Source organism: Cohnella nanjingensis (genome assembly GCF_014212125.1).
GTDB lineage: Bacteria > Bacillota > Bacilli > Paenibacillales > Paenibacillaceae > Cohnella > Cohnella nanjingensis.
On sequence record NZ_JACJVP010000055.1, the window covers coordinates 1 to 56,946 of the forward strand.

General features: G+C 59.7%; 56 protein-coding genes and 1 pseudogene (1 of these 57 only partly in view). 43 read left to right on the forward strand and 14 right to left on the reverse strand.

Annotation, left to right across the window (positions count from 1 at the left end; genetic code table 11):
- Window positions 1-154: 154 nt before the first annotated feature.
- From H7C19_RS29150 to H7C19_RS35570, 5 genes are all read right to left on the reverse strand, one after another.
- On the reverse strand, window positions 155-844 hold the full coding sequence (locus H7C19_RS29150; RefSeq protein ID WP_185672618.1) for a M50 family metallopeptidase: 690 nt from the start codon (window positions 842-844) through the stop codon (window positions 155-157).
- A 202-nt stretch (window positions 845-1,046) separates the two neighbouring features.
- The gene (locus tag H7C19_RS29155; RefSeq protein WP_185672619.1) at window positions 1,047-1,256 is read right to left on the reverse strand and encodes a hypothetical protein; all 210 of its coding nucleotides are present in this window, start codon (window positions 1,254-1,256) and stop codon (window positions 1,047-1,049) included.
- Window positions 1,257-1,400: 144 nt separating this feature from the next.
- Window positions 1,401-1,937: a cysteine hydrolase family protein gene (locus tag H7C19_RS29160; RefSeq protein WP_185672620.1), complete on the reverse strand. Its 537-nt coding sequence runs from the start codon at window positions 1,935-1,937 to the stop codon at window positions 1,401-1,403.
- A gap of 181 nt (window positions 1,938-2,118) precedes the next feature.
- Window positions 2,119-2,628 carry a C40 family peptidase gene (locus tag H7C19_RS29165; RefSeq protein ID WP_246470074.1) on the reverse strand — a complete coding sequence of 170 codons (510 nt, stop codon included), beginning with the start codon at window positions 2,626-2,628 and terminating at the stop codon, window positions 2,119-2,121.
- 256 nt (window positions 2,629-2,884) lie between these two features.
- Entirely contained in the window at window positions 2,885-3,670 is a 786-nt protein-coding gene (locus H7C19_RS35570) for a helix-turn-helix transcriptional regulator (RefSeq protein WP_185672622.1), read from the reverse strand.
- A gap of 172 nt (window positions 3,671-3,842) precedes the next feature.
- Between H7C19_RS35570 and H7C19_RS29175 the strand changes: the two genes are divergently transcribed.
- Window positions 3,843-4,775 (forward strand): nucleoside hydrolase, encoded by a 933-nt coding sequence (locus H7C19_RS29175; RefSeq protein WP_185672623.1) that lies wholly within the window; start codon window positions 3,843-3,845, stop codon window positions 4,773-4,775.
- Between the two features lie 529 nt (window positions 4,776-5,304).
- Here the strand turns inward: H7C19_RS29175 and H7C19_RS29180 are convergent.
- Window positions 5,305-6,198, reverse strand: coding sequence for a J domain-containing protein (locus tag H7C19_RS29180; protein ID WP_185672624.1), 894 nt, complete (start codon window positions 6,196-6,198; stop codon window positions 5,305-5,307).
- A 132-nt stretch (window positions 6,199-6,330) separates the two neighbouring features.
- Between H7C19_RS29180 and H7C19_RS29185 the strand changes: the two genes are divergently transcribed.
- A complete protein-coding gene (locus H7C19_RS29185) occupies window positions 6,331-7,230 on the forward strand; it encodes an AraC family transcriptional regulator (RefSeq protein WP_185672625.1) in 900 nt (299 codons plus the stop codon).
- A gap of 120 nt (window positions 7,231-7,350) precedes the next feature.
- A complete protein-coding gene (locus tag H7C19_RS29190; RefSeq protein ID WP_185672626.1) occupies window positions 7,351-8,868 on the forward strand; it encodes an alpha-glucosidase/alpha-galactosidase in 1,518 nt (505 codons plus the stop codon).
- Between the two features lie 502 nt (window positions 8,869-9,370).
- Here H7C19_RS29190 and H7C19_RS29195 read toward each other — a convergent pair.
- Complete coding sequence (locus tag H7C19_RS29195) at window positions 9,371-10,261, reverse strand: helix-turn-helix transcriptional regulator (protein ID WP_185672627.1); 891 nt, start codon at window positions 10,259-10,261, stop codon at window positions 9,371-9,373.
- A 131-nt stretch (window positions 10,262-10,392) separates the two neighbouring features.
- Here H7C19_RS29195 and H7C19_RS29200 point away from each other — a divergent pair, with 131 nt between their 5' ends.
- From H7C19_RS29200 to H7C19_RS29220, 5 genes are all read left to right on the forward strand, one after another.
- Window positions 10,393-11,280 (forward strand): sugar phosphate isomerase/epimerase family protein, encoded by an 888-nt coding sequence (locus tag H7C19_RS29200; protein ID WP_185672628.1) that lies wholly within the window; start codon window positions 10,393-10,395, stop codon window positions 11,278-11,280.
- A 51-nt stretch (window positions 11,281-11,331) separates the two neighbouring features.
- Window positions 11,332-12,366: a Gfo/Idh/MocA family protein gene (locus H7C19_RS29205; RefSeq protein ID WP_185672629.1), complete on the forward strand. Its 1,035-nt coding sequence runs from the start codon at window positions 11,332-11,334 to the stop codon at window positions 12,364-12,366.
- A 271-nt stretch (window positions 12,367-12,637) separates the two neighbouring features.
- Window positions 12,638-13,798 (forward strand): glycoside hydrolase family 88 protein, encoded by a 1,161-nt coding sequence (locus tag H7C19_RS29210; protein WP_185672630.1) that lies wholly within the window; start codon window positions 12,638-12,640, stop codon window positions 13,796-13,798.
- Between the two features lie 269 nt (window positions 13,799-14,067).
- Window positions 14,068-14,505: an NfeD family protein gene (locus H7C19_RS29215; RefSeq protein ID WP_185672631.1), complete on the forward strand. Its 438-nt coding sequence runs from the start codon at window positions 14,068-14,070 to the stop codon at window positions 14,503-14,505.
- Window positions 14,506-15,432: an SPFH domain-containing protein gene (locus tag H7C19_RS29220; RefSeq protein WP_185672632.1), complete on the forward strand. Its 927-nt coding sequence runs from the start codon at window positions 14,506-14,508 to the stop codon at window positions 15,430-15,432.
- A gap of 213 nt (window positions 15,433-15,645) precedes the next feature.
- Here the strand turns inward: H7C19_RS29220 and H7C19_RS29225 are convergent, their stop codons facing one another.
- Window positions 15,646-16,911, reverse strand: a complete 1,266-nt coding sequence (locus H7C19_RS29225) for a WD40/YVTN/BNR-like repeat-containing protein (protein WP_185672633.1) — start codon at window positions 16,909-16,911, stop codon at window positions 15,646-15,648.
- 156 nt (window positions 16,912-17,067) lie between these two features.
- Here H7C19_RS29225 and H7C19_RS29230 point away from each other — a divergent pair, with 156 nt between their 5' ends.
- The 17 genes from H7C19_RS29230 to H7C19_RS29310 all read left to right on the forward strand — a co-directional run bounded on the left by H7C19_RS29230 (window position 17,068) and on the right by H7C19_RS29310 (window position 31,755).
- A complete protein-coding gene (locus tag H7C19_RS29230) occupies window positions 17,068-17,859 on the forward strand; it encodes an alpha/beta hydrolase (protein ID WP_185672634.1) in 792 nt (263 codons plus the stop codon).
- A 117-nt stretch (window positions 17,860-17,976) separates the two neighbouring features.
- Window positions 17,977-18,621, forward strand: a complete 645-nt coding sequence (gene fsa / locus H7C19_RS29235) for a fructose-6-phosphate aldolase (RefSeq protein ID WP_185672635.1) — start codon at window positions 17,977-17,979, stop codon at window positions 18,619-18,621.
- 228 nt (window positions 18,622-18,849) lie between these two features.
- Window positions 18,850-19,371 (forward strand): DUF4303 domain-containing protein, encoded by a 522-nt coding sequence (locus H7C19_RS29240; RefSeq protein ID WP_185672636.1) that lies wholly within the window; start codon window positions 18,850-18,852, stop codon window positions 19,369-19,371.
- Between the two features lie 29 nt (window positions 19,372-19,400).
- On the forward strand, window positions 19,401-19,640 hold the full coding sequence (locus H7C19_RS29245) for a hypothetical protein (protein ID WP_185672637.1): 240 nt from the start codon (window positions 19,401-19,403) through the stop codon (window positions 19,638-19,640).
- Window positions 19,641-19,658: 18 nt separating this feature from the next.
- Window positions 19,659-20,186: a hypothetical protein gene (locus H7C19_RS29250; RefSeq protein WP_221469546.1), complete on the forward strand. Its 528-nt coding sequence runs from the start codon at window positions 19,659-19,661 to the stop codon at window positions 20,184-20,186.
- Window positions 20,187-20,222: 36 nt separating this feature from the next.
- Window positions 20,223-20,489, forward strand: a complete 267-nt coding sequence (locus H7C19_RS29255) for a hypothetical protein (RefSeq protein ID WP_246470076.1) — start codon at window positions 20,223-20,225, stop codon at window positions 20,487-20,489.
- A gap of 31 nt (window positions 20,490-20,520) precedes the next feature.
- Window positions 20,521-20,952 carry a tetratricopeptide repeat protein gene (locus H7C19_RS29260; RefSeq protein WP_185672639.1) on the forward strand — a complete coding sequence of 144 codons (432 nt, stop codon included), beginning with the start codon at window positions 20,521-20,523 and terminating at the stop codon, window positions 20,950-20,952.
- 185 nt (window positions 20,953-21,137) lie between these two features.
- Window positions 21,138-22,277 carry a CpaE/TadZ family protein gene (locus tag H7C19_RS29265; RefSeq protein WP_185672640.1) on the forward strand — a complete coding sequence of 380 codons (1,140 nt, stop codon included), beginning with the start codon at window positions 21,138-21,140 and terminating at the stop codon, window positions 22,275-22,277.
- Window positions 22,274-23,506, forward strand: coding sequence for a TadA family conjugal transfer-associated ATPase (locus tag H7C19_RS29270; protein WP_185672709.1), 1,233 nt, complete (start codon window positions 22,274-22,276; stop codon window positions 23,504-23,506). Before H7C19_RS29265 ends, H7C19_RS29270 begins: the two co-directional genes overlap by 4 nt.
- Window positions 23,503-24,243 carry a type II secretion system F family protein gene (locus tag H7C19_RS29275; protein WP_185672641.1) on the forward strand — a complete coding sequence of 247 codons (741 nt, stop codon included), beginning with the start codon at window positions 23,503-23,505 and terminating at the stop codon, window positions 24,241-24,243. Before H7C19_RS29270 ends, H7C19_RS29275 begins: the two co-directional genes overlap by 4 nt.
- Window positions 24,210-25,106 carry a type II secretion system F family protein gene (locus H7C19_RS29280; RefSeq protein WP_185672642.1) on the forward strand — a complete coding sequence of 299 codons (897 nt, stop codon included), beginning with the start codon at window positions 24,210-24,212 and terminating at the stop codon, window positions 25,104-25,106. Before H7C19_RS29275 ends, H7C19_RS29280 begins: the two co-directional genes overlap by 34 nt.
- Before the next feature lie 22 nt (window positions 25,107-25,128).
- Window positions 25,129-25,335: a Flp1 family type IVb pilin gene (locus tag H7C19_RS29285; RefSeq protein WP_185672643.1), complete on the forward strand. Its 207-nt coding sequence runs from the start codon at window positions 25,129-25,131 to the stop codon at window positions 25,333-25,335.
- Between the two features lie 13 nt (window positions 25,336-25,348).
- Window positions 25,349-26,065 (forward strand): pilus assembly protein, encoded by a 717-nt coding sequence (locus H7C19_RS29290; protein ID WP_185672644.1) that lies wholly within the window; start codon window positions 25,349-25,351, stop codon window positions 26,063-26,065.
- Window positions 26,066-26,091: 26 nt separating this feature from the next.
- A complete protein-coding gene (locus tag H7C19_RS29295) occupies window positions 26,092-28,395 on the forward strand; it encodes a hypothetical protein (protein ID WP_185672645.1) in 2,304 nt (767 codons plus the stop codon).
- On the forward strand, window positions 28,382-29,293 hold the full coding sequence (locus H7C19_RS29300) for a TadE/TadG family type IV pilus assembly protein (protein ID WP_221469547.1): 912 nt from the start codon (window positions 28,382-28,384) through the stop codon (window positions 29,291-29,293). The genes H7C19_RS29295 and H7C19_RS29300 overlap by 14 nt, the downstream gene beginning before the upstream one ends.
- 31 nt (window positions 29,294-29,324) lie before the next feature.
- A complete protein-coding gene (locus tag H7C19_RS29305; RefSeq protein ID WP_185672647.1) occupies window positions 29,325-29,819 on the forward strand; it encodes an A24 family peptidase in 495 nt (164 codons plus the stop codon).
- 58 nt (window positions 29,820-29,877) lie between these two features.
- Complete coding sequence (locus H7C19_RS29310; protein WP_185672648.1) at window positions 29,878-31,755, forward strand: DUF6382 domain-containing protein; 1,878 nt, start codon at window positions 29,878-29,880, stop codon at window positions 31,753-31,755.
- A gap of 200 nt (window positions 31,756-31,955) precedes the next feature.
- Here H7C19_RS29310 and H7C19_RS29315 read toward each other — a convergent pair whose 3' ends face one another.
- The 3 genes from H7C19_RS29315 to H7C19_RS29325 all read right to left on the reverse strand — a co-directional run bounded on the left by H7C19_RS29315 (window position 31,956) and on the right by H7C19_RS29325 (window position 34,020).
- A complete protein-coding gene (locus H7C19_RS29315) occupies window positions 31,956-32,909 on the reverse strand; it encodes an epimerase (RefSeq protein WP_185672649.1) in 954 nt (317 codons plus the stop codon).
- A 39-nt stretch (window positions 32,910-32,948) separates the two neighbouring features.
- A complete protein-coding gene (locus tag H7C19_RS29320; RefSeq protein ID WP_185672650.1) occupies window positions 32,949-33,395 on the reverse strand; it encodes a LytA/YqiH family protein in 447 nt (148 codons plus the stop codon).
- Between the two features lie 214 nt (window positions 33,396-33,609).
- On the reverse strand, window positions 33,610-34,020 hold the full coding sequence (locus tag H7C19_RS29325) for a DUF2621 family protein (protein ID WP_281385028.1): 411 nt from the start codon (window positions 34,018-34,020) through the stop codon (window positions 33,610-33,612).
- Between the two features lie 167 nt (window positions 34,021-34,187).
- On the opposite strand from H7C19_RS29325, the gene H7C19_RS29330 reads away from it, so the two are divergent.
- From H7C19_RS29330 to H7C19_RS29375, 9 genes are all read left to right on the forward strand, one after another.
- On the forward strand, window positions 34,188-35,318 hold the full coding sequence (locus H7C19_RS29330; protein ID WP_185672652.1) for a deoxyribonuclease IV: 1,131 nt from the start codon (window positions 34,188-34,190) through the stop codon (window positions 35,316-35,318).
- 50 nt (window positions 35,319-35,368) lie between these two features.
- Entirely contained in the window at window positions 35,369-36,271 is a 903-nt protein-coding gene (gene purU / locus H7C19_RS29335; protein WP_185672653.1) for a formyltetrahydrofolate deformylase, read from the forward strand.
- 22 nt (window positions 36,272-36,293) lie between these two features.
- Window positions 36,294-36,497, forward strand: a complete 204-nt coding sequence (locus H7C19_RS29340) for a hypothetical protein (RefSeq protein ID WP_185672654.1) — start codon at window positions 36,294-36,296, stop codon at window positions 36,495-36,497.
- Window positions 36,498-36,822: 325 nt separating this feature from the next.
- Complete coding sequence (gene tkt / locus H7C19_RS29345) at window positions 36,823-38,838, forward strand: transketolase (RefSeq protein ID WP_185672655.1); 2,016 nt, start codon at window positions 36,823-36,825, stop codon at window positions 38,836-38,838.
- A 37-nt stretch (window positions 38,839-38,875) separates the two neighbouring features.
- A complete protein-coding gene (gene ppnP / locus H7C19_RS29350) occupies window positions 38,876-39,193 on the forward strand; it encodes a pyrimidine/purine nucleoside phosphorylase (protein ID WP_185672656.1) in 318 nt (105 codons plus the stop codon).
- A 190-nt stretch (window positions 39,194-39,383) separates the two neighbouring features.
- Window positions 39,384-39,941 carry a DJ-1/PfpI family protein gene (locus tag H7C19_RS29355; protein ID WP_185672657.1) on the forward strand — a complete coding sequence of 186 codons (558 nt, stop codon included), beginning with the start codon at window positions 39,384-39,386 and terminating at the stop codon, window positions 39,939-39,941.
- Window positions 39,942-40,432: 491 nt separating this feature from the next.
- Complete coding sequence (locus tag H7C19_RS29360; RefSeq protein ID WP_446681764.1) at window positions 40,433-42,100, forward strand: RHS repeat domain-containing protein; 1,668 nt, start codon at window positions 40,433-40,435, stop codon at window positions 42,098-42,100.
- Window positions 42,088-42,798, forward strand: a complete 711-nt coding sequence (locus H7C19_RS35055) for a polymorphic toxin-type HINT domain-containing protein (RefSeq protein WP_313732045.1) — start codon at window positions 42,088-42,090, stop codon at window positions 42,796-42,798. Before H7C19_RS29360 ends, H7C19_RS35055 begins: the two co-directional genes overlap by 13 nt.
- 40 nt (window positions 42,799-42,838) lie before the next feature.
- Entirely contained in the window at window positions 42,839-43,270 is a 432-nt protein-coding gene (locus H7C19_RS29375) for a hypothetical protein (protein WP_185672659.1), read from the forward strand.
- Window positions 43,271-43,827: 557 nt separating this feature from the next.
- On the opposite strand, the gene H7C19_RS35060 is transcribed toward H7C19_RS29375, so the two are convergent.
- The gene (locus H7C19_RS35060) at window positions 43,828-44,169 is read right to left on the reverse strand and encodes a PilZ domain-containing protein (protein WP_313732046.1); all 342 of its coding nucleotides are present in this window, start codon (window positions 44,167-44,169) and stop codon (window positions 43,828-43,830) included.
- A gap of 57 nt (window positions 44,170-44,226) precedes the next feature.
- Window positions 44,227-45,111, reverse strand: a pseudogene (locus H7C19_RS29385) (NAD(P)-dependent oxidoreductase); the annotation flags it as partial.
- A gap of 170 nt (window positions 45,112-45,281) precedes the next feature.
- Between H7C19_RS29385 and H7C19_RS29390 the strand changes: the two are divergent.
- Both H7C19_RS29390 and H7C19_RS29395 read left to right on the forward strand, forming a co-directional pair.
- Window positions 45,282-45,566 carry an ArsR/SmtB family transcription factor gene (locus H7C19_RS29390; RefSeq protein WP_313732043.1) on the forward strand — a complete coding sequence of 95 codons (285 nt, stop codon included), beginning with the start codon at window positions 45,282-45,284 and terminating at the stop codon, window positions 45,564-45,566.
- Between the two features lie 886 nt (window positions 45,567-46,452).
- Entirely contained in the window at window positions 46,453-48,642 is a 2,190-nt protein-coding gene (locus tag H7C19_RS29395) for an alpha-galactosidase (RefSeq protein ID WP_185672662.1), read from the forward strand.
- A gap of 154 nt (window positions 48,643-48,796) precedes the next feature.
- Here H7C19_RS29395 and H7C19_RS29400 read toward each other — a convergent pair whose 3' ends face one another.
- Entirely contained in the window at window positions 48,797-49,390 is a 594-nt protein-coding gene (locus H7C19_RS29400) for a CGNR zinc finger domain-containing protein (protein WP_185672663.1), read from the reverse strand.
- Window positions 49,391-49,600: 210 nt separating this feature from the next.
- On the opposite strand from H7C19_RS29400, the gene H7C19_RS29405 reads away from it, so the two are divergent.
- The 7 genes from H7C19_RS29405 to H7C19_RS29435 all read left to right on the forward strand — a co-directional run.
- The gene (locus H7C19_RS29405; protein WP_185672664.1) at window positions 49,601-50,092 is read left to right on the forward strand and encodes a DinB family protein; all 492 of its coding nucleotides are present in this window, start codon (window positions 49,601-49,603) and stop codon (window positions 50,090-50,092) included.
- Between the two features lie 128 nt (window positions 50,093-50,220).
- A complete protein-coding gene (locus H7C19_RS29410; RefSeq protein ID WP_185672665.1) occupies window positions 50,221-51,570 on the forward strand; it encodes a glucose-6-phosphate isomerase in 1,350 nt (449 codons plus the stop codon).
- Window positions 51,571-52,603: 1,033 nt separating this feature from the next.
- Window positions 52,604-53,383 carry a tyrosine-protein phosphatase gene (locus H7C19_RS29415; RefSeq protein ID WP_221469548.1) on the forward strand — a complete coding sequence of 260 codons (780 nt, stop codon included), beginning with the start codon at window positions 52,604-52,606 and terminating at the stop codon, window positions 53,381-53,383.
- 108 nt (window positions 53,384-53,491) lie between these two features.
- A complete protein-coding gene (locus H7C19_RS29420) occupies window positions 53,492-54,238 on the forward strand; it encodes a YveK family protein (RefSeq protein WP_185672667.1) in 747 nt (248 codons plus the stop codon).
- 4 nt (window positions 54,239-54,242) lie between these two features.
- Window positions 54,243-54,923, forward strand: a complete 681-nt coding sequence (locus H7C19_RS29425; RefSeq protein ID WP_185672668.1) for a CpsD/CapB family tyrosine-protein kinase — start codon at window positions 54,243-54,245, stop codon at window positions 54,921-54,923.
- Window positions 54,924-54,980: 57 nt separating this feature from the next.
- The gene (locus H7C19_RS29430; RefSeq protein WP_185672669.1) at window positions 54,981-56,813 is read left to right on the forward strand and encodes a polysaccharide biosynthesis protein; all 1,833 of its coding nucleotides are present in this window, start codon (window positions 54,981-54,983) and stop codon (window positions 56,811-56,813) included.
- Window positions 56,814-56,850: 37 nt separating this feature from the next.
- On the forward strand, window positions 56,851-56,946 hold the 5' portion of the coding sequence (locus H7C19_RS29435; protein ID WP_185672670.1) for a flippase. Its footprint extends 1,263 nt past the window's final position; only the first 96 of its 1,359 coding nucleotides appear in the window; it begins with the start codon at window positions 56,851-56,853; the stop codon falls past the right edge of the window.

Sequence of the window (56,946 nt, forward strand, 5' to 3'; positions counted from 1 at the left end):
GGACTTTTTCAGTGGCCCCGCTGCGAAGCCGGTCTTTTTGTCGTGAACCCGGAAGGATTCGTCTCGTCTTGCCGCTGCGGATCCGTCTCCGATGCCAGTCGAGCACGCGGCGCTCAGCCGATGACGCGTAGTCCAGTTGGCCGGTCAAACGACTTTAGACGGAGAGCGCGGACGCGCTCCTGCCGCCCTTCTCCTTGGAGAAGATGCGCAGCGCGAGCGTCGCGCACCAGAGGGCGAAGAGGGTGAACCCGATGCTCCAAACCAGCGCCGGCAGGCCGGTATAGTGCTGCAGATTCGTGGCGTCGCCCGCCCGCGCCGAATCCTCGAACGCGTACATGGCCAAGGAGAACGGTCCCATCGCCGATTCCTCCAAGCTGAGGAAGGCTAGCAGCAGGTAGTAGAAGTTGCGGAACGCGGGGCGTACGAAGAAGGCGAATACGTTCAGCGCGATGAAGCCCGCCAGCCAGTACGCGCCGAAGCCCGAATGAACGTATAGGAGCAGCATGATCAGCGCGATGCCCGTGATCAGGCCAAGGCCGAGCTTCTGCTGCTGTCGGCTGTGAAGCTTGAACATCAGGAGGGCGAACAGAGACGCTCCGACATAGCCGGCCATGGAGACGAGCAGCTGCCCCCAGGAAGACGGAATCATCGAGTAGGTGACGCCGCTGTGGTCGGCATGAAGCTCGATCCGCAGCACGCGGCCAGACACCAGCAAGGTGACCAGGGCATGGCTGAACTCGTGAATCATCGTGTCCAGGTTGCGGAAATAGGAAGAGAACGGGATGAAGCGGGTGAGGAAGACGGATACGACCAGGTATAGGATCGTTAGGAACCACTTGTTCAAGCGCGCACCTCTTGGCATCAGTCGTGAATAGCTACCTCATTGTATACGCGCGAACGGGCAAAGGGTTTTGTTCGTCGCGCCGTCACTTCGAAGTAGAGGGAATATCGAGCCGTCATCCATCGTGAAAACCGCCTGTTTGGACGATCCGCCGAAAGAAATCGGCTTGTCGTCCAAACAGGCGGTCCATGGCTTAGCGGCGCCGTCAACGGCGGGACGCCGTCCGCCCCGCGCAGCGGGAGCGGCCCTGTGGCCAGACCTGGACCTGGGCGGCGTATAAGAGTCCGGCGAACGAAACGAGGCATCCGGCCACGATCATGACGATGCCGATGCCCGTGTTGTAATCCGTCGCCAGCATGGCGGCCGCGGCGATGACATCCGTCAGGCAGAGCACGAACAAGAAGGCCAAAGGCATAGTCGAACCTCCGTATCGGCGGGATAGTCCTATATACCCGATCTCGGAGGTTCGAATCAGCGCCGGACCCAAACGAAACGCCCTCGCCATGGCGTTCGGCCAGGGAGGGCGTCGGTCGTGCGGCGGATCGGTCGGTCCCGCGAATCAGAAAACGATGTCGTCCGCCGATAGCAGTCGGACGAAGCTGCTGCCGAGCACGCTGTTGTGATGGGCGACGATCTGGGCGGCGGTGAGCTGCCCGCGGTCGAACGTGCTATGGGCGTCTCGGACGAGCACGGTGTCATAGCCTAGGCTGAAGGCGCGGCGGGACGTCGTGTCGACGCAGAAGTCGGTCTGCATGCCGGCGATGACGAGATTCCCCACGTTCCGCTCTTGCAGAATGTCGTGCAGGTCCGTCTCGTGAAAGGCGTCGCAAGTCGGCTTCCGCACGACGATGTCGCCGCCGATCACGCCCAACGCGGGATGGAGCTCCCAGGTGTCGCTGCCTTCCTGGAATTCGTCGCCGTCGTGGCTGGTATGCTGGATGAAGACGACGGGTGTGCCCGCTGCGCGCGCCCGGTTCGCCAGGCCGGCCAACCGTTCGAGCACGGCTTCCTCGTCATGCAGCTTCATGCCTTCGTACGTGAACATCGCGACTTGAGCGTCAATGATCACTAACGCGGCGTTAGCGGATGTCGTCATGGGCGGATTCCTCGCATTCGTCGATTCGTTTAATAGCTAAGTTCGGCATCGTCGACGAATTTCCTGCCCAAAATCCGCATCGTCGGCGAATCTCCTGCCCAACTCCGCATCGCTGGCGATTCTCCTGCCCAAACGCCGCATCGCTGGCGATTCTCCTGCCCGTTGCCGCTTCGGGATGACGTTAGAGGACGCGCCGAGCGGTGATGTAGCGTTTCGGGTAATTGCCCGAGTTCAGGTTGCTGATGACGACCCCGCTCTTCGAACCCGTCGTGTTGTGGATGAATTGGCCGTTGCCGATGTAGATGCCGACATGGTTGATCTGGCCGGGCTTGCTCACGCTGAAGAAGATCAAGTCGCCCTTCCGCAGATTGCTCTTGGCCACGTAGCTGCCTTGCTTGCTCTGCGACTTCGTGCCCCACTTGAGCGAGACGCCTTGCTTGCCGAAGACGTACTTGGTCCAGGAAGAGCAGTCGAACGTCAACGTGCTGGGGCTGTTCACCCCGAATTTATAGCGAACCTTGCCTTGCATCGACTTGGCGAAGGCGATGAGCTTGTCCGCTTTTTGAGAAGCGGTCGCGGTTATTTGAACGTCCGAAGATGCGGTTGCGGCATGCGCGCCCCGCGGTTCTCCGATAACGCCGGCGGTAGCGATCATGGCGAAGCAGGCGGCACCGATTGCTAGTTTGCGCAAGGAATGTCTGTTAATCATCGTTTCCTCCTGGGGTAGATAAGTTTGGAATACAGGGGAAGTATAGCATGGGAGGGAAATTGGGATAGAAAATTTGAGGGGATCTTAATGATGGGAATAACCGGTGCCGAAGGAGAAAACGGGAAGGCGCGCGAGGGGGGGACGGCGGTCGCGCTCTAGGCGGCATGGCGCCGGGGAGGCGCCGCGCTAGACGATTCGAGGAGCGAAAGCGCATGGCGGGGCTTGTCTCCCCCTAGCATCAGACCGGCTTGAACAAGGTATTGCCGTAAGGTGCCCGGCGGTAAGCGAGCGGACGCTCGCCCATCTCCCGCTTGAACATCGTGCAGAATTGGGCGTCGGTCGAGAAGCCGCAGCGCAGGGCGATCTCCGAGACGGACAGCTCGGTGTGCTTCAGCAGCTGGCGGGCTTGTTCGAGCCGGATCTCGAACAGGTATTGGATCGGGGATCGCTCGTATTGCCTACGGAACAGATGGCGGAAGTGATGATAGCTGTAGCCGGCCATATCGGCGAGCGCTTCGATCGACACCTTCTGGTTGTAGTGCTCGTGCAGATAGTTGCGGGCGTATGCGAGCCTACGGTCCGGAAGCTCCGATTCGGGCGCGCCGACATGCCGCAGATGCGCGATCAGCAGCTGGCCGGTCAGCAGATTCAACTGGCTCTCGTAAAAGGCTTTCTTCCCTCGCATCTCCTCCAGCAACTGAGAGAGCGTGTCTGCGATCGCCGAAGCGACGGCCGGGGCGTACAAGCCGGTTCGAAGCGGCGCTTGGGTGCCGTCCGGGAGCGTGAAGCCGACGCAGACGACCTCCGTCGCGTCTTCGCGGCGCTCGTCGTGCGGAATGCCGGGCGCGATGAGCGCATAGGTGCCGGGCGCGTAACGGTAGCCGGTGTCTCCGATGCGGGTCGTCCCGGCGCCCCGCGCATAGTAGACGAGTTCATGGCAGCCGTGCCGGTGCAGGGGAACGGCGGACCGGGGCTCGTGCCGGGCTTCGAATAGAAAATCAAGCTGCGCTTGGATAGAGATCACCTCATGGACATCGTCGAACGGGAAAAAGCCAGATCATGCAAAATCATCGCCGGAAAGTGAAAAACAATCGGCGTCCCGTCCGCTATGATGGATTTACCTTTAACCAAATCATAGAAGACGGGACGACGGCTTGCAAGCGCTGCCGATTATCGCCCGCCAAGGAGGCAAGCGCATGACGATATCTTATCCGAAGCTGACGCCCGAGACGCTGCAAACGCGTCTCGCGCATCCCAAAGGAACCGTCCGCATGGTGCTGGACACCGACACGTTTAACGAGATCGACGACCAATTCGCCGTCGTCTACGCGATGCGTTCGCCGGAGCGGGTCAGGGTGGAGGCGTTCTACGCGGCGCCCTTCCACAACGAGCTGTCGGACGGTCCGAAGGACGGCATGGAGAAGAGCTACAGGGAACTGGAGAAGATCGCCGGCCTGCTGCCGGAGATGGCGGACGTCCCCAGGTTCCGCGGGTCGGAGACGTACCTGCCGGAGGCGCAGTCGCCCGTAGACAGCGAAGCGGCGCGCGATCTCGTGTCGCGCGCCATGGCTTCGCGGGAGGACGACCCGCTCCACGTGGTGGCCATCGGCGCGATTACGAACGTCGCGTCCGCGATCCTGATGGAGCCCGGCATCATCCGGCGCATCGTGGTCGTGTGGCTGGGCGGCCATGCGCTGCATTGGCCGGATACGCGCGAGTTCAACATGCATCAGGATCGTCACGCCGCGCGGGTCCTGCTGGACAGCGGCGTGCCGCTCGTTCTGATCCCGTGCATGGGCGTCGCCTCGCATCTGGCTACGACGTTGTCCGAGATACGGGAGTACGTCAAATTGCAAGGCGCGGTCGGCAGCTATTTGTACGACACTTTCGAGCAGTGCAGTCCCGATCATTTCGCCTATTCGCGGGTGATCTGGGACATCTCCACGATCGCCTATCTCGTGAACGAGGACTGGACGCCGAGCGAGCTCGTTCCGAGTCCGATCCTCGCGGAGGACGGACGATGGGGACCGCCGAATCCGGACCGGCATCCGATCCGCTGCGTGCGCTACGTCCATCGGGACGGCGTGTTCCGGGATCTGTTCGGCAAGCTGGGGGAACCGTCTCGTTAAGGGTGATGAATGGACTTTAATTGGAGCCAGTCGCCGGAGCGGGTCTTCACGAACAGCTTCCGGCCGATGCGTTTGCCATGAACGAACACGATGATCGCCTCCTGAACCGTTTTGGTTAAACATGAGTAATGGATGATTACCCGATTGCGCTCAAATTGTAACCCATGATTTGACAAAGAGGCGTCTGAGATGACCGCCAAATACGGTAATCATGGCGGCCAAGGGGGAGTTGAGCGGGAGATGACCGCGGAATGCGGTTATCTCGGTTGCTGGAGGGGCGTTTGCAGGGGAGATAACCGTGGAATGCGGTTATCTCGGTGGCTGGAGGGGCGTTTGCAGGGGAGATAACCGCGGAGTGCGGTTATCTCGGTGGCTGGAGGGGCGTTTGCAGGGGAGGTATCCGCGGAGTGCGGTTATCTCGGTTGCTGGAGGGGCGTTTGCAGGGGAGATAACCGCGGAGTGCGGTTAACGCTGCATCACCCCACCGTTCACGCAAAAAAGCAGGCCGTCGGGCCTGCTTTTTTGCTCGTTATTTCTTCGCCTCGAAATGCTTGATATACGTCAGCGCCTCTTCCGGATGCTTCGCGTTCGCGCGGATGCCCGCGATGAATTCCGTGCCGTTCACGCCCAGCTCCTTCGCCATCGTCGTCCCGGACAGATCGACGCCGTAGACATGCTCGGAGGTGTCTTCCTCGGTCTTGGACTTCATCTGCAGATCGGCGGGGATGCCGCTCTCGCCGTCCAGCGGCTTCAGCGCGCCCTGCGGCGCGAGCTTGGCGAAGTTCAGCTTATCCATGATGTACAAGTCCGACTTGTCGGTCATGAGGACGAGCATGCTCTTCTGGATAAGCGCCATGTCCTGCTCGCTCTTCGTATCCGAAGGCACGTAGGTGAGATCCGCGATCACGCGCTGCCAGTCCGGGAACTGCTTCAGGATGTCTTCGCCCAGCGGCTTGGTGTCGGCGGCCATCCCGTCGCCGTAGAAATAGTTGCCATAGAACATGACCGACAAGTTCGCGGGCGGCAGCTTGGCGAGCTCCGCTTGCTCGTGCTTGTGGTCGACGTAGCTCTTGATGCCGTAACCGATCGCGATCAGGAGCAGGATGCCGCCGAGAATATGGAATTTGTAATAGTGCAGGAAATGGTCCCATTTTTGCGCGCGTCCGGCCATCTTCTTGTACTTGCCGTAGTTCTGTTCCGTGAACGCGGCCTTCGCCTGCGTCTCCTCGTAGTCTTTGATGTAGCGGTAAGCGCGGCTGATCGCCTCTTCGTCGACGCGCAGGGCGCCGTCCTCCGCGTCGCCTTCGCGCATCTTCTGCGCGCGGGCCCGGCGGACGAGGATGTAATAGCGATTCTCCAATTCTTCTTTGTCTGCGTTTTCAGAAAGGCCGAGTACGTCGTAAGCCTGCTTCAATTCATCCATGAATATAGTCACCTTCTGTCGATTATCCGTCCTACTTAGTATACGTGATTCAAGCGTTCGGTTCCACTTCGGCGTCGTCATCGATTATGATGAAGAGACGAAGGTTGCGAAGAGCGGAGGCGACGGCAGGATATGGCGCACGGCGGCGGCTTGTTTCACGCGGAATGGCTAGACGGAGAGTACCGGCCCCGCGTTCACGCGTATTACTTCAAGCAATGGTCGGCCTACGATATGGCCTACCACGCCCACGACTCGACCGAGATCATGTACGTTATGTCGGATTCCTGCCGCGTCGTGCTGCATACGGGAGAGGGCCGGCACGAATCGGTCGCGCTCAAGAAGGGCGAGTTCATCATCTTGAACGCGAACGTGCCGCACCGGCTGCAGGTGGACAAGACTTGCCGGATGCTCAACGTGGAATTCGGGCTGACCCCAAGCCAGGGCGTCATCCCTTCGCTTCGCCGGCTCGCGGCCGAGGACGCGCCGCTCGTCGGCTTGATCCGGGCGCCCGATCCGTACCTCGTGCTGAGCGATCCGGACGAAGTGTATCATACGTTGAAAAGCCTCGTGCTGGAGCTGGACCTACAGAGCGCGGACGCGGGCATGCTGGCGCAGCTGCTGCTCGCGCAGCTGCTCGTGCGGATCGCGCGGCTGCGCTCGGCGCAGATCGAGAGCGGCCTGCCCGCGGCGGATTGGTACGTCCGGCAGACGATGGCATTCATGCAGCAGAACTACGACCGCGATATTCAGGTGAAGGATATCGCGGGCGCCGTGAACCTGCACCCGAGCTACTTGCAGCGCATTTTCAGGGCGCATTCGGGGCAGACGCTAACGGAGTATCTGACCGCCCATCGGATGGAGAAGGCCAAGATGCTGCTGCTCCACACCGACATTCCGGTGGCAGACATCTCCGAATACGTCGGGGTGGCGAGCCGGCAGTATTTCCACGTGCTGTTCAAAAAATATACGGGGCGGACGCCCGTCTCGTTTCGCCAATCGGTCGCGACCCAGAGCTGGCAGGGCGAATCGTAAAAAAGCTGCGATTTTTGACAAGTCTCCGTCCCAGGAAGTCACGATCTTGATCACGCTTTCCGTCCGGGTGCGTTTACAATTTGGGGGAGGCCAAAACCTAGACGGAGGTTGATCGAGATCATGTCGTTCAAGATTGCATTCATCGGAGCGGGGAGCATCGGGTTCACCCGCGGATTGCTGCGCGATCTGCTCAGCGTGCCCGAATTTCACAACGTGGAAGTTGCGTTTACGGATATCAATCGGCATAACCTGGACATGGTGACGGAGCTGTGCCGACGGGATATTCGGGAGAACGGCCTGTCCATCCGGATTCAGCCCACGACCGATCGCCGGACGGCGCTGAAGGACGCCAAATACGTCATCTGCACCATCCGCGTCGGCGGCTTGGAGGCGTTCGCGACGGACGTCGACATTCCCCTGAAGTACGGCGTCGACCAGTGCGTCGGCGATACGCTGTGCGCGGGCGGCATCATGTACGGGCAGCGCGGCATCGCGGAGATGCTGAGCATCTGCAAGGATATTCGCGAAGTCGCCGCCGAGGACGTGACGCTGCTCAACTATGCGAACCCGATGGCGATGCTCACCTGGGCGTGCAACAAGTACGGCGGCGTACGGACGATCGGCCTGTGCCACGGCGTGCAGGGCGGCCATTGGCAGATCGCGCAAGCGTTCGGGCTCGAGACGGAGGACGTCGATATCGTCTGCGCGGGCATCAACCACCAGACGTGGTACGTTCAGATCCGGCACAACGGCGAGGACCTGACCGGCAAGCTGCTGGAGGCGTTCGAGAAGCACGAAGACTTCAGCCGTACGGAAAAGGTGCGCATCGACATGCTGCGCCGTTTCGGCTATTACAGCACCGAGTCGAACGGCCACCTGAGCGAATACGTCCCGTGGTATCGCAAGCGTCCGGACGAGATCAACGATTGGATCGACCTGGGCAGCTGGATCAACGGCGAGACCGGCGGCTACCTGCGCGTCTGCACCGAAGGCCGCAACTGGTTCGAGACGGACTTCCCGAACTGGATGAAGGATCCGGCGCTGAAGTATGAAGCTTCCGAACGCAGCCACGAGCACGGCTCCTACATCATCGAAGGGCTCGAGACCGGTCGCGTCTACCGCGGACACTTCAACGTCGTGAACGACGGCGTCATCGCGAATCTGCCGGCCGACGCGATCATCGAAGCGCCGGGCTACGTCGACCGCAACGGCGTGTCGATGCCGCGCATCGGCGACTTGCCGCTCGGCCCCGCCGCCGTCTGCAACGTCAGCATTTCGGTACAGCGCCTCGCCGTAGAAGCGGCCGTAAGCGGCGACGACAAGCTGCTGCGCCAGGCGTTCATGATGGATCCGCTCGTCGGCGCGGTGTGCAACCCGAAGGAGATCTGGCAGATGGTCGACGAGATGCTCGTCGCGCAGGAGAAGTGGCTGCCGCAATACGGCCCGGCCATCGCCGAAGCGAAGGCGCGCCTCGCGTCCGGCAATCTGCTGCCGACCCGCGAAGGGTATCAGGGTGCCGCACGCCTGAAGGTGAAGACGGTCGAGGAGATGCGGCAGGACCGCGAAGCCGCGAACAAGAACGCCGGCGAGTCCGACAAGGGCAAAGACCGCGCGACCGCCGCGCATGAAGGCGGATAGCAAGATGTTGGTGATTGGAGCCGTTCCCGGGTTGCGGGGGCGGCTTCTGTTTGATGACGAAGGGTGAGAACGCCGCAGCAGCCAAAATTCCGCCAATGTAGGTAATTAAACTACCTACATTCGCCGCAGCAGCCAAAATTCCGCCGATGTAGGTAATTAAACTACCTACATTCGCCGCAGCAGCCAAAGTTCCGCCAATGTAGGTAAATAAACTACCTACATTCACCGCAGCAGCCAAAGTTCCGCCAATGTAGGTAAATAAACTACCTACATTCGCCGCAGCAGCCAAAATTCCGCCGATGTAGGTAAATAGACTACCTACATTCGCCGCCTGGCGACCACGAAACGCTCCTAGCCCGTCCCGCTATCGCGCGAACGATGGCTTTTTCCACTCGTCTTCGTTCTCTTTCCTCAGCCAATCCGCCCGCCGCATTCTCCATCATCGGCTATCCGCCGTCGGCTTCACCCTCAGCTTTCGCCCTCAGTCAATCTCCATCCGCCCCTACTCCGACCGCCGCGCCTGCGAGGGGGTTCGCCCTTTGTATTGCTTGAACATTTTCGTGAAATAGTTCGGATTGCCGCAGCCGACGCGCTCCGCGACCTCGGTGACGGTCAGATCGCCTTCGCCGAGCAGGCGCTCGGCCACGTTCATGCGATGCTGATTGACGTAGTCGATGAAGGTGCGGCCGGTGGCGTTTTTAAAGATCTTGCAGAAATGATAAGGATTCAGGTTGACGAGCTTGGCCGCGTCGTTCACCGTCAGCTTGGCCGCGTAGTGCGATTCGATGTGCAGGATCAGTTGCTTGAACCGCTCCATGCGCTTGCCGCCGGCGGCAAGCGGGCCGTCCGATCCCCGTTCGGGCAGGTAGGCGCGCGACAGCAGCGTGAACAGCAGGTACAGATGCGCCTTGACCGCGAGTTCGTACGCGCGCGGCTTGCGCTCGAACTCCTCGACCAGTCGGTGCACCTGCTCCCGGAAAGGGGCGTTCTGTGCAGCCGCGCCGTCCAGCCGGATCGGATACCGGAGCTGCCCTTCGAGATAGGGGGTCAGGAACCGTTCATGCGCCGGATCGAAAGGGAGACCGCCGAGCAGCGAACGGTTGAAGACGATCGACAGGTATTCGATCTCCTCCTCGACGGCGGCGTATCCGACATGCAAGGCGCCGGAAGGAACGATCAGCAGATCCCCGGGTTCGGCTTCGAACGGCTGGCTGTCGATGTGGAAGACGGCTTTTCCGCGCACCGCGTAGATCAATTCGAAGTGATCGTGCCAATGCAGATAAAGCGCGCTTCTTCCTCTCGCGCCCGGGGCGCAAAGGTTGCGGAACACGTTCAAAGGGTAAGCGTTCACATTCAACCACGTGTCTTCGCGCAATTCGCTGGGACGGGTCATCTAGGCGCGCTCCTTTCTCTCGCAAGATCGGGCTACAAAACCACAAGATTATATAGAGAACATACGGAAACATCCAGCTATAATCGGGGTATCGTCACTAATATAGCTTAATATAGGAGTGGTTCACAACCATGTACCAACCCTTGAGAATCGGCACCCTGGTCGGCGGCCACGACGCCGTCCGCGTCATCCCGCAGATCGCCCCGCACGGCTTCGAGTCGTTCGCACTGACTTACTGGCAATCGACCGGTACGGCCGATCTGGCTGAAACCGCCAAGCAGGTGCGCGAAGCCATCGGAGACCGCGACATCGTCATCTCGAGCATCGGCGTGTTCGGCAATCCGCTGACGGGCGCCGGGGACAACGCGGATACGCTTGCGAGCTGGGAGCGGCTTATCGACAACGCGTTTCATTTCGGCACCGATCTGGTCACCGGCTTCACCGGCAGGATCACAGACCGTCCGATCGACGAGTCCATCCCGAAGTTCGCTGAAGTGTTCGGCGAGTTGTCGCGGCGGGCAGCGGACCGCGGCGTTCGGATCGCATTCGAGAATTGCGACATGGACGGCACCTGGAAGACGGGGGATTGGAACATCGCGCACAATCCTACGGCTTGGGAGATGATGTTCAACGCGGTGCCCGCCGACAATATCGGTCTGGAATGGGAACCTTGTCATCAGATGGTCAGCCTGATCGATCCGATCCCGCAGCTGCGCAAGTGGGTGGACAAGGTATTCCACGTCCACGGCAAAGACGCCACGATCGCCTGGGACATCGTCAAGGAATACGGCGTGCACGGCCCGAAGACGTTCGCATGGCATCGGACGCCGGGCTTCGGTGATACGAACTGGTCAGACGTCGTCACGATTTTGCGGCAAGCGGGATATCGGGGGACGATCGATATCGAAGGCTGGCACGATCCGGTCTACAAGGACGAGCTCGAGATGACCGGACAGGTGCATGCCTTGAACTACCTCAAGCGCTGCCGCGGAGGAGACTTCGTCCCGAACCCGGCGTGAGTGCGTCTAGGCGGATCTAATCTTGAAGCAGGAAGGGAGCGCATACGCAAAATGAGCACATACAAAGTCGTCGTCGCCGGCTGCGGCGGCATGGCCCGTACTTGGGTCGAGTACGCGATCGCGCGCGAGGATGCGGAGATCGTCGCGCTGGTCGACATCAAGGAGGAGTTCGCGCAGGCCATGGCGGACCGCTACCAGCTCGCCTCCGTTGGCGTCTATACCGATTTGAAGCAGGCGATCGAAGGCACGGGCGCGAACGTCGTGTTCGACGTCACGATCCCGGCCAGCCATTTCACGGTCTGCTCGACGGCGCTTCAAGCGGGCAGCCACGTCTTCGGGGAGAAGCCGATGGCGGCCACGATGGCGGAAGCGCGCGAGCTCATCCGCATCGCGGACGAGAGCGGCCGCTCCTTCGCCGTTATGCAGAATCGCCGCTACGACGCGAATATCCGCGCGCTGCGCGAGCTCATCGCCTCCGGGACGATCGGCCGGACCGGCTATATCGGCGCGGACTTTTTCATCGGCGCGCACTTCGGCGGCTTCCGCGACGCGATGGATAGCCCGCTCATCCTCGATATGGCCATCCATACGTTCGACCAAGCCCGGTTCATCACCGGCGCGGACCCGGTCTCGGTCTACTGCCATGAGTTCAATCCTCCGGGCTCCTGGTACGAAGGCAACGCCGCCGCCATCTGCATCTACGAGATGTCGGACGGGTCCGTCTTCTGCTATCGGGGCTCCTGGTGCGCGGAAGGCGCGCACACCTCGTGGGAGTCGGCGTGGCGCGTGACCGGCGAGCGGGGGACCGCGATCTGGGACGGGCACGGCGCGCCCTATGCCGAGATCGTCGCTGCCGGCGATCAGGAGGGCAAGTTTCACCGCGATCTCGAGACCGTCGCCGCTTCGTTCGATTGGCAAGGCCGATCCGGCCATCACGGCTGCCTGGACGAGATGTTCGCTTCCCTCGCGGAAGGCCGTCCGGCCGAGACCGACTGCCGGGACAACATCAAGAGCATGGCGATGGTGCTCGGCGCGATCGAGAGCGCGAAGACCGGCCGGAAGGTCGATCTGCGAGAATATTATTGATGGCTGCAGGCCAGTGCGAGAGCCGCCGCGGGACGATGTCCGCGGCGGTTTTTTTAACGAATCAGAAAGTATAAGTTTCACCTATATTTTGCAGATTCGTCTCCAAAAAAAAGTATACCCGTCTAGGAAGACGGCGAAGCCGTTTTTACTTGCGTGTCGCCAGCGTCCATTCGCCCTTTTTTAAACGAACAAAAAGAAACATAACTATACACAACCGAACGTTCGTACTATAATCCTTGGTAGAATATCATGCGCAAGGGAGAGATCGTACATGAGTCTATGGGCAGGAGCCATCGAAGACGCGTTAGCCAAGACGCGGAGCAACATCGGCAAATTCGGGGACCAATTCCCGCATGTCAGCACGGACGGGGAAGGCGGCAGCCGCTATTCGACGAATCTCAATCCGAACATCGATTGGACGGACGGCTTCTGGTCGGGCATCCTGTGGCTGGCTTACGAATACAGCGGGGATGAAGCGTACCGGTCAGCCGCGGCCCGCACGGTGGAGAGCTTCCGGCAGCGGCTCGCGAACGGCGTCGCGCTCGACCATCATGACATCGGCTTCCTCTATTCGCTGTCTGCGAAGGCCCAGTGGATGCTGGAGAAGGACGAATCGGCCCGCCAGCTTACGCTCGCCGCGGCGGACAAGCTGATGTCGCGCTTCCGCGAGAAGGGGCAGTATATCCAAGCTTGGGGTCCGGAAGGCGACCCGGTGAACGGCGGCCGCATCATCATCGACTGCATGCTGAACCTGCCGCTGCTCTATTGGGCGCATCAACAGACGGGCGACGATCGCTACCGGCGAACGGCGGTCGTGCACGCCGACAAGAGCCGCCGGTTCCTGGTGCGCGGCGACGATTCCTCTTACCATACGTTCCACTTCAACCCCGAGAACGGAGCGCCGATAGGCGGCGATACGCATCAAGGCTATACGAACGGGTCGACGTGGACCCGGGGCCAAGCTTGGGGCATCTACGGCTTCGCGCTCTCTTATCGTTATACGAAAGACCCGCTGTATCTCGAGACATCGAAACGTCTCGCCAAGTATTTCTTGGCGCGTCTGCCCGAAGACGCCGTCGTCTATTGGGATTTCAACGCGCCGGTGAACGCCGGGACGTACCGGGACAGCTCCGCGTCCGCGATCGCTTCAGCGGGTATCCTTGAGCTGCTCGGCCACCTGGACGCGTCGGATGCCGACCGCGCGCTGCTGGAAGAGGGCGTGCGGCGTTCCATGAAGGGACTCGTCGAGCATTATTCGACCATCGGCGACGACAGCCGCGAAGGCTTCATTAAGCGCGGCTCCTATCACGTGCTCGGCAACTTTTCCCCGGACGATCTGACGATCTGGGGCGACTACTACTATCTGGAAGCGCTCATGCGGCTGGAGCGGGGCATCACCGGCTATTGGTACGAAAAAGGCACGGCATCGTAACAGGACTCCTCTTCATCGCATCGCAAGACGACCCGCGACAGCGGGTTTTTTTGCGTTCGTCTGCTCGCATAAGTGTCGTCTGTCCTTCTCTGTATCGTGCTCCGATTGCTAAGCTTCGCCACCGACGAAGGACGGCGAAGGCCCGGTTTTCCATGGCGGAAAAAATAAGCGCATCCTCGTTCCGCCGCAGCGAGCCCTCTGTACTGTTCCGCTTGTCCAAGCGCATATAACAAAAGAAGAATGTCCACGAGCGAAGGGGGAACCGCCGTTTGGAACCTTGGACGATATGGCTAATCGTCGGGCTCGCGCTCATCATCCTGGAGATCATGTCGCTTACATTTTATTTATTGTGTCTTGGGCTCGGCGCGCTAGCAGGCGCGCTCGTCGCCGGGCTGGCGCCGGACAGCCGTCTCGCGTCCTATCTCGTCGCCGCCGCGGTGGCCATCGTGCTAACCGTCCTGGCCAAGCCGCTCACCCGCCGCCTGAACAAGGGCCGCGGCTTCCGGGATGCGATCGAGAATCTGGTCGGCATGCAGGGCGTCGTCGTCGAGGCGATCGATCCGGGCAAGCCGGGCATCGTGCGGATTGGCAATGAGACTTGGAGCGCAAGCGCGGCGGAACCGATCGGAGCGGGCGAGACCGTCGTCGTCCGGAAGCGGGGAACGACCGTGCTGGAAGTCGCGAAGAGAACGGGAGGAGATGCTTAGATGGGCATTGCGATCGTCGTTGTCATTCTGGTGCTGGCCGTCGTCTTTGTCGGTTTCTCGCTCAAGATCGTGCCGCAGCAAAAGGTAGGCGTCGTCGAGCGGCTCGGCAAGTTCAACCGGCTGCTGACGCCGGGGGTGAACATCCTCGTGCCGTTCGTCGATTTTGTCCGGCTGTACCACGATCTCCGCATTCAGCAGGCACACGTGCCCCCGCAGACGGTCATTACGAAGGACAACGTGCAGGTGCAGATCGACACCATCATCTTCTATCAGGTGGTGGCGCCCGAAGAAGCGACCTACGGCATCTCCGATTATGTGTCGGGCGTGCGCAACATCACGACCGCGACGATGCGCCAGATCATCGGCAAGCTCGAGCTCGACGAGACGCTGTCCGGACGGGAGCGCATCTCGATCGAGATCCGCATCGCGCTGGACGAGGCGACGGAGAAGTGGGGCGTACGCATCGAGCGCGTCGAAGTGATCGATATCAAGCCACCTTCCGACATTCAGGATGCGATGGATAAGCAGATGAAGGCGGAGCGCAGCAAACGCGCGATCGTGCTGGAGGCCGAAGCCGCCAAGCAGGATATGATCCTGCGGGCGGAAGGCGACAAGCAGAGCAAGATTCTGAAGGCCGAGGGCGACAAGGAAGCCCGCATCCGGGAGGCCGAGGGTCTCCGGCAGGCGCAGGAGCTGGAAGCGCTCGGCCGGGCGAAGGCGATCCAGGCGGTGGCAGAGGCAGAGAAGCAGCGGATCGAGCTGCTGCGCGCGGCGGAGCTCGACGAGAACGTGCTCGCCTACAAGTCGTTCGAGGCGCTGGCAGAGATCGCCAAGGGACCGGCGAACAAGGTGTTCCTCCCGTCCAGCACGGTAGATGCGCTAGGCAGCGTGGGTGCGATCGGAGAACTGTTCAAGTCGACCAAATGAGCTAAGGCCCAAACACCATCTAGGTTCAAAACACCATCTAGTTCAAAACGCCATCTCAGATCGATAAACGCCATCCCGTGCAAAAGGCATCCTCCCTGCCCTAGGGCAGTCGAAGATGCCTTTTTGTCATCCGTTTACCTCTGAACGCAGCTGCCTGCCCCATTTAGAGCAAAAGAGTCGTTGCACATTTACGCAACTAATATCCCTGCAAGGTTAAAGCATCGGCGTCCGGTCATGCCAGACGGCGCCGCCGTCGCCGGTATGGAGCAGCAGCCGGCCTTCCGGATGATCGGGATCCAGCGCGATGACCCAGCCTTCCCGCGGGCTGATCAAGTCGCTGTCCTCTATGCTGACGAGCCGCGCGTCCGGCGCTTTGGAGAAGGTGACGCCGCCGTCGCCGGTCCGCATCAGTCCGCCTTCGACCGGGCCGGCCCCGACGCTGAGCGGAATCCAGCCCACCGCCACGTTGGCGAAATCCAGCTTGACCGGGTAAGGGCGGATGCCGGGCAGCTTGTCATTGCGCAGCTTCCAAGCGGCTCCCCCGTCCTCCGTCGCATACAGCTGCGAGCCGTGCGTATCGGGGTTGGCGAACAGCGCGAAGCCATGTTTTAGGTCCGTGAACTGAATATCGACGGGAGACCACTCCCCGTTCAAACGGGGCGCCGACGGGAGGAGCGTCCAGTGGCTCCCGCCGTCCTTGGTCTGCCAGATCGCGGTGCGGCAATCCGCGTTCGGAGTGGAGGGCACGGCGCCTCTCGCCGGGCAAGCGCTCCCGATCCGGCCGACCGCATAGCCCGTTTGCGGATTGAGGAAGGAGATACGGTACGGCGAAGCCTGCTTGTCCGGGATGGAGACGTCCATCCACCGCCGTCCCATGTCGTGGGAATGCAGGATGCGGCTGCCGGCGCGGACGATGACGTGATTGGCGTTCAAAGCTCGGACCTCTGTCCCTGCCGCATTCGCATCAACGTACGCCTCGGTGATCTGCTTCTCCCAAGTGCTGCCGGCGTCGGCGGAGTGGAGGATGGAGAATCGGCCGCAGACCGTCTGTCCGCTCTGCTCCCCGCAGTCTTGGAGACCGACGAGGAAGCCGTGCTTGGCGTCTCCGAACGAAAAAGTCGCATTTTGCACGCCCGGAACGGCGGAGGAACGCCAATGCGAGCCGGCGTCGCGGGTATGCCAGATCCGGGTGTCTTTGTCGTTGCCGGACGGCGTTCCGAGCGTCCAGCCCGTCTTGTTATCGACGAATTGAACGCCGGTGAGCAGGAGGCGTCCGGCTTGCGGGCTCGATGGGGCGGGAGCGGCGCGGGGATCGGGCGCTTGTTGGCGCGTACCCGTCTCCGATTGGAACTGACGGACATCCCCCTTGTTGGCGGGGGCATGGCGATGCGAATGTACATCCGGCGCCGCGGCGGCCGCATGGGACAGCCAAGCGGCCAGCAGAAGCGGCGTCAGCAGAAGCGCGAGTTTCTTGGTCATGGTGACACATCTCCTTGATAGTTGGTCGATCGCGCGATAGAGACCGTCGGACCCTAGCATTTCCATTCCGGGCGCGAACCAAACGGACGGTTGCGTGACGCCGGGGCATTCGGTACGATGAAGGAGATGAAGATAGCGGGTACAGGAGGTTCAACAATGGCACTTATTCATTGCAATTACGGGTCGGAGACCCTCGGCTTGTCCGTCTCGATGGACGTGATCCTGCCCGAACGCAGCTATTCTCAGGCCAAGCAAGCAGGCACTGCGGGACGCGCGGAGAAATATCCGGTGCTTTACCTGCTGCACGGTCTGTCCGACGATCATACGATCTGGCAGCGGCGCACGTCTATCGAACGGTACGTCAGCGGGATGAACCTGGCGGTCGTCATGCCGACCGTCTATCGCGGCTTCTACACGGACATGAAACAAGGCTATGCGTATTGGACGTTCATCAGCGAGGAGCTGCCCCATATCGCGCAGACGCTGTTCCCCCTGTCCGATCGGCGCGAGGACAACTTCGTGGCGGGGCTCTCCATGGGCGGATACGGCGCGTTCAAGCTCGGCCTGCGCCGGCCCGACCGGTTCGCGGCGGCGGCCAGCCTCTCCGGCGCGCTGGATATTCTAGCGCTTGACGTAGAAGGCGCACCCCTCTCCCGGCGCGAGTATGCGAATGTCTTCGGCGGCGGTGAAGCGGCGACAGGGAGCGACGACGATCTGCTCGCCGTCGCCGAGCGGCTGAAGCAGTCCGGCGTGCCCGCCCCGAAGCTGTTCCAGTGCTGCGGGACCGAAGACTTCCTTTACGAGGACAATCAGCGCTTCTTGGGCCGCGCCCGCGAGCTGGGACTGGACCTGACCTACGAAGAGGAACCCGGCGATCACGATTGGGCGTATTGGGACAAGAAGATCCAACGCGTGCTTGAATGGCTGCCATTGGAGAGCCGCGGTTAAGCGGATGAAGGTCATGCTTGACGAGGGGATGGATCGGGATAGGCGGTTCGCCTATTTTTTCATGCGGAGCGGGGTACATTAACGTTGCTGAATCTGCGACGAAATGGAGGCACTCCCATGAAATTTTTCCTCGATACGGCTAACGTCGACGAGATCCGCCGGATCGCCAAGCTCGGCCTGGTCGACGGCGTGACGACCAATCCTTCGCTCGTGGCCAAGGAAGGCCGCGACTTCAAAGAAGTGGTGCAGGAGATCTGCAGCTTCGTCAGCGGCCCGGTCAGCGCCGAGGTGATCGGCACCAAGGCGGAGGATATGCTGCGGGAGGCGGAAGACATCGCCACGTGGGCGCCGAACGTCGTCATCAAGCTCCCGCTGACGGAGGATGGCTTGTACGCCACCCACGCGCTGAAGCAGAAGGGCGTCAAGACCAACGTGACGCTCGTCTTCTCCGCCGCCCAAGGCCTGATGGCCGCGAAGGCCGGCGCCACCTACATCAGCCCGTTCGTCGGACGTCTCGACGATATCGGCGGTGACGGGATGAAGCTCGTATCCGATCTGCGGGATATCCTGTTCAACTACGACTACGAGACCGAGATCATCGTCGCCAGCATCCGCAGCATCCGGCACCTGGAGGAAGCGGCCGTAGCCGGCGCGCATATCGCGACGATCCCGGGCTCGCTCCTGCCGGCGCTGTGGAAACACCCGCTCACCGATATCGGCATCGAGATGTTCTTGGCGGATTGGAACAAGAGTCGAAAGTGAGGGGAATTATTCAAGTGAGAAAGTGAGCACAACGAGCCCTGACGCACTTTGCATCGGGGTTCGTTGTGTTTTTTGTAATGCATAGCTTGCAGAAGAGATATGGAATTGATTCGCTTGTTTCCTTTTTTTTGTCCAGCAAGGATTATGGTAACGAAGCGTCGAACAAAAAGACAATGTTGGTCGTACCATAACAAATGCATCGGACTAACTCAGGGCAAAGGAGAATATATGGATTTTCAAGTGCTGCAATCCAGAATCGAGGCGGCTGCCAAGGAGGCATTCGAGCAAGTAAGAAACAAATATCCCGGGCAAATCTTTTGCGGTTACGCCTTGTATTCCGACTCGGATGCAATCACCGTTTGTCCGGCGGTAAACTCAACCGGTAACTTGAACAAAATGATGGCCGGCGACCCTGAAGATGCGGTTTACTATCGATGGAGTCCGGGGGAATGGGATCATGAATTTGAAGGTGCTGAATGCTTTAAAGAAATATCCGATCTATTGTATAACAAAGTAAAGGACATGAAATCGACGGAAAGTCACAAGCGCTTTAATGAAAATGTATACGAGTGTTGCGTGGCAGCGCTTGATTCGCTGAAGAAGGAAGGCTTTTTCTTCGATATGAACGAATCGGGAGTAGTGGTTTTTACGGTATCGGATGCCACACATGCACTGGAATGCGATTGGATTGCCCGATTGAACAGTAATGAACTTGCTCTGGAATTTCAGAATTGGATTGGCGGCAGTTGATGATAGTGGTGAGAAAGATGTGTATGGGGATGGCTATGTACGACGCAAGTGATGTCACTCCACTTGAGGCTTGCAATGTCGGCGAGTCTTTCTTTGATGCTATCGGTGCAAGTATTACAACTACCGGGTACTATACATACAAAAATGATGAAGATGGACTCCATGTTGATTGGATTGAAACGTCACTCTCCGATCTCAAGAGTAAAATAGTCTCTAAAGAAGTTACGGCATTTAGATTATACAGTGAACAAAATGGCTATTCTCCATGATTTGCATCCTTCGGGTACATGACCGATGCGTTTGGCAGCTTTCAACACATGGATGCTCAGTGTGCTGTGCCTATTGACGACATTTATGATCATTTCATCGGCTTTGTGGAGGATGCATCGAAGAAAATTAGCTACCCGTATGGAATCGTGTATGCTGCAAAAAAAGTGACAGACGCATTTTACTATGCGGAGGGCGAGAAACTGATCAAATTGTTTCCATGCGAGGATCCGAGGATCTTTAACAAAGAAACTCCCGGGAGGTATAAAGGGAAAGCTCGTTACAGGGGGGATATGCTGAGAATGGTATACCCTTGCAATATGATAAACGAAAACCATCTTCGTATACAAATCCAGGGCATGACGCTTGGAGAATGGATTGTCAATGAAAGAAGCCTCGGCTCTCTAAGGAAAATCTGCAATGATTTGTGGCTTTGGGAGGTTGGGAAAGAGGAAATTGAAGGTGCTAACAAATGCCTCGGAGACGCCGGAATTCTGCTAGCCTGGCAGTCGCCCTCTCCGACAAAGCCCTCTAGAACTTTACCTTAGAGCCTCTGCCGATTCCGATACGATTGAGGAGATATCATGTCCGTAATACATGCCTACCTTGCGAAGTCGTCACATCCTTATTCCCAAGAGCGTTTTGCCTCCGAAATAAGCGCCTATTTTGATTTTGAAACAAAGAATGGTCTGAAAATTGGGGCATCATCGAATCCGTTCACGAACGAAAGATATGCAACTCTTCATTGGCCAGGTTGGAATTTTTCGGCGCATTTTGAAACGGGCCGCGCTGTAGCCGAAGTTGCAATTACATTGCAAGCGCCTTCAAGGATTGTCCGCCTGTACGGATAAAATTAAATCGAATAGAACAGGAGTGATGGCTTTGCAGCTTTCAGACTCCAACCATGCCGAAATAACCGCGCTGTGTAAACAAGGCGATGATTTGGTGAAGGCAGGCGATCTTGAGGCGGGTAAGCAAAACTACGTTGCCGCCCTTCGTTTATTGCCGGAAAACCATCGAGAGTGGGAAGCCGCAACGTGGATATACGTGGCGATCGGGGATGTCCATTTTCGCATGAAGAATTACGATAAGGCTTTCAAGTGTTTTTTTAATGCTGTACAGTGTCCGAAGGGGTTGGGTAATCCCTATATTCATCTTCGGCTGGGGCAGCTGTATTATGAACAGGAGAATCTTGAAAAGGCGACAGACGAGTTAACCCGGGCTTACATGGGCGCCGGTATTGGAATTTTTATGGAAGACGACCCCAAATATCTTGCGTTTTTGGAGATGAAAATAGAAACGTCGGGCAGATAATAGTGGAACTAATTTGATCCGCGGCAGTGGTTCCCCGGCACAGAAAGTATTGACGAATTTTGGCAGTCATGGTAAGTTAGTTTTACATTTCATACGGCAAGCGGAAGCACCGCGAATTTCGATGCGATAGCATCGGGGTTTGCGGTGTTTTTTGCGTTTGCCGTTACAGACGAGGGGTGGGATCGATGGGGGCAAGGTTGGTGCTGGCGGCGGCGCAGCCCGGATATGCCGCCAAGCTGGCCCGGTACTTGAAGGAGACGGAGCGGGACTGGGAAGTCGTCTCTTTCACGCAGGAGGTGGCGTTGGCGCGTTACATCTTGGATACGCCGTCGTTCGATATGCTGGTGATTCATCCGTGCCTGCTTGGGCGCGTACGAGAGCAACTGCCGCCTGGGGCGAACATCGTGCTGCTGACGGAGTCTTCCGCCGGGACGGAGGAAGGCGGGGAATTCCCGGTGCTGTCGCAGTTCCAGCCGATGTCTCGTCTCGCGGCGGGCATTCGGGCGCGGTTAGCGGGAGGCGAACGCCGGAGGACGTCCGAGGGTCCGGCGGTCTGGACGGTCTTCTCGGCGTCGGGAGGCGTGGGGAAGACCGCGTTGGCCCTGAATCTGGCTCGCCAGGCGAGGGAGCGCGGCAGGCGCGCTTTCTATCTCAATCTAGAGCCTCTTAATGCCACGGACTTGGTCTTCGGAGGTGGAGATCCCGATTCCTTGACCAGTCTGCTGTATGTCCTTCAAGCCCATCCGGATAACGGCGCACAGGAGCTCAAACGGCTGACTGAACGCCGCTCTCCGATCGGTGCAGGCTATATCGACGCTCCGGAGCATCCTGCGGAACGTCTAGCGCTGACGACGGATCGGCTGCGGTTGCTGCTCGACGCGCTGCGCGAATCGAGCGGCAGCGATGTGATCGTCGTCGATGCGGACAGCGGGTGCGGAGAGTGGCACCGTTCGTTGCTGGAGATGAGCACGGAGGTGTTGTGGCTCGCCATAGACGACATTCAGAGTCTGCGGAAGGCGGAGAAGCTGGCGAACGAGTGGCAGGGCAAGCTGTCGGGATTCCCCGGCAAATGTACGTTCGTCCTGAACAAACAAGAGGGAACGCCGTTGAACGTATGGAAAACGCCGGGAGGCGCGCCTGCTTTTTCGCTACCGCATATCTCTCAGTGGGAGAGGCTCGCTTCAATGCAACCGCTCCTGCAATCGTCCGCGTATAGCGGAGCGGTCGACCGCCTTCTAGATCGGCTGTGCTCGACGCAAGACGGTGTTACTGTACGGCCAGACATGCTTGTGATAGAAGGGGCGGGATCCCCTTGGGCGAGATGAGCTTGTCCGCGGAAGAGCTGGCGGCGCTGCGGGAGGCGGTGCGGTCGAGGCTCGCATGGGAGTCTGCCGTCTCCGACGAGGAGCTGCGGGCATTGATCGAGGCGGAGCTGTTCCGTCTTGGCCGCATTCGCGCCTTGACCGCGGCCGACCGGAGCGCGGCGGTGAATCGGCTGTTCCATTCGTTCCGCGGCTTGGATGCGCTGCAGCCGCTCCTGGAGGATCCGGAAGTTACGGAGATCATGATCAACGGCCACGACCGCATCTTCGTCGAGCGGAGCGGGGAGGTTCAGGCCGTGCCGTTCGGCTTCGAGAGCCGGGAGCGGCTGGAGGACTTGATCCAGTCGATGGTCGGCAGGGTGAACCGGATCGTGAACGAGTCGTCTCCCATCGTGGATGCCAGGCTGCCGGACGGTTCGCGGGTGCATGTCGTGCTGCCTCCGATTGCCCTCCAAGGACCGACGGTGACGATTCGCCGGTTTCCCGCTCAGCCGCTCGGGATGGCCGACTTGGTCGGCAGAGGCGCGCTGACGCAGGAGGCGTCGGATCTGCTTCGCGAGCTGGTGCAGGCGAAGTACAACTTGTTCATCAGCGGAGGCACCGGATCCGGCAAGACGACGTTCCTGAACGCGCTCGCCCAGTGGATCCCGCCGGAGGAACGGGTGATTACGATCGAGGATGCGGCCGAGCTGCAGATTCGCGGCGTGCCGAACGTCGTATCGCTGGAGACGCGGAACGCGAATACGGAGGGCAAAGGGCGCATCGGCATGCGGGAGCTGATTCGGGCTTCGCTGCGGATGCGGCCGAACCGGATCATCGTAGGCGAAGTCCGGGGCGAAGAGGCGCTCGACATGCTGCAGGCGATGAATACGGGACATGAAGGGAGCCTCTCTACGGGCCATAGCAACGGAGCGCGAGACATGATCTCCCGCTTGGAGACGATGGTGCTGAGCGGCGCCGATCTGCCGGTACCGGTCGTGAGGCAGCAGATCGCATCGGCGCTGGACATCGTCGTTCATCTCAGCCGGTTCCGAGATAGCAGCCGCAAAGTGGTGGAGATCAGCGAGATATCGGGTTTGCGGGACGGGGAGGTGGCCTTCAATCCGTTGTTCCGGTTCGAAGAAGACGGCGAGACGGACGGCAAAGTGCGCGGGAAGCTCATGCGCGTGGGCGAGCTGGCGGACGTGCGCAAGCTGCATTTCGCTGGAAAGGGGGAGGCGATTCGGGGATGACGGATTATCGCGTGTATCCGCTCGACCGAAGACAGCGCGTCGCGGCCGTGTTGGCGGGATGCTTGTGCTGCTACGCCATCGTATGGCTGATGTACCGGCAGCCGGTCATCGCGCTGATCGGCGCCCCTTGCGGCTTTTTCTACCCTCGGATGCTGCAAGAGCGATTGCGGCGCAAACGCCAAGCCCGGCTGCGGTTGCATTTCAAGGATGCGCTTCACGCACTGTCCTCGCTGCTAACCGCGGGCCGCTCGGTGGAGAATGCGTTCGGCGCGCTGGAGGACGATCTTTCCCTCCTGATCGGCGACCCGAATGCCGACTTGCTGCGCGAGATCCGGGTGATCGTCAATCGGCTGCGCAACGGAGAGCCGCTAGAACGGCCGCTGTCCGATCTCGCCGAACGAAGCGGCTTGGAGGAGATGAACCACTTCGCAGAGGTGTTCCGGATCTGCAAGCGCGCGGGCGGCGATCTGGTGGAGGTCGTCCGGCGGACGTCCGGCCTGATCGGAGAGAAGATGGAGGTGGAGCAGGAAGTGGCGGTATTGATCGCGCAGAAGCGGTTTGAATCCCGGCTCATGATGGGGATGCCCTTTGGCTTCGTCGGCCTGCTCGGCTTTTTCGCGGGCGAGTATATGGCGCCGCTGCGGCAGGGAGGCGGCATCCTCGTGCTGACGGTGTGTCTCTTTCTCTTGGCTGGATGCTGTCTATGGATGCTGAAGATTATGGACATTCGCTTATGACGGGCGCGATTCTGGCGGCGTACAACGGATTGCTCGCGATCGGCTATGCCTGGTTATGCCTACGCGCTTGGCGCCATCGTCTAAACCAGCCGAAGCGGCGCAAGAAGCATCTGTTGTTCGATCCGATGGAGGCGCTGCTGTCGCTCGGTCCCGTCTGGCGTTGGTTAGTGCCCAAGCTGCAGCAGCCCCAATCCGCGCTCGCGGTGTTGAACGGCGGGGTCTGCACCCGGGATACGCTGCGGCGGTGGGCGGGGGAAGCGGCCGGATATGGAGCCGGCGCCCTCTGCATCGCTGCCCTCCTCGGATGGCTGTCAGGGAGTCCGACGTTGGTCGGCCTTGGCGTCGTCATGGGCGCGGTTTTGCCTCTGCTACGCTGGCAGGAACTGCGCAAGAAGCTTAACTTTCGCCGCCAAGCGATCGTGCTGGAGCTGCCGGAGCTGCTGAACCGGCTGCTCTTGATGGTGAACGCCGGCGAGAACGTGATGCGCGCGTTGGAGAAGTGCCAGGAGCGCAAGCCTGGCGCCGCGCCGCATCCGCTCTACGTCGAATTGGGCGCGGCGCTGGAGGCGGCGAAGCGCGGGGAGCCGCTCGCCGTGGCGTTGGAGGAATTCGGCCGGCGCTGCGCGGTGCCCGAAGCGAAGCTGTTCGCCACCACGCTGCTGATGAACGCGCGGCGGGGCGGCGACCTGTTCGTAACGGCGCTGCGGGAGCTGTCGCGGACGCTATGGGAACGCCGCAAAGCAGCCGCCCGCACGTTGGGCGAGCAAGCCTCGTCGCGGCTGGCGTTTCCCCTCGCGCTTATTTTCTTGTTGATCATGGTGCTGGTCGGCGCGCCATCCTTCTTCTTGATGGCGAACGGATAACAAACCTAAGGAGGCATGCAAGATGAGAGCATTAACCCGGATTCAACGCATGAGCGTCAGGTGGACAGCCGCTTTCTGGCGGGACAAGGAGGGACTCGGTACGCTGGAGATCGTCTTGATCGCGGCGGTCATCATCGCGGTGGCGCTTCTGTTCCGCGAATGGATCTTGGACTTTCTGGGCGGGTTGTTCGAGAAGGTGGAGGGCAAGTCCGACTCCTTCTTCTCGTAAGCGGAGATTGGAGATGCGAGCCGCATGGCCATCTGTGGAGGAGAAGAGGATTTGGCGCTCTCTTCGCAGCGACGTATCGGGTTCGATTGTGCTGGAGTCGTCCCTTGTGTTCCCCGTCATGATGATCGTCACCTTCCTCATCTTGTTCTTCGCGTTGTTCAAAGCCCAAGGGGCCATGGCCTACTATTCGGCAACGGTATCGGGAGAGCGGGTCGCGTTCAATTGGACGAACTCCGCGAAGGAGTGGCGGACGGGCGGCTATCCGGACGGTCAATATGACGGACTGTATTGGCGAGTGGCCGACGATGCGCTGCTCAGCGGCCTGTTCGGCACCGCCATGCCCGATTCGAATTCCGCGCCCCGCCTCGCTTTTCCCGCCGCGGGAGAGTCATCCGGTCATTCGCTTGCGTTGCGCAAGCTGCGTATGGGCGCGGACAAGCTGCCGACGACGCTTCGCGGAGAGATCGGCTACGAGAACAAGCTGGTTTGGCGGCAAGTGTCGATCCTCGCGGAAGATCCTTCCGAGCTGGAGCCGCTGCGGCGGTTCAGGGGCTCCGCGAAAGTCTCGGCGGGAACGAATGCCGCGGTCGTAGATCCCGTCGAGACGGTTCGGACGTTCGATCTCATCCGCTATTACACCGCCAAGATGCGGGGAGCGAAGGAAGGGGAGAGTGCTTATCGGACGAAAGCGGCGGCGGTATTGATGGAACGAACGGACGCCAGCGGATAGCGATCGCTGAGGAGAGGGGTTAAGCCATGGCAGCAGCGAACATGAAAGGCCGTTCCAGGCAGCGGAAATATTCGCGACGCACGAGCGGCTCGGTGTCCATCTACTTTATCGCCGTTACGGCCGCCTTCGTGCTGCTGACCGGCTTGCTGATCGATCTGGCGCGGATCGCCGCATTTCGCAAGCAGTCCGAGCTATCGGTCAAGGCGGGAGCGCGTTCGATCCTCTCTTCCTACGATCCGGCATTGTATTCGCGCTACGGACTGTTCGCCCGCGGCGGGGATCCGGGGGAGGAGGTGTTCCTCCGGACCCTGGAGGGGAATCGGGAACCGGAGGAAGAAGATGTCTTCCGGCTCCTCGATACCCGATGGGAGCGTACGGACGTCACGGAGAGCCGTCCCCTCGGTCTGCATGACGTGTTCCGCAGGCAGGTGCTGGAGGAGATGAAGTACAAGGCGCCGATCGACTTGACGCTGGAGATCGCCTCCCGGTTCCGGGGTTTCTCTTCCGTAATGAAGGAGGCGAAGGGAACCGTCGACGCGCTCGAACGGATGAAGCAAGCCTATGATCGCCGGGAAGAAGCCTTGGATAAGGCGATGAGCGCGCAAGGCGCTGCCGGGAGCGGGATCGTGAGCGCCTGGAACGGCAAGATCCCTCTCCCGCCTGTTAACCTGGCGGGATCCCGGCCGGCCGGAAGGGTGCAAGACATCGCGGACGCGGCGTTGATGTACGACGATTATGTGGCCAAGCGGTCGGAGGATGCGGCAAGGGAAGAAGCCCGCAGGCAATGGGAGAGAGACGAAGAGGAACGGCGGCGAGCGAGGGAGAGCGGAGGAAATGCCCAAGCCGGCCAAAACGAGACGCCGCCGGTCCGGCCGGACTTCAGTCCGCGGTATTCCGCCGAGATTGCGGCATACGAGTCGGGCGTGACCGCCCTGGCTGCGCATTTAAGCTCGGCCTCGGCGCGGGCATCCGGCGATGCGGAGCGGTACTTGTCGCTCGCGCAGGCGGCGCTGGCCGACGCGGAAGATGCGAATGCGGAGATGCGGCGGATCGCTTCGGAAGCCGCGGCTATGGCGACGCCAGTCGACGAGGAGGCCGTCGTTGGCGGGGACCAAGCGGATGCGCTGGGCGAAATGCGCCGGACGACGGCCGCGCTCGCGCTGGAGGAATCCTTCTTCACCGATTACGGCCGGGAATTGGAGGCGCAGCGGGCGTCGGCCGCGCAAGCGACGGGTTCGGCGGATTCGTTCTCGCGGCTTTTGTCCGCGGTACCCGGATCGACCGGAATGGGCGGCGCGTTGAGGAACGGCGCCGAAGACTTGCAAACGAAGAATGCAGCCTATGCAAGGTCATATGGAGAGGGAGGGATCGTGGTCAAGCAGAGGGCCCAGACGGTGAAGGCGCATCGCGCTTCGGACGAAGAGCGCAAAGCTTACGAGAGTCAATCGCGTTCGGCATGGTCCGGCGTCAGATCCTTTCTCGGTACATTCAGCGGCCTGAACGGTTCGCCGGAAGCCCAGGCTGCATTCGACAAGCTCGATCGCGCTTTCCGGGCGAACGGGGATTGGAATCAGGCCGAGGCGGAGGCGATCGCTTCCGCCGGCGTGCAGGCCAAGCCGGAAGAGGGCCGGGGGCAAGCGATGACGGATGCGGACGGATGGCTCGATGCGCTCGCCGCATCGGCGGTCGGCGGGCGAGATACGGTGTACTTTGCGGAATATACGATCGGCCGGTTCACGCGGGCGGAACCCGCAGCGGTCAAAGCGATGCTGGACGGGGGCGACGGGACGGAGCTGATGATGCCGCGAGGCCAACAGGTCGAATACGTGCTATACGGCATGAACAACCCGTCAAGGAATATCGCGGCAGCCTATGGCGAGCTGTTCTCGTTTCGACTGGCGATCCGGACGATGGAGGGATTGATCGAGTGCCGTTCCTACGGGCACCCGCTTGTCATCCTGGCCGCCGCCACGCTCTACGGCATTCGTGAAGCGATGTCGGACATGCAGCTTTTGCTGAACAAGGGGACGATTCCCTTATCCAAGTACACGAAGATCGATACATACTACGTCGACTACCTTCGTCTCTTCCTGCTGCTTCACGGCAGTTCGGCCGGACAGACTTCCCGGCGGATCGCCGTCATCGAGCTGGAGACGGGCATCTCGCTAAAGGGCGCTTATACCTACGTCAAAGGAGAAGGCGCAAACTCGCTGCGACTGTGGTTTTTACCTGGTCTCATCCGTCTCCTGGGTCAAGCGGGAGAATGGGGAGGCACCGTAAAGGGGGGCCGCTATGAAGCCACGTACGCCGCCGAGGATGCCTACCAATAGAAAGAGAGAAGGCAGCGTCACGCTGGAAGCCGCGCTGGTCATGCCGGTATTCATGTTGGCGATCCTGTTCCTGATCTATCTCGTGCAGGCGGCCACCATCTCCATGGCGCTCCACGGCGCGGTGTCGCAGACCGCCCGGCAAGCGGCTTCCGCCTGGTATCCCATCTCGGCGGGGCTAGACAAGGCGCGCGCATCTCCGATCTATCAGAAGTCGCAGCAATGGAGCGACGCCCTGGCCGGCATCGGAGAGACGCTCGGCCGGTACGGGCAGTTCCTACCCGCACCGATCGGCGACTGGGCCAAGCAGGCGGCGGACGGCGATTGGAACCCGGAGCAGATTGCCGCCAGACAGGCATTTCGGCAAATTCTGCTTCGCACCGCAGATCCGACCGTGCTGCGGTCCGATCGCTTGGAAGTCTCCTCGGTTACGCTCCCCGCTGCAGACGACTTGGCGCAAGCCTATCTCACTGTACAAGCGGAATACCGACTTCCCTTCCAGGTTCCCTTTATCGGGCGAACGTTAATCCTCCGGGAGTCTGCCAGCGAACGGGCATGGATCGGAGGTTTGCCTTCGCGCTCGATGCTAGATGACGGGGAAGGGAAGCCGAGCGCGTTGTCATTCGTCTCCTTGGAGCCGAATCCGGTGCGACGTGGGCGCAAAGCGACGTTGACGCTGCGGGCGGAACCCGGCGCGACGGTGGATCTGACCGTGTTGTACAAGAGCGGAGCGAGTCAGGCGAAACACCTTGGGTTGGCTACGGCTGACGCATCGGGGCTGGTGAGCTGGACGTGGCACGTCTCTGGCAATACGACGATCGGCACATGGTCCTGGGAAGCGCGCACGGGGAGCGACTCGCCTTGGCGGCAAACGTTTGAAGTCGCGGGGAAAGAGCCGTGAAGCGACGGCTCAGAGAAAGAGGGGAAGAGAAATGAACGCAATCGAATGGGCCGCGACCGTCGTCCTGTTAGGAGCGGCATGTTGGACGGATCTTCGCCGGATGGAGATCCCCAACGGGCTGACGGTTTCCTTCGCGGCAGCCGGTCTGCTCTATCAAGTGATCGCGCATGGATACGGGCGGATCGGATGGACGCTTGGGGGCGTCGCGGCAGGGATGCTTCCTCTGCTCTTGCTTTATGCGCTACGGGGAATTGGCGGCGGCGACGTCAAATGGTTTGCGGCGTTCGGGGCCTGGGCCGGCGCGGCGATGGCTCTGCAGTTAGTCGTAGGCTCCGTGCTGTGCGCAGGCGCCATCGCGCTGCTGCTCATGGCGATGCGGCTGCCGGGCGTGCGCACGGCTGCGCGCCGTCTAAAGTGGCCATGGGGCGAACATCCCTCGGTTGGGCGCCGGGGAGCGCGGTTCCCGTTCATGCTGGCGGTGGCGCCAGCCTACGTCGCGCTCTTCTGGAGCGGCTGGTCTGGTTAATGCGAGAGATATAGGTAAGCGGCGCGTCCGGACGTGGAACGCGAAAGGGGAAGATGGGATGAACGGGTATCGGGTGAGGTTCGAGCAGGGACGCGGCCACTTTATGGTGCTGGAGCGGGAGTCGCCCTTGCGCAGAGAAGAGATGGATCCTGTGCAATCGGGCATGTTGAAGTCTTGCGACATCCCCGGCCTGCTGCCGCTTGAAGTAGAAGAGATCAATGGCTCCGTCCAGCTTCGGTATGCGTTAAAGGGAAGCCGAATGTTAAGCCAGGCGTCCCGGGCAGCCAAGTGGTCGATGGAGGACGCGATGGTGGCGCTCTGCAGCATGGCGGAGACGATGGAGCAATGTCTGGACTATATGCTCGATGTCGAGCGGCTTGCGCTGCACGATGATTATATTTTCGCGGGCGAAGGCTGGCACGACTTGCGATTTACCTATTTGCCGGTTGCCGGTTCCGGCCCGGCATCCTCCTCCTACGCCGATGATCTCGAAAGGCTGCTGGTCCGTTGGTTCATGCGCGTTGCGGAGCTGGACGGAACCGCGCTGCAGCAGTTGCTCCGCTTGGTCGCTTCGCCGGACTTTATGCCCGGCTTGTTGAGACGCTACACCCGACAGTACATGGCCGAGCGGTTGATCGGCTCGGACCGCCCTGTTGCGGATGCGCAGGAGAGGCAGGGGCGCCGCGGAACCGATAGCCCGTGGGGACTGTCCGCTTCGATGGCAGGCGGGCACGAAGCGGATCGTGGGCCGGCACGGAAGGATGAAGGCCGCGTCCTACAGAACCACGCAGCATACGTGCAGCCGGCGCGCGCCCAGGAGCCGGCGAGGGCAGGTTCGCGGGCGTTCGGCTGGCTGTCGCCGCCGGCAGGCGATCCGCAGACGCTGTCCGGCCTGATCGGAGCTGAGGATTCCGGCGAAGCCGCGGGAGCGGGCGCATCTGATCGGATGAGCGGGATGCCGATCGGTCGCTGGCGAACGTGGTTATCGGTAGGCGGCGTCGCGGCGAGCGCAATGGCTTGGAGGTTCCTCTACGCCGAACACCCGGGCCAACGGGGGATGCTGCTTGCCATCGGCGTCACGCTCGGCGCGATCGGAGCTTGCGTGTATTGGTGGAACGGAGGGCCTGCCAAATTTAAACGCAAGAGCGAAGGCCCAGCCGAAGCGGAATCGATCGAAAGCGAAGGCCGCGATGAAGATACGGGAGGAAGCGGTACGCCGCCGCGTTCGTCCGGACGGGGCTGGGGGCAAGGTCCGCTGGATCCGCCGGCGCCGGGCGGAGAACGATTTCCGAGACGGGAGCAGCAGGGTTGGCTTGCCAACGGACAGGAGGCCGAATGGGAGGAGGCGTCTGCATACGGTGCGCCGCCAAGACGGGAAGGGTTCGAGCGTTCGTATGCCGAAGCCGCGCTAGCGTCATCTGTACAACAGTCCGCATTTGCCGGAGTCTCCTCATATCCGCAGTCTTACGGGCAGCTTGATCGGGCTTCGCGTCTTCAAGCGCTCGCGCAGCCAAGCGCAGCATCTTCCGTAAGTTCGGCTCCCCCGTCTTCGCAGGCATCGTTCCTGGCCCAGCCGACGGGGAGACTGCCGCATAACGAGGCGACGGTATGGTTGTCGGGAGCCGGGTCGTCTCCGATGGCGTCGTCATATCTGGAGTGGGAGTCGGGCGAGCGCAAGATGAGCATTCCGCTGCAAGGCGCATCCATGATCATCGGCCGTTCGGCGGAAGCCGCCCAGCACGTGGACGAGACCAACGGCATCTCCCGGGCGCATCTCGAGATGCTGCGGCAAGAGGATCGTTGGGTAGCCAAGGATCTCGGCTCTCGAAACGGAACCTGGCTGAACGGACAGCCGATGACGCCCTATGAACCGTATCCGCTGGAGCCGGGCGACCAATTGCAAATCTCTAGCTCGATCTATCGGTATCGCGGCTAGTCTCGTACTCGCTATCGAACTTCATCGATCACGATCTAACTTGATAGACCTAACGACAACGACCGCCCCATCGGGCGGTCGCGGGTGCGTTATTTGTAATGTGCGCGTCCTAGCGTTCGATTGGTTTCAATGTTGCATCAATTACAACATTGCGTTTCGCTGCGTTGGATGGCGTGTTGGTTGCTTTGAAGGCGCGAGCGCTACCTTAACAGGTTCTTGAGCGCTTCCTCCAGCCGCGGATAGCGAAAGACGAAGCCGTGATCCAGCGCGCGGCGGGGCGTCGCGTGTTGGCCGGTCAGCAGGAGGCAGGACATCTCGCCGAGGACTGCGCGGAGGAGCCCGCCGGGGACGGGGAACCAATGCGGGCGTCCGATGACCCGGCCGAGCGTGCGGCCGAAGGCGTCGTTGTCGACCGGCTCCGGGCCGATGGCGTTGACGGGGCCGCTCAGCGTCGGAGTATCCAGGCTGAACAGGATGAGCGACACCATGTCGTCCAGATGAATCCACGGCATGCCCTGTCTGCCCGACCCCATCCTGCCTCCGACAAAGAGCCGGTGCGGCAGTCGCAGCAGAGGGAATGCCCCGCCGCCGCGGCCCAGCACGAGGCCGATCCGCAGCTTCACGAGGCGCTCCGCGGGAATGCGGTCTGCGGCCGCTTCCCATTCGATGATGGTGCGGCCGAGGAAGTCGGCGGGCTGGACGGGAGCGGACTCGTCGAACGGCTGAATCGCCTCGCCTCTTTCGTTCAAGAAGGTCGCCGAGGCAGACGATATCCCTCGACCCTCTCCCGTATATGAGTGCCCGTAGAGGGAGATGCCCGATGCATTCGCGACGACGCCCGGCGGAGCTTCCATGCGGCGCACGATGTCCGCGATCCGCTCGGCGGCGCGAACGCGGGACTGGACGATCCGCTCCTTGGCCGCAGCCGTCCATCGCTGATTGATCGACTCGCCCGCCAGATTGACGATGCCGTCGACGGCGCCTCCGAGCGCCGGATCGGCGGCCCACTCGTCCCACGTCGCATAGCGAAAGCCTGCGGCAGGAGCCGCAGGCTTGTGGCGGGTGATGATCCAAGCTTCGTCTCCGCGCGCTTCGAGCGCGCGGGCCAATGCGGTGCCGATGAAGCCGGTACCGCCGCAGAGCATGACGCGCATGCGGAACACCTCACCCTGGGTTTATGATCGCGTATCGGATTAAGCCTTGTCGATCGAGATGATCGTCCGCTGCTTCTGCGAAGCATCGCCCTCGACGCTCGTAATCTCGTATTTGAATTTGACCTTGGTGCCTTCAGCCCAATCGGACACCTTGTCCACGATATCGGGGTCCACTTGGAAGGTGGTCGGACCTTCCGACGTCTTGATCTCGATCGAGTGCGTATCGCCCAGGCCGGTATATTCGCCCGTGTCTTCTTTGGTCTCGGTGCCGGCCGGTGGAGAGGCCGAGTCGGATGCGCTGGCCGATGGCGTCGGTTCGCTCGAAGCCGATGCCGAAGCGCTGGCGGTTGCCGAAGCGCTGGCCGAAGGAGAAGCGTTCGTCGATTTGTTTCCGTTGTCGCTGCATCCCGTGCCCATCAAGAGCATCGTCAGCACGGCGACGGCCCATGCGGAGTTTTTTCCATAACGGTTCAGGTTATTCAACATGCGGTAAAAGCACCTCCATAGCAGTCGTCCATCTTCGTTGCGTTGAGTACCTTCACTAGGTTAGACGATGCGGGCGCCCAAAGGTTTCGTTTTTTTTCCGCGAGCCGGGTCGGCGAACGACGGCATTCGCGCTGCCGACGTCTCTCCGAGTCTCGTATTCGCTCGGTTCCGGCAGACGGCAACCTCCGATTTGACTAGACTCCGCCTGGATTGGTTAGCCCAGCAGGTGCCGGTAAGGCGCGTAGTCGATCTGATTCTTCTCCAGGAAGTTGATCAGGAACGTATGGTCCCGCTTCGGCGTCGCCAGGATGTAGCCACGGATGCAATGCTCTTCCGTCACGTGCGGTTCCCCGCTCTCGACGGCGAGCTGGCCGATCTGCGCGGCGATCGAATGCTTCGCGATATCGCGGAACGCGGTAGGAATCGGGGACACCAGCTTGTCCAGGAGCGCCTTGGATTCATCGGTCCATAGCGGCCGGCTTAACTCGACCCAATGGTTCTGCCAGTCGAGCTTCGATTTGCCGTCGGACTTGGGGAGCACTTTCAGAAATTTGCGGAACATGAAGAATCCGCCGATGCACATGAAGACGACCATGACGATCGTCCAGAATCCAATGCTGTACATAAACCAATCGGGGGTCGATTTCAACCACATCATCTGTCACCTCGTCTTCAAATTATAGCGTATTTCTAGATTTATTTCGACGTTCGCGATACAATAGGGGGTGATTTTATTGGGACGACCCGCGCCCGTTCGGGCAAGCGGCGTCGGATTCGGAGAGGAGCATGATCATGCTGAAGATCGGTTCTCACGTGTCTTTTTCGGACAAGGGTTTGCTCACCGCGACCAACGAAGCGAATACTTATGGTTCCAGCACTTTCATGATATACACCGGGGCCCCGCAGAACACGCGGCGCAAGCCCATCGAGAGCTTGTACATCCCCGAGGGCCAAGAGGCGATGGCCGCGGCCGGCATCGGCGAGATCGTCGTCCATGCGCCGTACATTATCAATCTCGGCTCTTATAAGGAAGATACGTTCGAGCTCGCGGTCAACTTCCTGCAGGAAGAGATTCGCCGGACGAACGCGATCGGCGTGAAAAATATCGTGCTGCATCCGGGCGCGTATACGGAGAAAGACCCGGAATACGGCATCGCGCGCATCGCCGAAGGCTTGAACGAGGTGCTCGAAGGCACGAAGGAGACGGACGTGAACATCGCGCTCGAGACGATGGCGGGCAAGGGCTCCGAGATCGGGCGGAGCTTCGAGGAGCTGGCGGCCATCATCGAGAAGGTGCGCGACAACCACCGGTTGACCGTCTGCATGGACACCTGTCACATTCACGACGCCGGCTACGACATTGTCGGCGACCTGGACGGCGTGCTGCGCCAGTTCGACGAGATCGTCGGCCTCGACCGCATCGCGGTCGTGCATCTGAACGACAGCAAGAACCCGGCGGGCGCCGCCAAAGACCGCCACGCGCCGGTCGGCTCCGGATGGCTCGGTTACGAAGCGCTCAACAACGTGGCGAGTCACGAGCTGCTGAGCGGCAGGCCGTTCATCCTCGAGACCCCGTGGATCGGGAAAAAAGCCGGGGCCGAACGTCCGATGTACGAGGCGGAGATCGCGCTGCTGCGCGGCGACGTGGACGCTCGCTTCGGCGGCGAGTTCCTCGAGGACGTCGAGCGTCTTCATCATTTTTTCCAGAAGCAGGACATTCATCCCCGCTCGTTCATCCTGAACACCTGGGAGCTGCTCAAGTCGGACGCCAAAGCGAAGAAAGCCGATCCGCGCGAACCGCTGGAACGGTTGTACGATCTGGCGATCGAGAACCGGGTGCTGTCGCCGGAATACAGCGAGGAAGCGGTCAATCAGCGGCTGACCGTCTACCTGGCCGGCAAGGAATGGCTGGTTAAGGTTTAAGGTCTAAGGAAAGCCGGGAGCAATCGAAGGAAAGAGGTCGGATATCACTCATGAGTCAAACCGTATATCAGCCCCAAGACGCCAAAGGGCGCGACGACAAGGCCAACCGCGCCCGCATGCTTGTCTCCTGCCCGGATCGCGCGGGGATCGTCGCGGCAGTCTCGCAATTCCTCTACGAGCAAGGCGCCAACATCGTGCAGTCGGACCAATACACGATGGATCCCGAAGGCGGCATGTTCTTCATGCGGATCGAGTTCGACCTGCAGAACCTGGAGCAGAACCTGCCTTCTCTGCAGGAGGACTTCACGCGTATCGCGGATCGCTTCGAGATGCGCTGGAGCGTCTACCGCGCCAGCCGCAAGAAACGTCTCGCCATCTTCGTCTCGAAGGAAGATCACTGCCTGCTCGAGCTGCTCTGGCAATGGCAAGCGGGCGATCTGGAAGCGGACATCGCGATGGTCATCAGCAACCACAACGACATGCGGGCGCTCGTAGAGTCGTTCGGCATCCCGTACCATCATATTCCTGTGACGGCAGAGACGAAGGCCGAGGCCGAGCGCCAACAGTTGGAACTCACGTCCGGCAAGGTCGATCTGGTCATTCTGGCCCGCTACATGCAGATCGTCACGCCGAAGTTCATCGAGCGCTTCACGAACCGCATCATTAACATCCATCACTCCTTCCTGCCCGCGTTCGTCGGCGGCAAGCCTTATCAGCAAGCCTACGATCGCGGCGTCAAGCTGATCGGCGCCACCGCGCACTACGTGACCGCCGAGCTCGACGCCGGCCCGATCATCGAGCAGGACGTGCAGCGCGTCAGCCATCGCGACAACGTCGCGGAGCTGAAGCGGATAGGCCGCCATATCGAAAGGATCGTGCTCGCGCGCGCCGTGAAGTGGCATGCCGAGGACCGTCTCGTCGTTTATCAGAACAAGACGGTCGCCTTTGTCTAAACCCGACTGCGGAGGACAAGCAATGAAGCGGCAGAAGACGGTCATCGAGGGACGCGTCGCCTATGACGTGGAGAACGACGAATGGGTCATGTATATCGAAGACGGCTTCGTCTATATGGGCGACCTGTACGCCGCGGTCAACCGGCGGTTGGCCGCGGCGGGCGAACCGCCGCTCGTGGCCGGAGACGAACTGGAAGTCAAGCTTCGCCGCGCGGGAACCGGCTGACGAGCCGGTTTTTTGCTAGCAAGCGCCGGCTTGCGGCAGGGGGTCGTCGCGATCGGATTCTCCTGCGCGTCAGTCGATTCTGCAGCCGGGCGCATGAATCGGGCAAGTCTCGCAGCCCCGTCTGAGGATTGAAAAATCGCCGGGGGTCCCGCCTCTTTTTCACGCTCCGATTTACCCAACTTGTCCGTACAACCTGAGTGGTAAAACGAGGGGCACCGTGGTACAATATTCAGGATTAACTGCAGCGAGTTAAAGGATTAACGTACATTACGCAGGTCACGAGCGATTATCGTTCGTGCACATAGAGAAGGAGGACCACTTACGTATGACAACCAGTTCGAAATCCGTTGAACAGCTTTCCGTCACGACTATCCGCACCTTGGCGATCGACGCCATCGAGAAAGCGAAGTCCGGCCACCCGGGCATGCCGATGGGCGCCGCTCCGATGGGCTACCAGCTGTTCGCCAAGACCATGAAGCACAATCCGTCGCAGCCGGCATGGATCGACCGCGACCGCTTCGTACTGTCCGCAGGCCACGGTTCGATGCTGCTCTATTCCCTGCTGCACCTGAGCGGCTACGATCTGCCGATCGAAGAGCTGAAGAACTTCCGCCAATGGGGCTCCAAGACGCCGGGTCACCCGGAATTCGGCCACACGGCGGGCGTCGACGCGACGACCGGTCCGCTCGGACAAGGCATCGCGATGGCGGTCGGCATGGCGATGGCGGAAGCGCAGCTGTCCGCTACATACAACCGCGACGGGTTCGACGTGATCAACCACTTTACATACTCCATCTGCGGCGACGGCGACCTGTCCGAAGGCATCTCGTCCGAATCGGCTTCTCTCGCGGGTCACTTGCAGCTCGGCAAACTGGTCGTCCTGTACGACTCGAACGACATCTCTCTGGACGGCGAGCTGAGCCTGTCGTTCTCCGAGAGCGTGAAGAAGCGTTTCGAAGGCTACAACTGGCAGGTGCTTCGCGTCGAAGACGGCAACGACTTGAACGCGCTCGCCAAGGCGATCGCCGAAGCGCAAGCCGAGACGTCCAAGCCGACGCTGATCGAAGTGAAGACGGTCATCGGCTACGGCTCTCCGAACAAGGGCGGCAAGGGCGGCCACGCCGGTCCGCACGGCTCTCCGCTCGGCGCGGAAGAAGCCAAGCTGACCAAGAGCTTCTACGAGTGGGACGAGCCGGACTTCTTCGTGCCGGAGGAAGTGCGCGCGCACTTCGCCGAAGTCAAGAAGTATGGCGAGCAAGCCAACGCCGAGTGGGACGCGCTGTTCGCGAAGTATAAGGCCGCTCATCCGGAGCTGGCCGCGCAGTTCGAGCAAGCGCTGGCCCGCCAGCTGCCGCAAGGCTGGGACGCGGACCTGCCGACCTACTCGACGGAGGACAAGCCCGTCTCGACCCGCGTCGCTTCCGGTAACGCGCTAAACGGTCTCGCGAAGAACGTTCCTGCCCTCGTCGGTGGCTCGGCCGACCTCGAGAGCTCCACGATGACGCATCTGAAAGGGCTGCCGGTCTACAACGCGAGCAACTACGCGGGCCGCAACATCTACTTCGGCGTCCGCGAGTTCGGCATGGCCGCGGCGATGAACGGCATCTCGCTGCACGGCGGTCTGCGCGTGTACGGCGGCACGTTCTTCGTCTTCACGGACTACCTGCGTCCGGCCGTGCGTCTGGCTAGCATCATGAAGCAGCCGGTCGTCTACGTGCTGACGCACGACTCCATCGCGGTCGGCGAAGACGGCCCGACGCACGAGCCGATCGAGCAGCTCGCTTCGATCCGCGTCATTCCGGGGCTGACGGTCATCCGTCCGGCGGACGGCAACGAGACTTCCGCAGCTTGGGCTTATGCGCTCGAGAACACGGACAACCCGGTCGCGCTGGTGCTGACCCGCCAGAACCTGCCTATCCTCGCAGGCACCGCGGAGAAAGCGCGCCACGGCATCAAGCAAGGCGGCTACATCGTCTCCGAGGCCGCGAACGGTCAGCCGCAAGGCATCCTGATCGCCACCGGCTCCGAGGTGCAGCTGGCCGTCGCTTCCCAGAAGGCGCTGGCCGAACAAGGCGTTCACGTCCGCGTCGTGAGCCTGCCGAGCTGGGATCTGTTCGAAGCCCAATCGCAAGAATACCGCGACAGCGTCATTCCGAAGGGCATCAAGGCGCGTCTCGCGATCGAGATGGCTTCCCCGTTCGGCTGGGAGCGCTACGTCGGCGACGGCGGCGCGGTCCTGGGCATCTCGACGTTCGGCGCATCCGCGCCGGGCGACCGCGTGATCGCGGAGTACGGCTTCACGGTCGAGAACGTCGTCGCACAATTCAAGAAGCTGGTGTAATTCATCGCCGCTGAATCTATAGGAGGCCTTTCCACCCATGTCGCAATTCGATAACGTAAGCGTAGTGAAGCAAGCGAACGTCTACTTTGACGGCAAAGTAACGAGCCGCACCGTGCTGTTCGCGGACGGCACCCGCAAGACGCTGGGCATCATGCTCCCCGGCGAGTATGAGTTCGGCACCGCGCAGGCGGAGATCATGGAGTTCCTCGCCGGCGAACTGACGGTTCAGCTGCCGGGCAGCGAAGAGTGGATCGCGATCTCCGGCAAGGGCGAGTTCACGGTTCCCGCCAACAGCAAGTTCAAGCTGAAGGTGACCCAGGTCGCCGACTATGTCTGCTCCTATATTAACGCGTAAGACGGGGTAGGAAGGTTATAGCAGGAAAAGGAAGAGAGATCGAGCTGCGGCTCGATCCTTTTTCTTATTTCAGTAGCATGGACGTGCGGAAATCTGTCGACCGCTCCCGCCTTCCGAACCATTGACGCTCTACGTTCGGGGCGAGGATAATGAATGGGGTATGACAACATTTTCCAAAGGGAGTGTTCCGATGTCCAAGCGCGTGCTGATCGTAACCGGCGACGCCGCGGAAGTGCTGGAGGTCTACTATCCGTATTACCGCGTTCAGGAGGAGGGCTATGAAGCGGTCATCGCTTCGCCGCAAGTCAAAGTACTCCACACCGTCTGCCACGACTTTATTGACGGCTGGGACACTTATACGGAGAAGCCAGCGCACCAGTTGCAGTCGAACGTCGCGTTCGCGGACGTGGACCCCTCGCTGTACGACGCGCTTATCATCCCCGGTGGCCGCGCGCCCGAGTACATCCGCAACGACAAGGATCTGCCGCGCATCGTGGCGCACTTCCTGGATACGGACAAGCCGGTAGGCGCGATCTGCCACGGGGCGCAGGTGTTCCTGGCCCTGAAGGACCGCTCCTACTTCGAAGGCAAGACGCTGACCGCCTACAACGCCTGCCGGCTCGAAGTCGAGTCGCTCGGCGCGAAGTATCCGGAAGGCACGCTGCATGTGGACGGCAAGCTTGTCAGCGGCCACGCTTGGCCGGATCTGCCTGGATTCATGCGGGAATTTCTGAGGCTGCTGCGCTGAACTTTAGGAAATGTACAAAATCTCCGGCTCATCCAAGGATGGACCGGGGATTTTTTTGTTTGGATAAAAAATGACCAAGCTAAAAACATCCTATATTTTTCAAAGATTTTAGAGATAATAAACGGCAGTATTTTTAAATCGACATTAACATATAAAATTCGACAAAATTAGGCAGAGTCACCAGTTAATATTATTCAAATGTTGCTCAGAAGGTTGACAGGCTCAACTAACTATCCGCAAAACACGACCGTCGTCAAACAACCGGACGGGAAAGAAGTATGGAATTATGAGGATCGGTACGGCCGAGTCATTCGCGCAGTGGAAAAAAGTCCATCCAATCCCGTACAACGTATTTTACGAACTCGCCGAGCGGTAATGTTGTTCGACAAGAAGTGGTCGGGAATGGCGAATCGCAGGTTACGCAGTACGGATACGATGGCAGCGGAAACCTGATATACCTCAAAGATGCTGAAGGAAATGTCAATCAATACGTGTACAACCGGTTGGGTCAAGTGATAGCGACCTATACAAACGGAAAGCTGCAAAAACAAAACGGCTACAATCAACTGGGCTGGCAACTAGAAGAAACGGATGCTGTCGGACTGAAAGAGCAAAATAGATTCACGGTAAACGGTTTGCTGGAGTCCCATACGGATCGGGAGTCGCAATTACATCAGTATTCTTACACGCCGTACAACGAAGTCAACCGGCTGTCCATTAAAGGCGCCAACGGAGTGGAGAAATATTGGCAACAAAACAACTATGATCCAACGACACGGTTGTTAATCGGGGTTACGACAAGCGAAGGAGAGCCGCTCGCCTACCATTATGATCTCTGGAAGCGATTGGACGTTCAGACGGCTGCAGGTCGTAATTACCTCTTAGGCTATGACACTGCCGATCGGTTAGCCACTTTGACCTATCCCGACGGCAAACAAGTTTCCTACACCTATGACAATTTAAGCCGTATCCAGACGGTAAACTATCCAGATATGGGTGGGGTTGGATACAGCTACAGCCAAGGGGCGGACCTGAATAAAAACGTTCTGACGTATTCCAACGGAGTCGTGCAAGAACGCAGCTACAATGCTTTCGGCGAAATCGTCTCTTCATTGGAATCCAAAGGCAACGTCCCGGCATGGAATGAAAGCTTTGGCTACGATGGATTCAGCAACATTACGGCGATAAACCGAAACGGAATTAGCCTGGGATTTAGTTATGACAAGCTTAATCGGATAAAACAAGAGAATGCAGTCACCGGCCCAAATACGTACAGCTACGATGAACGCGGAAACCGTTTGTCTCTCGAAGGCAGTGTTACGTTGCCCAGTACCGACTCCACAGAGTATACGTACAATGCAATAAATCAATTGAAGACGTACTCGAATAGCGCGGGAAAGCAAGCAACCTACAGCTATTATGGGGACGGACAGCGCGCGTCAAAGAATGTGAACGGACAGCTGACGCGGTATGTCTATTTGAACGGTCATATCATTGAGGAATTGGATGCAAACGGAAATGTAAAAGCAAGAAACATTTGGGGCAACGAGCTGCTGTTTAGAAAAGATTATGCCGCAAATAAGGGAGGCTATTATTCTTACAACGGCCATGGTGATGTAGTCAAAATTACCGACGCAGCGGGAACGGCAATCAACACGTATGACTATGATATCTGGGGGAACGTGCTTAGCTCCAGTGAAGGGATGTCCAACTCCTTCAAATATAGCGGCGAAGTATATGACGATGAGAGCGGATTGTACTATCTGAGAGCGCGTTACTATGATCCAAGCATAGGCAGGTTTATTACAGAGGATACGTATGAGGGGCAAATTAATAATCCGTTGACATTAAACCTCTATACGTATGTAGGGAATAATCCATTGATTCGATGGGACCCAAGTGGTCATAACTGGGTTGGAGACCAATGGAACGGATTTGTATCGGGTATGAAGGAGGTTCATTCCTCGTGGTACACTGCAACAGATTATTGGAGTTTAGGACTAGTTTCCGAAGTTAACGATTACATTAAAGTGAGTCAAGAAAAGCCCATGTCTTTGGAGCAATGGGGTAAAGCAGCAGCTCTATTTGTACAAGTTACACCTATGAAGGCAGCAACGTCTGGTACTAAATTAGGGAAGGGAAGGAAATCAATTCAGTAGTAAAAAAGGCATCGAATCCTTGTAATTGTTTCACCGCTGATACAAAGGTTCTAACTGACGAAGGGGAGAAACCTATCGAGGAAATCGAGGTAGGTGACAAAGTATTAGCTAAAGACGATGAAACAGGTGAGATGGCTTATAAGGAAGTTGAATGGCTCTTCCAACGTGAAGTTGATGAGACTTATAATATTTCAGTTGGTGGCGAAGTCATAACGACTACTAATGAGCATCCGTTCTGGATTGTCGGCAGGGGGTGGGTGAAGTCTAAAGACCTTGAGGTTGGCTACGTTCTAACAACTTCGGATGGCAAGGAATTAGTCATTGAGAAGATTGAGGTTAAGAAAGAGCATAAGACCGTCTACAACTTTATGGTTAAGGACTTCCACACCTACTTTGTCTCTAACCTTGGAATTTGGACGCATAATGCATGTAAGCCAATAAACTTACCATCCTCTAAGAGCATTGATATTGATATGGACCATATAATTTCTGGTCATACAAAAGGTGGTTCACGTGCAACACAGAGTAAAATCAAAGACTTGTTCCCTGAAAATATGAGTAATTCACAAATTGAAAAGCAGTTCGGAATGCTTACAAGAATTCGAGTAAGTTACAAACTCAAGGAGACCGTGTTCTTGTCAAAGGGCAATCAAATGGTCTTACTATTGAGATGTGGGTTAACACAAATACAAAAATGATTGAGACGGCTTATCCGGTATTTAAGTAGGAGGTGGGAAGTTGGCTAGTATTGTGATTGATGAATCTACACTTGAAATAAGCAATCGGAAATCAATTACTGGTGAAGTTTATTTCCAATTCGGGGATTCATCTTTTCCTGATTCTAATTGGAACGATTTTGTTGTGGTTATTTTGACATGGTGGAATAAATCCATAAAATTACTTGAAACTTCATCTGTTGGAACAGCACAGGATTTCAATTTCATGGATGGTCCATTCTATGTGCATGGGGTGAAAAAAGATAGCGCGCAAATCTCACTACATTTTACTCGAAGAAATAAGGATGGCTTGGAAGTAATTGCATCATTAGACACAGAAATTGAATCATTGAAAAAAACAATTGCAAAGGCTTCAAGAAAAGTAATTAAAGAAATCAATGCTAAAAACTGGGTAACTGATGATGTTGAAGAGTTAAAAAGGCAAATACAGTAACAGATTTTTCGATGTACGACCTTGAGGGAAGTAAAAGTTCCTCAGGGTCTTTTTTTGCCCCACCCAGTGCCAAATGAATCGGGCGGCTGTTTGTTGGAGTTTAAATAAATAGCCACATGGGAACGTATGAACCCCATGTGGCTTTCTTGTTACTATCTACCGCGATACGCTCGATAATATACGCGGCGGTGCTATTACGAGGAGCGGGGCTAATCGAAAGAAGGCTTACTTGTGTTTGGCGGTGTCTACTGCTGCTAGAATCTTTTTTCTATCCGGAGAACCGTCAGTATCTCGTCGGTGTTCCGCTCCACGAGAAGCGAGTTAAGCGCGTCGAGAGCTGCCGTTCTATTCGTCCGTTGCTCGTTAAATCCAGTTCGTCAAACTGGAAAACCTCCAGCGGCACTACGTCGAGTGCGTCGATGATTTTCTCTATTTCGAGTGAGATAATCAGGTCAGCGTGTTCGATACCGGAGATATAGCTGTAATGGATACTCGCCTTTTCGGCAAGCGCTTCCTGGGTTGTATAAAGTTAACGGCTAGCATATCCCCCAACATACTCAATCCCCCGCATGCCGCTCAATATACTCCTTGAGCTGCAGCCGCTGATACAGCGCCAGGCCGGAGAGCATGCAGCCGTAATGGAACTGGTTGTTGCTGCGCTCGATCCGGATGATGCGGGCCGTCATGGGCGGCAGTCCCGCTTCTTGCTTGAAGTGCAGGACGACGAACATGTCCTTCTCCAACGGGAACGTCGAGGAGATCTGCAGCCCGTCCTCGGAGACGTCGCGCAGGGTGCCTTCGACGCTCTGCCCCGCGAACGCGCCGGCCTGCTCCCATTGATAGACGGACATCATGAGCGGGATCTCCAGGGAGACGCGGGTCTGTCTCCGGCGCTCCACTCCGGACGGCTCCGCTGTCGGCGAAGCTGGCTTAGCTGCCGCTTCCGGCGCGCGTAACCCGCCGATCCGACCGCCGATCCACTGCTCGTAAACCTTCGCGAGCGCAGCCAAGTCCTCTTCCCCGTGTCCCGCCGCAGCCCCCGTCTGGAACAGGCTCTTGGACGCTTCCAGCATCGGAGTAGGGACGCCCAGTCCGTCCGACAGGACCGAGGACAGCTTGAGGTCCTTTAGCATCAGCGCCAGCGAGAATTGCACGCTGAAGTCTTGCTCGATGATCTTCCGGCCCTTCAGATCGGCTTGCTTGCTCGCGGCGCCGCCGCCTTGGACGACGCGGAGGAAGGAGGAGGCGTCGATGCCCGCCTTGGCGGCGATCGCCATGCCTTCGACGAGGCCGGCCGCATTGATGCCCACGATCGCATTGTGGGCGAGCTTCGCTGCCGCGCCGCTGCCGCTCGTCCCCATATAGATGACTTCCCGGCCCATGGCGAGCAGGAGATCCTGCTGCGCGTCGACCGTCTCGCGGTCGCCGCCGACCATGAACAGCAGCGTGCCGTCGCGCGCGGCCGGGCTGCTGCCCGTTACCGGCGCATCGAGAAAGTCGCAGAAGGCGTCGGCGATATCCTGTCCTAGCCGCCGGGCCAGCGCGGGCGAGATGGTGCTGCTATCGATGACGGCCATGCCCGGCTTCAGCCCGGCGATGATGCCGTCCTTGCCGTAGTATACCTCTTCGACGGCAGCATCGTTGCTGATCATTGTCACGATGACGTCGCTGCGTTTGGCGGCCTCCAGCGGACTCGCGGCTTCCTCTCCGCCGAGTCGCGCGAGCTCGTCCGCCTTGCCTGGCGTGCGGTTGTAGTACATGACCTGGTACTGTTTGCGAAGCAGATTGGCAGCCATCGGCAGCCCCATCGTACCCAGTCCGATAAATCCGATTGTTTTCATCCCGTGCGCCCCTTCCGTACTGTCTTGCACGCTCTATCTCTTTTGTATCACAATCGGCGTGAAAAGTAACCTTCCCCTCTCCCCATCCTGGATTTGCAGCTTTACAGCTTTTATCGGAATATGCTATTTTTGAATTTCCAAGGAGATATCGCATGGAGGAGGTTCGATCCGTGGCCAACGACAACGGTTCCTTGCAAGAGGCGGTAAAAGTATACAAAGCGCTCGGCGAACCGACACGCCTGTCGATCGTGCAGCTCCTGATTCAACACCGGAACTTAAGCTGCACCGAGATCGGAGATCACCTGAACCAAGTCGCGGGCTCGACGCTGTCGCACCATCTGAAGCAGCTGACGGATTGCGGTCTCGTCGAGATCACGAAGTCGGGGACGTTCCACTATCATCACGTCAGCGACGAGATGCTGCGGCGCTATGCGCCGATCCTCATGCAGGATTGAGCGAGCGGTCATGCGACGGCACGGAAGAGAATCCCGGGTGTGCGGGGGACGGTCAACGAGAGTTAGAGATGACAGGAATTGAAAAAAAAGGTTGAGCAGCCGATTAGAGCTGCTCAACCTTTTTTTAGGGGAAACGTGGAGAAGCGCTAAAAATTCGGGATGTAGGAGGAAAGCGAAACGGCGCCAATAAAATCACGCGTTCGAAGGCTTGTAACCCGAAAAATCGAGTTACACCCCGGGGAACGGCGCCCGCACTTCCTGTAACCCGATAAAATCGGGTTACAGCTCACCAAACGGCGCTCGCACCTCCTGTAACCCGATAAAATCGAGTTACAGCCCGCGAAACGGCGCTCGCGCCTCCTGTAACCCGATAAAATCGGGTTACAGCCCGCGAAACGGCGCTCGCACCCCCTGTAACCCGATAAAATCGGGTTACAGCCCGCGAAACGGCGCTCGCACCCCCTGTAACCCGATAAAATCGGGTTACAACTCACCAAACGGTGCCCGCGCCCCCTGTAACCCGATAAAATCGGGTTACGTCTCAAAGCGCCATCAGTCCGCCACGCCACTCGGCCGGCTGTCTGATGGGCATGCTGCCGTTGACCGCGGTATATTTGTTCCTGTAAAAATACTTCATTTAAGGCATGGCGGACGGCACGTGAAAGGATAAAGCCGCCGCCGTCCCGGAGGGGAGGCCAAACCGCCAGGTTGCGGTCTGCTCTCCCGAACCGGGCAGAGGCGGTAGTCGTGCCGTAACGCTTGCCGCAAATCTCCGATTTCTACCGATATCCGTCTCAATCTCGCGACAAGGCTTGACATCCTCCCGGCGAAAAGGTTGAATCAAGAGTAGTAAACACGCGTCCATATTTCATGCTGGAGGAACGTCATGCCGATCATCCACGATCAAGAACAACGCATTTTCCATTTGCAGACACCGAACACGAGCTACTTGCTCAAGCTCATCAAGGACGGTCATCCCGCCCACGTCTACTGGGGGCCGAAGCTTCGCTCCGGCGCTTGGCCCGGCATGTTGACGCACCGCGAGCGGGCGAGCTTCTCGCCGACGCCGTATCCGGAAGACCGGACGATCTCGTTCGATACGCTCCCGCAGGAATATCCCGCGTACGGCACGAGCGACTTCCGCCATCCGGCTTATCAGGTCAAGCTCGCGAACGGCTCTACGATCACCGAACTGGTGTATGCGAGCCATCGCATCTACGCGGGCAAGCCGGGATTAGAAGGTCTGCCGGCTACCTATGCGGAGGCGGACGGCGAAGCCGAGACGCTGGAGCTGGAACTGGTCGACGGCGTCGCGGGACTTCGCGCGATCTTGAACTATACGGTATTTCGCGATCATGACGCGATCGCCCGTTCCGTGCGCTTCGTCAACGAGAGCGCGGCGCCGGTCGAGCTGCTTCGCGCGCTCAGCGCCAGCGTCGACTTCAAGCACGATCGCTTCGACATGGTCCATCTGTACGGAGCGTGGGCCAACGAGCGGAGCATGGCCCGCGAGGCGCTGAATCCCGGCATGAAGTCGGTGGAGAGCCGCAGAGGGTCGAGCTCCCACCAGCACAACCCGTTCATCGCCCTGCTGTCCCCGGACGCGACCGAGCAGGCCGGGGAAGCGTACGGCTTCAGTCTCGTATACAGCGGCAGCTTCGTCGCCCAAGCGGAGGTCGACCAATTCCGCACCGCCCGCGTCTCGATCGGGATCAATCCGTTCGACTTCGGCTGGCGGCTCGAAGCGGGCGCGTCGTTCCAGACGCCGGAAGCCGTGCTCGTCTATTCGGGCGAAGGTCTCGGCGGCATGTCCCGCACATTCCACAAGCTGTACCGCACCCGGCTCTGCCGCGGCGAATTCCGCGACAAGACCCGGCCCGTGCTGGTCAACAACTGGGAGGCCACGTACTTCGACTTCAATGCCGACAAGATCGCGGGCATCGCGGCAGAAGCGCAGAAGCTCGGCATCGAGCTGTTCGTGCTGGACGACGGCTGGTTCGGCCATCGCGACGACGACACGACGTCGCTCGGCGATTGGACGGTCGACCGCAAGAAGCTGCCGGACGGGCTCGAGGATCTGGCGAAGCGCGTGAACGATTACGGTCTGCAGTTCGGGCTCTGGTTCGAGCCGGAGATGGTCTCGCCGGACAGCGACCTGTACCGCGCGCATCCGGATTGGTGCCTGCACGTGGAAGGCCGCCGGCGGACGAGAGGGCGCAATCAGCTCATCCTCGACTTGTCGCGCGAAGACGTATGCGACTATCTGATCGAGACGATCGGCGGGGTGCTCGCTTCCGCGCCGATCGCTTACGTGAAGTGGGACATGAACCGGAACATGAGCGAGATCGGTTCGGCGCTGCTCCCGCCGGAGCGCCAGCGGGAAACCGCCCACCGCTACATGCTGGGACTGTACCGTCTGCTGGAGACGATCACCTCGCGCTTCCCGCACATCCTGTTCGAGAGCTGCTCCGGCGGCGGCGGCCGATTCGATCCGGGCATGCTGTATTACATGCCGCAGACCTGGACGAGCGACAACTCGGACGCCGTTTGCCGACTGAAGATTCAGTACGGCACGAGTCTCGTGTACCCGATCAGCACGATGGGCGCGCACGTCTCGGCGGTGCCGAACCATCAGGTGCACCGGATGACGTCGCTGAAGACGCGCGGGGACGTCGCCATGTCCGGCAATTTCGGGTACGAGCTGGACTTGACGAAGTTCTCGGACGAGGAGAAGGAAGAGGTTACGCGCCAAGTGGCGCAGTACAAAGAGCTGCGGCAGCTCGTGCAGTTCGGGGACCTCTACCGGTTGCAAAGCCCGTTCGAAGGAAACGTAACGGCTTGGATGGTCGTGTCCGAAGACAGGAGCGAAGCGTTCGTCGCCTACTTCCGCGTGCTCGCGCAGCCGAACGAGCCGCTCGAATGGCTGCGGCTCGCCGGTCTCGACGCCGACGCGGACTATGAGGTCGTGGAGACGGGAGATCGGTTCGGCGGGGATCAGTTGATGTACGCAGGCTTGGAGATCCCGTCGCTCCATGGCGACTTCCAGAGCGTCACGTGCCGCTTGCGGAAAGTGTAAGCGAACGACAGAAGGGCAGTTCCGACGGTGTCGGAACTGCCCTTTTTCAATGACGATCAAGAATGATCTCTATACGTTAAGGCATCAACATAGGATAAAGGGCATCATGTCCGCGCCAGAACGGCGCCGGACGCCGAAGCGAGCATACGGCCGATTATTCGGCCATGCCGACATTGAGTTCTTCGGTGCCGCTCAAGCCGCGGGCGATCGCCTTCTTGCGGGCGCGGAATCTCCGGACCTTGATCAGGTTGCCGCAAAGCTTGTCGTCGCAGAAGCGCTTGGAACGATTGCGGGTGTCGTCGTAGTACACCCACATGCAGTCGGAATTGTCGCAGATGCGGATGCGCCGCGGTTCGCCCTCGGACAGGGTCGCCGCGAAGGAAGCCGCGATCTCCGCGCGGATCTGCCGCCAATCGCGGCCCGCAGGCAGCGACTCGACGCGATAGGAGCCGTCGGACGCCGTCAAAGAACGGATCGACATGCCTTCGGCCAAGAACCGGTTCAATTCGATCAAGTCCTCCGGACCGGGGACTGATTCGGAAGCATAAGCGCTCACCATGCGCAGAATTAGATATCGGAGCTGCTTAAGCCGTCTGAGTTCGTCGGGCGTCGGGTAAGCCGTGGGCGGCAGTTCGTGCCGTCTGAGCCACTCTTCGACCCAAGCCGGATCCGTCAGCCAATCTTCGGACACCCCGCTGCCTCGCCAATCATGACATTCGCTGTTCGCAAAATCAATCCATAACCTCATATCCGCACCTCGCTTTCTCCTAATATAATATAACACATTAATGCGGTAAAGCGGTAGCCCTTATAAAGCGGTAACGCGATAATTGTTTTTAGCGGTTAAGCGCTAATCCTTGTTGATTTGCACAAAATTGTGGTATGATCTGTTTTGTAATCATTAAAATGGTTTAAGAAGATTACATTAAACAAATCACCCACGCGGGAGGAGAAGCGCATGAGCAGACTTGAACTCTTGAAGCAGTATTGGGACTTTACGTACGATCAGGAAGACTGGTTCCCGCCGCTGAAGGACGCGCTGAACGGCGTTACGGCAGCGCAGGCGGACTGGCGTCCGGAGGGCGAAGCCGCGAATACGATTCGCGCGACCGTTCACCATCTGGTCTTCTACAAAGAGCGGTTCCTGCAAGCGCTTCAAACCGGAGACGCGGGTTATCCGCCCGGGCTGACGAACGACGATACGTTCAGGGCGGACGGCACGGACGAGGCATCCTGGACGGCGGTGAGGGCGCGGCTCGAAGCCGCGCACCGGAGCTTGCGCGCCCTCCTCGGCGCGATGACCGAATCGGACCTCGAGAAACGGGTGCCGAAGACGGAGACCGGCCAGTGGTTCATGAGCCTTATCGCGCACGACGCCTACCACACCGGGGAGATCGTCCAGATCCGCAAGCTGCAGGGCTCCTGGCCGGCCCGCAGGTCGTTCGAGTAGGACGAAGACGGCGCCAACGCCTCCATCTCCTTCCGGTCAACTTGTGCCGCGGGACAAATTTAAGTATTCTAGAGCTACGTGCCTCAACGAAGCGGCCAACATTGACTGAGAGGGGTTTGAAGGAAAAGATGAGCCAAAGCATTCGTCTCGATTATTCAAAAGCACTGCAGTTCGTCGGTCAGCACGAGATCGACAACCTGGCGCCCGCCGTCAAGCTGGCCCATGAGCAGCTACATAACGGTACCGGCACAGGTTCGGACTATCTCGGCTGGATCAACCTGCCGTTCGATTACGACAAGGCGGAGTTCGCCCGCATCCAGCAGGCGGCGAAGCGGATCCAATCCGACTCCGAGGCGCTTGTCGTCATCGGCATCGGCGGCTCCTATCTCGGCGCCCGGGCGGCGATCGAGATGCTGTCGCACTCGTTCTACAACACGCTGACGAAGGAGCAGCGCAAGACGCCGCAGATCTTCTTCGCCGGCAACAATATCAGCTCCACCTACGTGACGCACCTGCTGCAAGCGCTCGAAGGCAAGGACTGGTCGATCAACGTCATCTCCAAGTCCGGCACGACGACCGAACCCGCGATCGCCTTCCGAATCTTCCGCGAGGCGCTGGAGAAGAAATACGGCAAAGAAGCGGCGAAGAAGCGCATCTACGCGACGACCGACAAGGCGCGAGGCGCGCTCAAGACGCTGTCCGACGCGGAAGGCTACGAGACGTTCGTCATTCCGGACGACGTCGGCGGCCGCTATTCCGTCCTGACGGCCGTCGGCCTGCTGCCGATCGCGACGGCGGGCATCGACATCGAGGCCATCATGAAGGGCGCCCAAGACGCGGCTACGGAGTTGAACAATCCGAACCTGGCCGAGAACCCGGCATACCAGTACGCGGCGATCCGCAACGCGCTGTACCGCAAGGGCAAGGAGATCGAGATTCTCGTTAACTACGAGCCGGGCCTGCACTTCGTATCCGAATGGTGGAAGCAGCTGTACGGCGAGAGCGAAGGCAAGGACTACAAGGGTATCTACCCGGCGTCCGTCGACTTCTCCACCGACCTGCACTCCATGGGGCAGTTCGTACAGGAAGGCAACCGCATCATCTTCGAGACGGTGCTCCAGGTGGGCGAAGTGCAAGACCAGATCACGATTCAGCGCGACGAGGCGGACTTGGACGGCCTGAACTTCCTCACCGGCAAGACGCTGGACTTCGTGAACAAGAAGGCGTTCGAGGGTACAATCCTGGCGCACACGGACGGCCAAGTGCCGAACCTGGTCGTGCAATTGCCGGATCTGACGCCGCATACGTTCGGCCAGCTCGTCTACTTCTTCGAGATCGCATGCGGCGTGAGCGGCTACCTGCTCGGCGTCAATCCGTTCGACCAGCCGGGCGTCGAAGCCTACAAGGTGAACATGTTCGCCCTGCTGGGCAAGCCCGGCTTCGAGGACAAGAAGAAGGAACTGGAAGCGCGCCTGTAAGCTTAATCGCTAACGTCAAGAGGCTGTTCCAAGGTGATCCGACCTTGGGGCAGCCTCTTTGGCTTGGGAGAAGCGGACCGGGGGATCGCGAAGGGCGGTGTGCGTGGGGAAGAAGTTTAGGGGATTGCGAAGCGGCAATGCTCCCGGGCGAGACGAATCCGGCAGCGGGCGGCAGACGAGCCCGCCAACGGGCCGATTCCGGTCCCGACCCAGGGGGCCCCCGGGCGGAGGTGCCGGACGTCTATCCCGGAATGGCGGGACGACGGCAGCCGTCATTCCGGCAGGGGAGCGGCGGGCGAACCCGGACGCGGCTAGGCGGATCGGCCCAAGACGAGCAGCATTGGTTCGCGCGGCGGCGGTACGGGACCGAGAGACGCCGGACGACATGCTTTTCATTTAACAAACATCTGGAACGGCTTGCGATCAGCGTTTACAAATGCCCGGATTTCGGGTTTCGCCCGGATGGCGGTTCTTCCGAAGCTTGCTTGCCGGAGGAATTCCGCGAAGGAATTGTTGCTCTGCCGCCGCTTTATCCCGATTCAAGAACGGCCGCTATGGGTATAACGGTTCGGTCTTCGGGCGTCCGCGATTCGACATTCGCTCGGGGAGACTCGCCAGCTTTTTGGGCAGCGACGTGCCGAAAGGACTAACTCTCGCGAACGTGCGTGCGGCAAGGCCCAGCCGGCCGGCTTCCGCGAACCGACGCGGAACCTGCGCATAGCCGCGGAAATCCAGCAGCGGCGCGCATTGGCGGCGATCGGACCGTTCATGCTAAAGTCTCTATTTTTTCTGAAAATTTAATTACCATTTTCAAGTAATAAAACCTTTTCACATCCATAAAAAGAAGAAAACTGGATGGGAAATGTTCCCTTCTCGTCGTACGACGCCGTTTCGTGAATGGGGATAATTTCCTTTCTTTATTTTCAGAAAATAATCGTGTCGGTCTAAACCAATTTAAGCCTTTCCTCTCTCCATCGGCCGGAAAGGGGTGTGACATAATGTTGACAAGACCGCTAGGAAAGGGGAGTGAAGCTTGGTTGACCTGCATAGTCACATTCTTCCCGGGATAGACGACGGTCCGACGACTTGGGAGGAGAGTCTCGAGATGGCCCGGATGGCCGTACGCGAAGGAATCGAGATCGTCTACGCGACCCCGCATCATCTCCTGCCCCCTTACGACAACGATCGCTCCCGGATCTTGAAGGCGGTCGCGAAGCTCGGGGATGCGCTCCGGGCGGCGCGCATTCCGCTGCAAGTCCGTGCCGGCCAAGAGATTCGGATGACGCCGGAATGGCTTCGCGAAGCTTACGAAGGCAGGCTGCTGCCGCTCTCCGGCACCTCCTATGCGCTCATTGAACTGCCATCCGCCGGGATACCCGAGCATTTGGCGCACGCGGTGCACGAGATGGGCATTCTGGGTTGGCAGCCCATCATCGCGCATCCGGAGCGGAACCGGGAGATCGCCCGGCATCCGGAGCGGCTCCGGCCGTTCGTCGAGGCGGGCGCGCTCTGCCAATTGACCTCTCATTCCTTGACCGGGCGGTTCGGCAACGAGACCCAGGCGGCCGCCATGTCCTTGTGCAAGCGCGGATTGGTTCACCTGGTCGCATCCGACGCCCACGATTGCAAGCGGAGGCCGTTCGAACTGCGCGCGGCCTACGACGTCCTCGAAGGGCGGTTCGGCAAGCTCTATGTCCAGCGGCTCGAGCGGAACGCCAGACAGATCGCCGGCGGCAAGCGGGCGGAAGCTTCCTCCGCGGCCCGGCGGCGGCCATGGACCAGCGTGCTCGCGGGATGGGTGAATGGACGATAACAAATCGGAAAATTCGGAATTATCAAAGTATAAAGCGAAGGAGGCCCGATCGCTCACAGTTGCAACGCAATCCCCCACAAACCTACGAGAGAGACGGGAGGCTGAATGGTGAATGTTGATCTGGATTTGAAACAGGTGCTGTCCCTGATGCGCAAACGGTGGTGGCTGATCGCGATCATCACCTTGCTCGGCACATCGGCGGTGGGCGTGTACAGTACCTTGTTCTTGAAGCCCGTCTATCAGGCTTCGACCAAGCTGATCGTCAACACGGCATCGGATATCGGCGGTTTCAAGCTCGATCTGAATCTGATCAACTCGAATATCAGCTTGATCAGCACGTACAAAGAGATCATCCGCACGCCGGCGATCATGGATCTCGTCTCGGAGCACCCGGAGCTCGGCGTCACCTCGGACGAACTGATCCGCAATATCGGATTCAGCTCCGTGAACGGCACGCAGGTGGTTACGCTCACTTATCCGGACCATGACTACAAGAAAGCGGCGAAGATCGTCAACGAAGTGTCGGTCGTCTTCCAGCAGGAGATTCCGAGCATCATGAAGGTCGACAACGTGTACCTGCTGAACAAGGCGGACGTCGACAAGCAGCCTGCGCCTTTCAAGCCGAACAAGAAGCTCCACACGGCCGCAGGCTTCGTCGTCTTCCTGCTGATCGGCATCGGCACGGTGCTGCTGCTGGACTTCTTCGACGACACGCTGAAGAGCGAGTCGGACGTGGCGGCCGTGCTCGGACTGCCGACATTGATCGTCATCCCGAAGATGAAGCCGGTGAACGAATCGCCGCCGAACCCGCCGAATTCGCCCAAAGTCGCGGAAGACAACAAGAAAGCGGGGTGACGGGATGTCGAGATTAACGGAAAGCCGAAAACGCATCATCACGGATCGCCAGCCCAAGTCGCCGGTCGCCGAAGCTTACCGCACGCTCCGCACGAATCTGCAGTACTCGGGGCTCGACGAGCCGATCCGCACGCTCATGGTGACGTCGGCCGCGCCGCAGGAAGGCAAGTCGACGACGATCAACAACCTGGCCGTCGCCTACGCCCAGGGAGACTGCAGAGTGCTGCTGCTGGACGCGGACATGCGCAAGCCGACGGCGCACTTCGCCTTCGGCCTGTCCAACCGGTTCGGCCTCAGCAGCGTCTTGGCCGGCCAGAGCGAACTGCTCGAAGCGGTGCAGTCGACCCACGTGCACAACCTGTCGGTGCTCACCTCGGGCGCCACGCCGCCGAATCCGGCGGAGATGCTAGCTTCGCGGAAGATGGACAAGCTCCTGGCGGATCTGCGGGAGCGCTACGATCTGATCCTGATCGACACGCCGCCCGTGCTGGCCGTGAGCGACGCGCAGATCGTCTCGACGAAGTGCGAAGGCGTGCTGCTCGTCGTCAAAGCCGGCGAGCTGAAGCGCGGACCCGCGCTGCGGGCGAAGGAGCAGCTTTCCTTCGTGGGCGCCCGGATGCTGGGCGTCGTCCTGAACCAGGCGAAAGGCAAGGATGCCGGACATTATTACAACTACAACGCCTAAACTCGCTTAGCTCGTCTAGAGAAATGCCCTTAACGGGACCTATAGGAGGGAAACAGCATGCGCGTATCCAAACGGGTGCCGACATGGATCGGCCTCGACCTGGTGTTCTTGTGGTTAAGCGTCTACTTCGCCTTCGTCGTTCATGACGGGGGGCTGCCATCCGGCCAGACCGCTTATCTGGCGGTCATCTACGGACTCGTGCAGGCGCTGGCAGGCGTCGGGATCATGTTCGTCTTCGGCCTGTATCGCCGCATCTGGCAGTATGCCAGCGTAGGAGAGCTGGCCGCGCTCGGACAAGCCGCGCTCGTGAGCACCGCCGCCGGCTACTTGGTCGCCGCGGCCGCCATGGGCCAGATGATCCCGCTGTTCGCGCCGGTTCAGAGCTTCATGTCGGCGCTTCTGCTGCTGGGCGGCAGCCGGTTCCTGTGGCGCCTGGCGTGCGACCGCTTCGGCGGCGAGCGCGGCGGCCGGGGCGCGAGCCGCAAACGGACGCTGATCGTCGGAGCGGGCAACTGCGGGACGCTCTTCGCCAAAGAACTGCAGCAGAACGCTTCCTACCAGGCGCAGCCGGTCGCCTTCGTCGACGACGATCCGTACAAGCACCGGCTCGAGGTGCTAGGCATCCCGGTGCTCGGCGGCCGCAAGGACATCCCGGCCATCGTCGCGGACAAGGACATCGAGGAGATTATCATCGCGGTGCCTTCCGCCTCGAAGACGCAAATCTCGGAGATCGTGAAGATCTGCAAGAATACGAAGGCGCGGCTCAAGATCGTGCCGAACCTGCAAGATTTGATCCACGGCAAGACGGCGACGCACCAGATCCGGGACGTGTCCGTCGAGGACCTGCTCGGGCGCGAGCCGATCCGCACCGACCTGAAGGGCATCGCCGACTACGTCGCGGGCAAGGTCGTCCTCGTGACGGGGGCGGGCGGTTCGATCGGCTCGGAGCTGTGCCGGCAGATCGCGCCGTTCCAGCCGGAGCGGCTGCTCCTGCTCGGACACGGGGAGAACAGCATCTACACGATCGAGATGGAGATGCGGTCCGCGTTTCCCAAACTCGCGATCGAGACGGTCATCGCGGACGTCCAGGACCGGACGCGGCTGGAGGAAGTGTTCCGCTGCATGAAGCCCCAAGTCGTCTTCCACGCCGCCGCGCACAAGCATGTGCCCCTCATGGAGCGCAATCCGTCCGAAGCGATCAAGAACAACGTTTTCGGCACGAAGAACGTTGCCGACTGCGCGGACGCGTTCGGCGCGGAGCGGTTCGTGCTCATCTCCTCCGACAAAGCCGTCAACCCGACGAGCGTCATGGGGACGACCAAGCGGATCGCCGAGATGTACATCCAGGGACTCGACAAGACGAGCGAGACGAAGTACGTCGCCGTCCGCTTCGGCAACGTGCTCGGCAGCCGGGGAAGCGTCATCCCGCGCTTCAAGCAGCAGATCGCGAGCGGCGGGCCCGTCACGGTCACGCATCCGGAGATGGTCCGCTACTTCATGACGATCCCCGAGGCGGTGCAGCTCGTCATTCAGGCCGGCGCGTTCGCGCAGGGCGGGGAGATCTTCATCCTCGACATGGGCAGTCCGGTCCGCATCTACGATCTGGCCGTCGACCTGATCCGCCTGTCCGGCTTCGAACCGGGCGTCGGCATGGAGATCACCTTCAGCGGCATCCGCGAAGGCGAGAAGCTCTACGAAGAATTGCTCACGAAGGAGGAGGGGCTCACCTCGACCAAACACGACCGGATCTACGTCGGCAAGCCGTCGCTCATCAACCGTTCGGAGTTGGAATTCGAATTCCGCCTTCTCGAACGGGTGCTCGCCAAGGATCCCGAAGAGATCCGCAGCGTGCTGCAGCAGCTGGTGCCGACCTACCGGAACGTCTCGTAATCATCCGCCGAAGCGAAAGAGGGGAATCGTTAATGTCATGCAAGCCGTGAAAGGAACGGCCGCAACCAAACCTACGAACGCCGTGGCCCGCGTGCTGGCTCGCAAGGGAGGCACCGCCTTCCTGCTGAACGCC

What these genes read in the sequence shown, in the direction of transcription:
- H7C19_RS29155 (WP_185672619.1), bottom strand. Translation starts at nt 1,256, where the DNA reads ATGCCTTTGGCCTTCTTGTTCGTGCTCTGCCTGACGGATGTCATCGCC.
- H7C19_RS29160 (WP_185672620.1), bottom strand. Translation starts at nt 1,937, where the DNA reads ATGACGACATCCGCTAACGCCGCGTTAGTGATCATTGACGCTCAAGTC.
- H7C19_RS29175 (WP_185672623.1), top strand. Translation starts at nt 3,843, where the DNA reads ATGACGATATCTTATCCGAAGCTGACGCCCGAGACGCTGCAAACGCGT.
- H7C19_RS29180 (WP_185672624.1), bottom strand. Translation starts at nt 6,198, where the DNA reads ATGGATGAATTGAAGCAGGCTTACGACGTACTCGGCCTTTCTGAAAAC.
- H7C19_RS29185 (WP_185672625.1), top strand. Translation starts at nt 6,331, where the DNA reads ATGGCGCACGGCGGCGGCTTGTTTCACGCGGAATGGCTAGACGGAGAG.
- H7C19_RS29190 (WP_185672626.1), top strand. Translation starts at nt 7,351, where the DNA reads ATGTCGTTCAAGATTGCATTCATCGGAGCGGGGAGCATCGGGTTCACC.
- H7C19_RS29195 (WP_185672627.1), bottom strand. Translation starts at nt 10,261, where the DNA reads ATGACCCGTCCCAGCGAATTGCGCGAAGACACGTGGTTGAATGTGAAC.
- H7C19_RS29200 (WP_185672628.1), top strand. Translation starts at nt 10,393, where the DNA reads ATGTACCAACCCTTGAGAATCGGCACCCTGGTCGGCGGCCACGACGCC.
- H7C19_RS29205 (WP_185672629.1), top strand. Translation starts at nt 11,332, where the DNA reads ATGAGCACATACAAAGTCGTCGTCGCCGGCTGCGGCGGCATGGCCCGT.
- H7C19_RS29210 (WP_185672630.1), top strand. Translation starts at nt 12,638, where the DNA reads ATGAGTCTATGGGCAGGAGCCATCGAAGACGCGTTAGCCAAGACGCGG.
- H7C19_RS29220 (WP_185672632.1), top strand. Translation starts at nt 14,506, where the DNA reads ATGGGCATTGCGATCGTCGTTGTCATTCTGGTGCTGGCCGTCGTCTTT.
- H7C19_RS29225 (WP_185672633.1), bottom strand. Translation starts at nt 16,911, where the DNA reads ATGACCAAGAAACTCGCGCTTCTGCTGACGCCGCTTCTGCTGGCCGCT.
- H7C19_RS29230 (WP_185672634.1), top strand. Translation starts at nt 17,068, where the DNA reads ATGGCACTTATTCATTGCAATTACGGGTCGGAGACCCTCGGCTTGTCC.
- fsa (WP_185672635.1), top strand. Translation starts at nt 17,977, where the DNA reads ATGAAATTTTTCCTCGATACGGCTAACGTCGACGAGATCCGCCGGATC.
- H7C19_RS29240 (WP_185672636.1), top strand. Translation starts at nt 18,850, where the DNA reads ATGGATTTTCAAGTGCTGCAATCCAGAATCGAGGCGGCTGCCAAGGAG.
- H7C19_RS29245 (WP_185672637.1), top strand. Translation starts at nt 19,401, where the DNA reads ATGGCTATGTACGACGCAAGTGATGTCACTCCACTTGAGGCTTGCAAT.
- H7C19_RS29250 (WP_221469546.1), top strand. Translation starts at nt 19,659, where the DNA reads ATGACCGATGCGTTTGGCAGCTTTCAACACATGGATGCTCAGTGTGCT.
- H7C19_RS29255 (WP_246470076.1), top strand. Translation starts at nt 20,223, where the DNA reads ATGTCCGTAATACATGCCTACCTTGCGAAGTCGTCACATCCTTATTCC.
- H7C19_RS29265 (WP_185672640.1), top strand. Translation starts at nt 21,138, where the DNA reads ATGGGGGCAAGGTTGGTGCTGGCGGCGGCGCAGCCCGGATATGCCGCC.
- H7C19_RS29270 (WP_185672709.1), top strand. Translation starts at nt 22,274, where the DNA reads ATGAGCTTGTCCGCGGAAGAGCTGGCGGCGCTGCGGGAGGCGGTGCGG.
- H7C19_RS29275 (WP_185672641.1), top strand. Translation starts at nt 23,503, where the DNA reads ATGACGGATTATCGCGTGTATCCGCTCGACCGAAGACAGCGCGTCGCG.
- H7C19_RS29280 (WP_185672642.1), top strand. Translation starts at nt 24,210, where the DNA reads ATGGATGCTGAAGATTATGGACATTCGCTTATGACGGGCGCGATTCTG.
- H7C19_RS29285 (WP_185672643.1), top strand. Translation starts at nt 25,129, where the DNA reads ATGAGAGCATTAACCCGGATTCAACGCATGAGCGTCAGGTGGACAGCC.
- H7C19_RS29290 (WP_185672644.1), top strand. Translation starts at nt 25,349, where the DNA reads ATGCGAGCCGCATGGCCATCTGTGGAGGAGAAGAGGATTTGGCGCTCT.
- H7C19_RS29295 (WP_185672645.1), top strand. Translation starts at nt 26,092, where the DNA reads ATGGCAGCAGCGAACATGAAAGGCCGTTCCAGGCAGCGGAAATATTCG.
- H7C19_RS29300 (WP_221469547.1), top strand. Translation starts at nt 28,382, where the DNA reads ATGCCTACCAATAGAAAGAGAGAAGGCAGCGTCACGCTGGAAGCCGCG.
- H7C19_RS29305 (WP_185672647.1), top strand. Translation starts at nt 29,325, where the DNA reads ATGAACGCAATCGAATGGGCCGCGACCGTCGTCCTGTTAGGAGCGGCA.
- H7C19_RS29310 (WP_185672648.1), top strand. Translation starts at nt 29,878, where the DNA reads ATGAACGGGTATCGGGTGAGGTTCGAGCAGGGACGCGGCCACTTTATG.
- H7C19_RS29315 (WP_185672649.1), bottom strand. Translation starts at nt 32,909, where the DNA reads ATGCGCGTCATGCTCTGCGGCGGTACCGGCTTCATCGGCACCGCATTG.
- H7C19_RS29320 (WP_185672650.1), bottom strand. Translation starts at nt 33,395, where the DNA reads ATGTTGAATAACCTGAACCGTTATGGAAAAAACTCCGCATGGGCCGTC.
- H7C19_RS29325 (WP_281385028.1), bottom strand. Translation starts at nt 34,020, where the DNA reads ATGTACAGCATTGGATTCTGGACGATCGTCATGGTCGTCTTCATGTGC.
- H7C19_RS29330 (WP_185672652.1), top strand. Translation starts at nt 34,188, where the DNA reads ATGCTGAAGATCGGTTCTCACGTGTCTTTTTCGGACAAGGGTTTGCTC.
- purU (WP_185672653.1), top strand. Translation starts at nt 35,369, where the DNA reads ATGAGTCAAACCGTATATCAGCCCCAAGACGCCAAAGGGCGCGACGAC.
- H7C19_RS29340 (WP_185672654.1), top strand. Translation starts at nt 36,294, where the DNA reads ATGAAGCGGCAGAAGACGGTCATCGAGGGACGCGTCGCCTATGACGTG.
- tkt (WP_185672655.1), top strand. Translation starts at nt 36,823, where the DNA reads ATGACAACCAGTTCGAAATCCGTTGAACAGCTTTCCGTCACGACTATC.
- ppnP (WP_185672656.1), top strand. Translation starts at nt 38,876, where the DNA reads ATGTCGCAATTCGATAACGTAAGCGTAGTGAAGCAAGCGAACGTCTAC.
- H7C19_RS29355 (WP_185672657.1), top strand. Translation starts at nt 39,384, where the DNA reads ATGTCCAAGCGCGTGCTGATCGTAACCGGCGACGCCGCGGAAGTGCTG.
- H7C19_RS29395 (WP_185672662.1), top strand. Translation starts at nt 46,453, where the DNA reads ATGCCGATCATCCACGATCAAGAACAACGCATTTTCCATTTGCAGACA.
- H7C19_RS29400 (WP_185672663.1), bottom strand. Translation starts at nt 49,390, where the DNA reads ATGAGGTTATGGATTGATTTTGCGAACAGCGAATGTCATGATTGGCGA.
- H7C19_RS29405 (WP_185672664.1), top strand. Translation starts at nt 49,601, where the DNA reads ATGAGCAGACTTGAACTCTTGAAGCAGTATTGGGACTTTACGTACGAT.
- H7C19_RS29410 (WP_185672665.1), top strand. Translation starts at nt 50,221, where the DNA reads ATGAGCCAAAGCATTCGTCTCGATTATTCAAAAGCACTGCAGTTCGTC.
- H7C19_RS29425 (WP_185672668.1), top strand. Translation starts at nt 54,243, where the DNA reads ATGTCGAGATTAACGGAAAGCCGAAAACGCATCATCACGGATCGCCAG.
- H7C19_RS29430 (WP_185672669.1), top strand. Translation starts at nt 54,981, where the DNA reads ATGCGCGTATCCAAACGGGTGCCGACATGGATCGGCCTCGACCTGGTG.